Origin of the sequence: Acidovorax sp. LjRoot38, from assembly GCF_964252975.1 — a bacterium.
GTDB classification, from domain to species: domain Bacteria; phylum Pseudomonadota; class Gammaproteobacteria; order Burkholderiales; family Burkholderiaceae_C; genus Acidovorax; species Acidovorax facilis.
The window spans coordinates 1-56,086 of sequence record NZ_CAXUPT020000001.1 but is presented as its reverse complement, the minus strand read 5'-3'; the positions used below and the strand labels follow the sequence as shown (position 1 = coordinate 56,086).

Sequence of the window (56,086 nt, the reverse complement as noted above, 5' to 3'; positions counted from 1 at the left end):
ACTGGGGCGGCTCGACTCCGGGATGGGGATGATCACGTCGATTTCGTTGGGTGGCACGGTAGACACCACGCGCTTGGCAAGGGCCTCGCCCAGGTTCAGACGCGCCTGGTACACCGAAATACCGTCGAGCACCGAGTCCGGGCGCGCCAGGTACACGAATTCGAAGATGCAGGGGTTGAGCTGCGGGTTTTCGGCGCATTGGCGGGCATGCACCTGTCCGTCGAGCGTGATGAAGATCGCCTCGCCGGGGTCGATGTTGCGCTCGAACACATGCGATGTGCCCTCCAGGGCGACGGATTCGCTGCCCACCATCACGGTTCCATCCTGGCTGCGCCCCATGGCCAGCGGGCGAATGCCGTGCGGGTCGCGGAAGGCCAGCAGGCCGTGGCCTGCTATCAGCGCGATCACGGCATAAGAGCCCTTGATGCGTTTGTGTACCGCACGTACCGCAGTGAAGACGTCTTCAGGCTGCAGCGGCACACCCCGGGTGGCGCGCTCCAGCTCGTGCGCGAACACATTCAGCAGAACTTCAGAATCGCTTTCCGTGTTCGTATGGCGGTGGTCCGTCAGGAACAGCTCGGTGCGAAGTTCGCGCGCATTGGTCAGGTTGCCGTTGTGCACCAGCACGATGCCGAACGGTGCATTGACATAGAACGGCTGCGCCTCTTCTTCGCTGTAGGCGTTGCCTGCGGTGGGGTAGCGCACCTGGCCCAGACCCACATTGCCAGGCAACGCGCGCATGTTGCGCGTGCGGAACACATCGCGCACCATGCCCTTGGCCTTGTGCATGAAAAACTTGCGGCCCTGCTGGGTCACGATGCCCGCTGCGTCCTGACCACGGTGCTGCAAGAGCAGCAAGGCGTCATAGATCAGCTGATTGACGGGCGCTGGACTGACGACGCCGACGATTCCACACATAGTTGTATTCCATCCGTTTGCGGGAACAGCCCCGCGGCAACCCAGCGGCAACGGCTTCTGGCCGCAACCGCATCGCTATCAGGAAGGCAGATGCCTTCCAAATTCTTCCGGCAGCGCCGGTTTCAAGCCCCGAAGCACTTCAGCCAGCACCGGGGCCCCTTGGGACTCCTGCCACCACAAGGCTTCGTGCAGGGGCGTGAGGCCCGCCACCACGGCCACCGCCAGCAGCAAAACCACCCCGCGCAACACCCCGAAGGCCGCCCCCAAAGTACGATCTGCAGGCCGCAGGCCGATGGCGTCCACCAGCTTTTTTGCCAGCCATGTCAAAAAGCCGCAGGCAAACACCGACGCAACAAACACCACCACAAACCCTGCGGCATAGCGCAATGCTTCGGCTGACTCGCCCATAGGCAACAACGCCGCCATGTCCTCGGCAAACCATTGCGCCACAAAAAAAGACACCACCCAGCCCACCAGAGACAGCACCTCGAACACCAGCCCGCGCCATGCCCCTATGAGCATCGATGCCAGCAGCACCGCCGCAAAAATCCAGTCCAGCGCAGCCATGGATGCAGAAACCCCTTGGCGCTGGCCTACAGAGTCAGCACAGAGGCCGACAGATCCAGCGCCTTGATGCGCGCCGCAGCCTTGTCCGCCTCAGCCCGGTTGGTGAAAGGCCCCACACGAACCCGCGTGCGCTTGCCATCCTTGGTGTCCACCACCTGGGTGTAGGTTTTCATGCCTGCACGCTCCACTTTGGTACGCGCTTCTCGGGCTTTGTCTGCGTCTGCGAAAGCACCCACCTGCACAATGAACCGGGCTTCCTCTGGGGTGGCAGCTGCAGTCGCGGGCTCTGCCGACCGGCCTTCCAGCAGCGCACGCGCGCGGGCAGCCTCGTCCGGGCGCTGCACAGGCTTGGGCTCGCTGGGCACCGGCGGCTTGGGCTCTGGCTTCGGTTCGGGTTTTACTTCCGGTTTGGCTGGCGCTGCAGGGGCAGGTTTGGAAGCCGCGGAACGCGATCCTTGCACCAGTTCCTCGCCATCCGCAAGGCCATTGCCCACCGCACTGTTGTTGCGCTGGGGCGTGGGGCGCGGTGCGGTGGCCACGTCCTGCGAAGACGGGGTCGAAGGCTTGGCAGCCGCTGGCGCCTCAGCAACCGGCGCGGGTACCACCAAGGGGGCCACCTTGTTGCGGTCCGGGATCTCGATGGGAATATCCACCGGAATCGGCCGGGGTTGGGTGTCAAACAGCATGGGGAAACCGATCACCCCAATCAGCACCAGCACTGCGGCGCCGATCAACCGATGGCGAGCACGCCGCCGCATCACCTCGATGCTCTCGGCCTGCGGGGTGCGCGGGCGCTTGGACGGCTTTTCGGCCTGAGCTTGTTCACCCTGACCGGGCCACCGAAACTTGAAAAATGCCATGGAGTAACGACTCGTTCGGACCTCAGAACCTGTCTATTGGCCCAGATGTTTGGCGTGCAGGCGAGGTGTTCCGTTGATCAGAACACCACCCACCGTGTAAAACGAGCCAAAGACCACGATTCTATCAGCGGGGTCTGCCGCGGCGACCGCCGCCTCCAGGGCCTCCATGGGGTCTGCGTGCAGACTGGAGGTCACATCGCGGCGCCCGCCCGCCACCATCTGCACGGCGTTCCACTTCTGCTGCAGGACGGCAGCAGTCTCGGCGCGTGGGGTCGGCAGGTTGGTGAAATACCAGCGGTCCACCAGCGGGCCGACCTTGGCGAGCATGGGCCCCAGGTCCTTGTCGGCCATGGCGCCGAACACCGCATGCGTCGTGGGGAAAAACCCCATGGCATCCAGATTGGCAGTGAGTGCAGCCACTGAATGCGGGTTGTGCGCCACGTCGAGCACCAGCGTAGGCTGGCCTGGCACGATCTGGAACCGCCCCGGCAGCTCCACCAATGCCAGCCCGTTGCGCACCGCCTGGGCCGTGACGGGAATGCGCTCGCGCAGGGCCTCCAGCGCGGCCAGCACGCCCGAGGCATTGATCAGCTGGTTGGCGCCGCGCAGCGACGGATAGGCCAGCCCCGCATAACGGCGGCCCCGCCCTGCCCAGCTCCACTGCTGTTTGTCGCCCGAGAAATTGAAATCCTTGCCGAAGCGCCACAGGTCGGCACCGATTTCCAGCGCATGGTCGATGACACTCTGGGGAGCCATCGGATCGCCCACGATCACCGGGCGGCCCGTGCGCATGATGCCGGCCTTCTCCCGGCCGATGCTCTCGCGGTCTGGTCCCAGGAATTCAGTGTGGTCGATGTCGATGCTGGTGATGATGGCGCAGTCGGCATCAATGACGTTGGTGGCATCCAGGCGCCCGCCGAGCCCCACTTCGAGGATGGCCAAGTCCAGCCGCGCATGGCTCATGAGGCGCAGGATGGCCAGCGTCGTGAATTCGAAGTAGGTGAGGGAGATTTCATTGCCATTTTGGACCCTGGCGCTTTCCACAGCTTCGAAGTGCGCTATCAAATCAGAAGCATTGACAATTTCACCGTGAACGCGGCAGCGCTCCTCAAAATGCACCAGGTGGGGCGACGTGTACACGCCTGTGCGGTAGCCCGCCTGCTGCGCCACCGCCTCCAGCATGGCGCAGGTAGAGCCTTTTCCATTGGTGCCCGCCACGGTGATCACGGGGCAGTCAAACCGCAGCACCATGCGGCGTGCCACTTCACGGACACGGTCCAGGCCCATTTCGATGTTGCGGGGATGAAGCTGCTCGCAGTGGCGGAGCCAGCCTTCCAGAGTGTGGATTTTGGTATGCATACAGGGCGGGATTGTCGCCCAGCCACAAGTTCGAGGATGATGCGCGGCATGACAACCTCACTCATCACCGTTTACGGTATACCCAACTGCGACACCGTCAAGAAATCCCGCACCTGGTTGACTGAACACGGCGTGGACTACCAGTTTCACGACTTCAAGAAACAAGGGGTGCCCGCCCACCGCCTGCCCGACTGGACGGCGGCAGCAGGCTGGCAAAAACTGGTCAATCGGCAGGGGACCACATGGCGAAAGCTGGACGCGCAAACCCAGGCAGCTGTCACCAACGACGATAGCGCCAGCGCCCTGATGCAGGCCCAACCTAGCGTCATCAAACGCCCGGTGGTGGAGTGGCAGCACGGTGGCCAGGTGCACATTTCCGTGGGTTTTGCTCCCGACCAATGGCAGATGTGGTTGGGACGGGCTGCAGGCACGTGAACCGGCACGTGAATCAATCGCCCGGACCGGAGAAATTGCACAAATCTTTACGCAGATTTACGGCGGGCAGGCCCTGAATTGACCGTGCGGGCCTAAACTTTTCGGCAGTCTGGTGCGTTATGTACCGACCCGAAAGGAGTTTCTCCATGAAAAAGATCGTCATTTTTTCCGCCATGGCAGCCATCGCCACCATGGCCAGCGCCCAGGAACAGGGCCGCGTGCTCTCGGCCACCCCCATCGTCCAGCAGGTCGCGACGCCGCAGCAGGTGTGTGGCAACGAGACCGTCTATAGCGGTAACCGCACCACCGGAGCAGGCGCCGTGATGGGCGCGATTGCGGGTGGCGCAGCCGGCAACGCCATTGGCAAAGGCAGTGGCCGCGCCGCCGCCACAGCCATTGGCCTGATCGGTGGCGCCGTGATCGGCAACCAGATCGAAGGTGGCCAGCCGCAGTACCAGAACGTACAGCGCTGCACGACCGAGACGTATTACGAGAATCGCACAGTGGGCTACGACGTGGTGTATGAATATGCAGGGCGCCAGTACACCACCCGCACCCAGAACGATCCAGGCCGCTGGATCCCGCTGAGCGTGCAGCCTGCAGGCCAGACCTATTCCACCCAGCCTGATCCTTACGCCTCACAAGGTGTGTACAGCCAGCCGGGCGTGGTGACCTCGACCTACCCTGCGCAACCGGTGTACCAGCAGCAGCCCACTTATGTGACGCCGCCCGTCACGGTAATCGAGTACGGCTACGACAGCCGTCCTTATTACCCGCACCACCGCAACCCCTACTGGCGCTAAGCCCGGGCATGCCAGCATCACCAAGAGCCCTTCTGGGCTCTTTTTTTGCGCCCAACGGCTGATGGGGATTTTTCAGAGGCCTGCTGCGGCGGCGCTCCCCGCCCCCTGCCCTAAAATCCCGGGTTTCCCTCTACCTTATCCAGCGCACCCATGACCACCGAAAAAATTGACGGCGTGTCCGTCACCACCCAGGCCAATGTGTACTTTGACGGCAAGTGCGTGAGCCACGGCATCACGTTTGCTGACGGCACCAAGAAGTCGGTGGGCGTGGTACTGCCCGCAACGCTGACCTTCAACACCGGCGCGCCCGAGATCATGGAATGCGTGGCCGGATCCTGCGAATACAAGCTGGACGGCACCGACGCCTGGGTCAAGTCTTCGGCGGGCGACAAGTTCAGCGTGCCCGGCAACTCGAAGTTCGACATCCGCGTGACCGAGGCCTACCACTACATCTGCCATTTCGGCTGATCGTTCGACTGCGCATTCGGCTGGAATTTGATTGATTTTGGCCTCTAGCGCTTATCTAGCAAGCGCAAGCAGCTATCATTTTTGAGAAGCATTTCATGGCAACCATCCTCCAGAACCTCCCCCTCGGCCAGAAGGTCGGCATTGCATTCTCCGGTGGCCTGGACACCAGCGCAGCCCTGCACTGGATGAAGCTCAAGGGCGCCGTGCCCTACGCCTACACCGCCAACCTCGGCCAGCCCGACGAGCCCGACTACGAAGCCATTCCGCGCAAGGCCATGGAATACGGCGCCGAGAAGGCTCGCCTGGTGGACTGCCGCACCCAACTGGCGCACGAAGGCATTGCGGCCCTGCAGGCTGGCGCCTTCCATATCAGCACTGGCGGCCTCACCTACTTCAACACCACGCCCCTGGGCCGCGCTGTGACCGGCACCATGCTGGTGGCGGCGATGAAGGAAGACGACGTCAACATCTGGGGCGACGGATCGACCTTCAAGGGCAACGACATCGAGCGCTTTTACCGCTACGGCCTGCTGACCAACCCCTCGCTCAAGATCTACAAGCCCTGGCTGGACCAGCTGTTCATCGACGAACTGGGCGGCCGCGCCGAGATGTCGGCGTTCATGACACAAGCCGGTTTTGGCTACAAGATGAGCGCCGAGAAGGCCTACAGCACCGACAGCAACATGCTGGGCGCGACGCACGAGGCCAAGGACCTGGAGTTCCTTTCCAGCGGCATCCGCATCGTGAACCCCATCATGGGCGTGGCATTCTGGAAGGAAGAAGTCGCCGTCAAGGCCGAGGAAGTGTCGGTCCGCTTTGAAGAAGGCCAGCCCGTCGCCCTGAACGGCGTGGAGTTCAACGACCCGGTGGAGCTGATCCTCGAAGCCAACCGTATCGGCGGCCGCCACGGCCTGGGCATGAGCGACCAGATCGAAAACCGCATCATCGAAGCCAAGAGCCGCGGCATCTACGAAGCCCCGGGCCTGGCGCTGCTGCACATCGCCTACGAGCGCCTGGTGACCGGCATCCACAACGAAGACACCATCGAGCAGTACCGCATGAATGGCCTCAAGCTGGGCCGCCTGCTGTACCAGGGCCGCTGGTTCGACCCCCAGGCCATCATGCTGCGCGAAACCGCCCAGCGCTGGGTGGCCCGCGCCGTGACCGGCACCGTGACGCTGGAACTGCGCCGTGGCAACGACTATTCGCTGCTGAACACCGAATCGCCCAACCTGACCTACGCGCCCGAACGCCTGTCGATGGAAAAGGTGGAAGACGCACCTTTCAGCCCGCTGGACCGCATTGGCCAGCTGACCATGCGCAACCTGGACATCTCAGACACGCGCGACAAGCTGGGCGTGTATTCGCGCGCTGGCCTGCTGTCGCTGGGTGGCAATGCCGCCCTGGCGCAGCTGGAAAACGACCGCAAATAAACCTTGGGCCCAGAATATGGGTCAAAAATGGCTCTAGCGCTTACCCATCAAGCGCTAGCAGCTACATATCTATGAGCAAAGCCACCGGAAACGGTGGCTTTTTTCTTTGCGGGGAAGGTTGGCTGCTGGTCTAAACCACCACCGGCTCGGGCTCCAGCCGGATGCCAAAGCGCTCGTACACGCTGGTCTGGATGGCCTTGGCCAGGGTCATCACCTCGCCGCCCGTCACGCTGTCGGCGCCGTGCCCCCGGTTGACCAGCACCAAGGCCTGCTTTTCGTACACCCCCGCCTTGCCGATGGACTTGCCCTTCCAGCCGCAGGCATCAATCAGCCAGCCCGCCGCCAGCTTGATGCTGCCGTCGGGCATGGGGTAATGCACGATCTTGGGCTCGCGCGCGATGATGTCGGCGCACTGGTCGGGCGACACCGTGGGGTTCTTGAAGAAGCTGCCTGCGTTGCCCACCACGGCAGGGTCGGGCAGCTTGGCGCGGCGAATGTCGCAGATCCAGTCAAAAATCTGCTGGGCACTGGGGTGCTCCACGCCCGCCTCGGCGCGGCGGCGCTCCAGATCGAGGTAGCCCAGCACGGGCTTCCAGGGCTTGGGCAGCCGAAACCGCACATGGGTGATGACCGCGCGCCCCGCCAGGCCCATGCCGCGCGGCATCCCGCTGCCGTCGGGTGCTTCAGACGGCGCATGCTTGAAGACGGAGTCGCGGTAGCCAAAGCCGCACTGCGCGGCATCCAGGCTGAACGACTGGCCGGTGGCCAAATCGAGGGCGTCGAGCGATTCAAACCGATCCTGCAGCTCCACGCCATAGGCACCGATGTTCTGCACGGGCGAGGCGCCCACCGTGCCCGGGATGAGCGCCAGATTTTCCAGCCCCGGGAACCCGTGCGCCAGCGTCCAGGCCACAGCATCGTGCCAGACCTCACCCGCACCCGCCTCCACGATCCAGGCCTTGGGGGTTTCCTCCACCAAGCGCAGCCCCTTGATCTCCATCTTGAGCACGACAGATTTCACATCGCCGGTCAGGATGATGTTGCTGCCCCCGCCCAGCACAAACTTGGCTGCGGGGGCCAGCTCCATATCGGCCAGAACGGCCTTCAGATCCGACACGGAGCGCACACGCACCAGGGTTTGGGCTCGCGCAGCAATGCCAAAGGTGTTCCAGGGCTGCAAAGGGGCGTTTTTCTCGACTACCATTGGCCCGATTGTCGCACCCGCCCTTTCGGGCTCCTGCGATCTGTAGCTGTTTTCCCTGAGATTGAGAGCCATCCATGCCATCTTTTGACACCGTCTGTGAAGCCAACCTGGTTGAAGTGAAAAACGCCGTCGAGAACACCGCCAAGGAAATCGCCACCCGTTTCGACTTCAAGGGCACATCGGCCAGCATCGAGATCAAAGACAAGGACATCACGCTGATCGGCGACGCCGACTTTCAGCTCACCCAGATCGAGGATGTACTGCGCAACAAACTCACCAAGCGCAACGTGGACGTGCGTTTTCTGGACATGGGCGATGTCCAGAAGATAGGCGGCGACAAGGTCAAGCAGGTCATCAAGGTGCGCAACGGCATCGAGAGCGAGCTGGCCAAGAAGATCCAGAAGCTCATGAAGGAAAGCAAGCTCAAGGTGCAAGCGGCCATCCAGGAGGACAAGGTGCGCGTGACGGGTGCCAAGCGCGACGACCTGCAGGCGGCCATGGCGCTGATCCGCAAGGATGTAACGGACGTTCCCCTGTCGTTCGACAACTTCCGCGACTGAGATGGCGCACCCCCTGAGTCGCTTCGCGCCTTCCCCCTCCAGGGGGACGACGCCCTCGCTGCGGGGCGGCCCTGGCTTGGCGTCCCTCGCCTGGGCCGCGCCAGTTCCGAAGTACGGGGGAGGCGCACAGCGCCATCAACGAATGACGATCCACTCCTTTGCCCTGGCCGCGCTGGTTGCTCTGTGCTTGGCTCCGTCCTGGGCTCATGCGCAGGCGGTGGCGCTGGCGGGCATGCTGGGCAGCAAGGCCTTGCTGGTGGTGGATGCCAACCCACCCAAGGCGGTGGGTGCTGGGGATGAGTACCAGGGCGTCAAGGTCGTTACCGTCACCAAAGAAGAAGCCACCATCGAAGTCAATGGCACGCGACGCGTGCTGCGGCTGGGCGAGGCCCCGGTGAGCGTTGGCGCCCGTGGCGGAAGCGGCAAGCGCGTCGTATTGATGGCCGACAGCCGTGGGCATTTCATCAACAGCGGCACCATCAACGGGCGTGTGATGCAGTACATGGTGGACACCGGTGCTTCCACCGTGGCCATCGGGCGGCAGGATGCTGAGCGCATGGGGCTCAACTACCAGAACGGCCAGCCCGTGCGCATGAACACGGCCAATGGTGTGGCGCAAGGCTGGCGCATGAAGCTGGACTCAGTGCGCATCGGCGATGTCGAGGTGTTCGGGGTCGAGGCCATCATCACCCCGCAGCCCATGCCCTACGTGCTGCTGGGCAACAGCTTTCTGACCGAGTTCCAGATGACACGCATCAACGACCAGATGGTGCTGGAAAAGCGCAACTGAGCCTGACCGCTGCACACACCACCATGTCTGCCCACCACTCCACCGGCACCCCACACCACGCCGAAGGCGAGTACGAGGACTTGCTGGGCCTGTGGTCAGACCTGGAATCAGCGCTGTCGGTGCTGCTGTCGCGACCTCTGCAGGTACAGGATTTTGCCGCCAAGGTGCGCCAGTTCGATAGCTGGATGCAGGACCTGGTGGCGCACGACATCGACGCAGCGCTGTACCTGATGTTCCAGCTGGCGTCCACATCCACCGTGGGCTATAGCGCCTCCCATGCGCTGGTGTGCGGCACCTTGTGCCACATCATGGCGCACGAACTGCAGCTGGCACCACGCGAGCGCGACAGCCTGGTGCGCGCGGCCCTCACCATGAACATCGGCATGACGGCCCTGCAGGATGAGCTGGCCGAACAGCGTGAACGCCCGACACCGGTCCAACAAGAGGCCATCAAGAGCCACCCGGAAGAAAGCATGATGCTGCTGGAGCGCCTGTTCATCAACGATGCGCTCTGGCTGGACGTGGTGGGACAACACCATGCCACCGTGGCCGACCGTGTGCCGCTGGCCAACCAGGACCCCGTGGACCGGCTCACACGCGTCCTGGGCACCATCGACCGCTATGCAGCCATGATCAGCCCACGCAAGTCCCGTGCAGGCCGCAGTGCCACCGACTCGGTACGCGCCATCGTCGGGCAGGAGATCGACCAGCGCGACGAGGTGAGCTACACCCTGGTGCGCTCCATCGGCCTGTGCCCGCCAGGGACTTTTGTGAAGCTCGACAACGGCGAGACCGCCATCGTGCTGCGCCGCAGCGAAAAAGCCAATCATCCGCTGGTCGCCAGCCTTCTGGACCGCACCGGCACCCACCACGCGCAGCCCAGCCTGTACCAGACGGCCACCGGAAAACCCCGCATCCAATCCGCCCTGGCCCGATCGGCCGTGAGCCTGGAGCTCAACCACCGCACCATGGTGCGCCTGGGCCTTTATGCCGCCCAGCACAGCGCCGGGCTCCGGGGGCTGATTTCAGGGCCAGGTTCGCTGTAGAACCTGTCCGTCCAAGAAGCTGAGCAGACGGCACGTGCACCGCAGTCAGCGCGGCGTGCCTTCCCCCTGCGTTTACTTTGGCGACTTGCCTGCACCCTCGGCGTTCGGCTTGGCCTTTTTGCTGCCCAGTCGCGACTCCTTGCCTTCGATCAGGCGCTGGATGTTCTCCTTGTGGCGCCAAGCCAGCAACATGGCCATCACGATGATGGAGCCCGCAATCGTGGCCTCGGCATACCACACCACCCCATCCACCAGCAGGTAATACACCGGCGCAAAGGCGGCAGCCACCAGCGAGGCCAGGGACGAGTAGCGGAAGAAAAAGGCGATGATGAGCCAGGTCGCAGCCGTGGCCAGCCCCAGCCAGACGCTGATGCCCAACAGCACGCCCAGCGCAGTGGCGACGCCCTTGCCCCCTTCAAATCGGAAGAACACAGGCCACAGGTGGCCCAGAAACGCCGCCAGCCCCACCATGGCGACCGTGCCATCGTCCAGCCCGTAGGGCTGACCAAACCACATCACCAACGCCACAGGCAGCCAGCCTTTCATGGCGTCCAACAGCAGTGTGACGATGGCTGCTGCCTTGGAGCCCGAGCGCAGCACGTTGGTGGCGCCGGGGTTCTTGCTGCCATAGGTGCGCGGGTCGCTCAGCCCCATCACACGCGTCACGATGACGGCGAACGACAGCGAGCCCAGCAAGTAGGCGGCCACAGCGGCAAGGATGGGATACACGGCGGTCAAAGTAACTCCTCAAAAATCGGGGGACGGCGGACGGTCTGCCGTGGCGGCCTATTCTGCCAGCGCACAGTGCACCGGTTTAGCACCCAGCAACTGCACGCACACCTGCGGATCGATCTGCACCAGAAAGCCCCGGCGCCCGCCATTAATGGCAATGCGCGGCAGCGCCAGGATGGTTTCTTCGATGTACACCGGCATGGCGCGCCGCGTGCCAAAGGGCGACGTGCCACCCACCAGGTAGCCGCTGTGGCGGTTGGCGACCTCCGGCGCGCACGGCTCGACCGACTTGGCGCCGATCTGGCGCGCGAGGTTTTTGGTGGAGACCTTGCGATTGCCATGCATCAGCACCAGCAAGGGCTTGGCATCCTGGTCCTGCATGACCAGGGTCTTGACCACCGTGAAGGGGTCGAGGCCTAGCACCTCGGCGCTGTGCATGGCGCCGCCGTGCTCCAGGTATTCGTAGGGGTGCTCAGTGAATGCCACCTTGTTCGCCTTGAGCAACTGGGTGGCTTGGGTCTCGGAGACGTGTTCTTTCTTGGCCATGGTGCGATCCGGGTAGGGAACGAATGGTATCCAGTTGCGCGCCCCCACTGCGAACGGCAGGCAGCCCGAATCAAGGCACCTCGATCACCCGCGCTGCTGTCGTCTTGCGCCGCCCCACCTTGCGCTTGCCGTACTGCTCAATGGCAGCCACCAGCGCCTGCGTGAACTGCTGCACCAGCGCCGACGGTGCCCGCCCTTCCACGGCCAGCACCTGCAAGCGTCGCTGCTGCAGTTGCACCTCGTCAAACGGCCGGGCCGCCAGCAGGCCCGCCTCCACCCAGCGCGCCGCCGTGAGGTAGCTGGCCAGCACCACGTCCTGCCCGCTCAGCAGCGGCAGCAGCGCCGATGAAAAATTGCTCTCCACCGCCGGCACATACCGCAGGCCCTGCACTGCACAGCTCAGGTCAAACAGCTGCCGCCCGGTCGTGTTGCCCGCACCCAGCAGCAGCGGATAGCGCACCACATCGGCCACGCTCACGCTGCGCCGGCGGGCCAGCGGGTGCTGCGCGGGCATGATGGCGTAGATCGGGGCAATGGCCGAATGCAGCACCTGCAAACCTTTCTCGGGCGCCACGCTGTACTTCAGCGCCAGATCAACGTCTCCGCGCTGCACCAGGGCCGACACTTCCTGCGGCACGTCCACCAGCAACTGCAGCTGCACCTGTGGGTGCGTCTGCCGGAACACCGACATCACCAGCGGCATGAAGCTCGCGGCAAAGCCTTCGGTGCAGGCCACCCGCACACGCAAAGCCTGCTGGGCCGACAGCCCTTGCAGTTGCTCGACCAATTCTGTGGCCTGCGCATCGTGTGCGGTGGCATGAGCCAGCAGCCGGGTGCCCGCTTCAGTCAGCGCCATGCCACGTGCTTGGCGTTCGAACAGCGTCACACCCAGGCTGTCTTCCAGCTTGCCCAACTGGCGGCTCACCGCCGATGCGGCCACGTACAGGCGCTGCGCCGCCTGATTGACAGAGCCGGTGCGCGCCACCTCCAGAAAGTAACGCAAGGGCAGGCTGAGCAGTGAAATGGGCATCGTGTACCTACTAACCAAAAGGCAACGCTCAGTTGCCAAATCTCTATCCAGAGCAATGGTAAACCGGCTCCCATCTTGCATGGTTTAAGGCTCCAATTCACCCATGGCTGTGGGTATCAGCGCGATCGCCTTTGCGGCAGTGCTACCACCACCCCACGCATCAACCTCTGGAGCCTGCATGAATAGCCTTGTCCGAGTCTCTTTGCTGTCCGCCGTCCTGGCCACCTTCGCCAGCGCCAGCACCCTGTCCCTTGCCCAGACGGCTGCGCCCTCGGAGGCGTGGCCCCAGCGCACTGTGCGCCTGGTCGCGCCCTTCCCACCCGGGGGCGGCACCGATGCCGTAGCCCGCGCGCTGGGCCAAAAGCTGTCCACACGCCTGGGCAAGCCCGTGGTCATCGACAACAAGCCCGGCGCCTCCACCATCATCGGCACCGACAGCGTGGTCAAGGCCGAGCCCGACGGCTATACCCTGCTGGTGTCGGGCTCCACCAGCTACACCGTGAACGCTGCGCTGCGGCCCAAGCTGCCGTACGACCCGCTCAAGGACCTGGCGCCTGTGGCCATCGTTGCCCGCGCACCGCTGGTGATCGTGGTCAGCGCCAGCTCGCCCCACAAGGACTTCGCCGCCCTGCTGGCCGCCGCAAAGGCCGCGCCCAAAACTATCAACTACGCCACTTTCGGCTCCGGTTCGGCCCCCCACCTGGTCGGCGCACTGTTGGAGCAGGCCGCTGGCGTGCGTCTGCAGGACGTGCCCTACCGGGGCAGCGCACAGGCCATGATGGGGTTGATCGGCGGTGAGATCCAGATGGCCATCGACACCGTGGCCAGTGCCGCACCGCATGTGCGCTCAGGCAAGCTGCGCGCACTGGCCATTGCAGGCAACGAGCGCGCCCGCGCCCTGCCCTCGATTCCTACTGTGCGGGAACTGAAGCTGCCAGACGCAGCCTTTGACGGCTGGTACGCCGTGGCAGCCCCGGCGCGCACGCCCGCGCCCATCGTGGACAAACTGGTGAAAGAAGTCGAGGCCGCCATGCGCGACGTCCAGCTGCAGGACCAGATCCGTGCCCAAGGCATGGAGCCCGTGTTCGTGGGCCCCAAGGCCATGCACGCCGCCATGGAAGACGAGATCGGGCGCTACCGCGCGCTGGCCCACCGTGCACAGATCGTGGTGGAGTGACCCCAGCAAGGAGAAAACGATGAACCGAGAGCAACTGATCAACAACGTCCACCACTACTTCGATGACGGCCGCTTTGCCGATGACCTGCGCCGACGCGTGGCCTGGCGCACCGAAAGCGACACCGGGCAAGTCCCCCCCACGCTGCGCACCTACCTGACCGACGAAATCGTGCCTTGGCTGGAGCCGCTGGGCTTTGACTGCCAGGTGCTCGACAACCCCGATCCCAAGGGTGGCCCGCTGTTGCTGGCCCGCAGGGTAGAAGACCCCGCCTTGCCCACCGTGATGACCTATGGCCACGGCGACGTGATCAACGGCCAGGACAGCCAATGGCGCGAAGGTCTTTCGCCCTGGGAGCTGACCATTGAAGGTGACCGCTGGTATGGCCGTGGCACCGCCGACAACAAGGGCCAACACACCGTCAGCCTTGCTGCGCTGGCGCACACGCTGGAGGCACGCCAAGGCCGTCTGGGCTACAACGTAACGCTGCTCATGGAGATGGGCGAAGAAGCCGGTTCACCCGGCCTGGCCGCATTCTGCGAACAGCACAGGGATGCGCTGAAAGCCGACCTCTTCGTGGCCAGCGACGGCCCCCGGGTGAACGCGGCGCGCCCCACGCTCTTTCTGGGTTCGCGCGGTGCCATCAACTTTTCGCTCGCGGTGCGCAGCCGCGACAAGGCCTACCACTCGGGCAACTGGGGCGGCGTGCTGGCCAACCCGGCCACCGTGCTCACGCACGCGCTGGCCACGTTGGTGGACGCCCAGGGCCGCATTCTGGTCGACGGCTTGCTACCGCCTGCCGTGCCCGACAAGCTGCGCACGGCACTGAAAGACGTGGTGATCGGCGCAGGTGCCGATGACCCTGCGCTCACGCCCGGATGGGGCGAACCCGGCCTCACGCCCGCCGAACAACTGGTGGGCTGGAACACTCTGGAAGTGCTGGCTCTGGGTGCGGGCAACGCCCAGCGCCCGATCAATGCCATCCCTTCCCAAGCGGTGGCCCATTGCCAGCTGCGCTTTGTAGTGGGCACCGACTGGAAGAACGTGCAAGCCACGCTGCGCGCGCATTTGGACGCGCATGGTTTCAGCCAGGTGGAAATCACCATGGGCATGGTGTGCGGCGCCACCCGGCTCGACCTGCACAACCCCTGGGTGGGCTGGACGCTGGCGTCGCTGCAAGCCAGCGCGGGGCAGCCTGCCACCTTGCTGCCCAACCTGGCGGGCTCTCTGCCCAACGATATCTTTGCGGACCAGCTGGGCCTGCCCACCCTTTGGGTGCCCCACTCGTACCCGGCGTGCGCGCAACATGCGCCCAACGAGCACCTGCTGGCACCTGTGGCCCGCGAAGGGCTGGCCGTCATGGCAGGGTTGTTTTGGGACCTGGGTGAGGCGCAGGGCACACCGTGGAAGGAAGGACGTATCACCACCGCTGCGTAGACACCAGACGTACTGACCGACGTAAAAAAAGGGGCGATTCAGCCCCTTTTTGCTATCTGTGCACAGTGATCACAATGCCGGGTCGCGCAGCTCCCAGCGGATGGCGTCGATCTCCTTCAACACCTCTGGCGACAGCGTGGTTCCCCAGGCATTCAGGTCTTCATCCAACTGCGCCACCGACGTCACGCCGATGATGGTGCTGGCCACCTGCCACTTGGTGTAGCAGAACGCCAGCGCCATTTGCGTAGGCGTCATGCCATTGGCACGGGCCAGGGCGTTGTAGCGGCGCGATGCCGTGAGCGCCTCGGGGCGGCCCCAGCGCTGCTTGCGCACGGATTCATACGTGGCAATGCGTGCGCCCTGGGGTGCCGATGGGCCGGTGATGCCGCTCTCGTCGTACTTGCCCGTCAGCAGGCCAAAACCCAGCGGTGAGTAGGCGAGCAGCGACACGTTCAGCCGGTGGCAGGTTTCGTCCAGGCCGTTTTCCCAGGTGCGGTTGATCAGGCAATACGGGTTTTGCACCGTAGCCACGCGCGGCAGGCCGTGCTGCTCGGCCAGGCGCACGAATTCGTGCACACCATAGGGCGTCTCGTTCGACAGGCCGATGTACCGCACCTTGCCCGCCTTCACCAGCCCCGACAAAGCTTCGAGCTGCTCGCGAATGGGGGTGGTGGAGGTTTCCTTGGAAGGGTCGTAGTACAGGTTGCCAAAGGCAGGCACGTGGCGCTCGGGCCAGTGGATCTGGTAGAGGTCGATCACATCGGTCTGTAGGCGGCGCAGGCTGCCCTCGCACGAAGCAACGATATCGGCCGCAGCCATGCCCTTGCCCTCGCGCACCCAGGGCATGCCGCGCGAAGGGCCCGCCACCTTGGTGGCCACCACCAGTTTCTGGCGCGCACCGGGGTTCTTGGCGAACCAGTTGCCGATGATGGTTTCGGTAGCGCCAAAGGTCTCAGCCTTGGCTGGCACCGAATACATCTCGGCCGTGTCGATGAAGTTCACCCCCCTTGCCAGCGAGCGGCTGAGGATGTCGTGGGAATCAGATTCGTTGACCTGTTCACCAAAGGTCATGGTGCCCAGGCAGATGGGGGTGACGTGCAGGTCGCTCTGACCGAGTTGGATATTGTTCATGCGGACTCCGTTGGCAAGCCGCGCAGTTTACGGGTTGCCAGCAAAGTCTGCAGGCCTGGGCTTGCACACCCGCCTCACAGGGTTTGCTGCACGCGCCATGCGGCAAACCCTGCGGTGTTTTTCTACCGTTCCATCAGCCCGTTCGACGGCAGCGTTTCATCCAGCAGTTTGCGCGCTGTCTCCACCCCTGCCACGGGCAGGCCGTTGGGATCGAGCAACCCCACCTGCACAAGCACACTGGCCTGGTCCCAGTAGATATGCTCGTGGTAGAGCTTGTCGCCGCGAAACTTGACCACCGCCAGCAGCGGTATTTCTACACGCCGCCCCGTGGGCGCGACGCCGGGCAGCATCCAGGGGATCTCGGTGGTATGGGTAAAACAAAACAGCATTTCATCCACCACCTGCGTGGCGCCCACCGTGCGCGAGATGGGGGTCAGACTGGTATCCGGTGGGTTGCTGTTGACAAAGTGACGGGTGTAGAAGTCGTGCAGATGCCGGTAGCCCACACCGCCCGTCATGGTGGGGATGTGGTTCACATAGGGCTCCGCCACCATGGTGGACATGGTGGCGTCCACATCGCGCGTGGCGAACTCATATTCGCAGTGTTTGTCCCACAAAGCCGAGAGGTCGTAGTGTGGCCCCATTGCGCGTCGCAAGGCAGCCACGCTGCGCTGGTGTGCCATCAGGGCCGACGGCTTGTGGAAGTGGTCGCCACCCACGCGTGCAAACGCATGGTCGGTGCCGGGGTAGATGTACAGCTCCACATTCTCGCGGCCAGAAAGGGCCTGCACGATGGCCTCGCGCGCGGGCGGAGGGCAAAAACCGTCAAGCTCAGCGATGTGCAGCACCAGGCGGCACTGGATATCAGCGGCTTCAGCCAGCGCAGCTTCTATGCCGACGCCGTAGTAGCCCACCGCCACGTCGGCATCGGTACGGCAGGCCGCCAGGTAGGCCAGCTTGCCGCCCAGGCAGAAGCCCAGCACACCCACCTTGCCGCCCTGCGTGCGGACCTCGGGGCGCGCACGCAGCGCCGAGATGGCTGTCTGCAGGTCCTGCACGCCCTTGGCTTCGTCAAAGCCCTGGTAGAGCGCAAATGCGCGCGGCATATCCTTCGCTGCATCGAGTTCCACCGCCGGCTCCTGGCGCCAGAAAAGATCGGGTACCTGCACCACATACCCTTCCTCTGCGTAGTAGTCGGCGACGTCACGCATGGTGCCGTTCACTCCAAAAATTTCCTGTGCAAGCACCAGCCCTGGTCCGCCGCCACTGGCGGGTGTGGCGAGGTAAGCGCGAAAGCTGCCGCTGCCGTCTGCGGCTTCGAGGGTGATCCATTGTCCTGGCATGTTCGGGATCCTTGTAGAGGGTATTAGTGGTTTCAGGAGGGTTCAGGAAGCCGCAGCCCCCGAGGTGGCTTGGGGCGCTGCCACAGCCACGGTGGCATTCGCATGCCGCGCCAGCAGTTGCCGGGTGACCACCGCATAGTCCGACGGATCCACAGGCCCCAGCCACTGCTTGAAGCGGGTGAGCACACCAAGCGGCAGCCCCATGTCCTGCAGCAGTTCGTCAATGTTGTGCACCGAGAACGGGATGATGTTGGTGCCTTTGGAATGCTTGCCGTCGGTGCGCTCCTCCATCCAGGCCAGGCGCCGGTCGATCTGCGCGTTCATCTGGTCCGGCGGCGGCAGCTGCAGCCCACCGCGCAGGTGGTTGGCCAGCCACAACGCACCGATCTCGCAGTTGAGCTGGCTGAAGAACGAGGAGTTGTAGCCGTTGAACGCCAGGCGCGGCATGGCCACAGGCAGGATGGACCGGTACAGCCGGAAATTGCCGCGCGCATCGGTCACACGCTGCAGCACACTCCTGTCGAAGAACGGCACCTGCTGGTGCCAGCCCGTGCCGCAGACCACGATATCGGCAGGCACCGTTTCACCGTTGCTCAGCACGGCCTGTCCGGGCTTCAGGGTCTGGATGCTCACGCCTTTGCGCACGCCCAATTCGCCAGCGGCCACCTTCTCGTAGAAGCCGTCGGTCACCAGGCTCACGGTGCTGCGGGCAATGGTTTCGAGCGGCGTGCCCGGGTGCAGGCCGATCTCGCGGAGCTTGAGTTGGCGCGTGACCACCGATTCCACGCTGCCCAGCATGGAGTTGCGCACCGGCAGGCCCGGTCCGTGCAGGAATTTCTCGAAGCCCTTGGGCTCGATGTACTTGAACAGCGCCTCGCCCATGCGCGTGAGCAGCAGGAACTTGAAGTTCAGCACGTTCATGAACTTCTTCGGAATCTTCCAGATAAGGTGGCGCGCCAGTACCGTGGTGCTGGCACTGTCGGCCGCGATGGCATTGGCCACGTCGCACGACGACTTGCCGTAGCCCACCACCAGCACATGCTTGCCGCGCGCCTCGCCCGCATCGTTGAACTGGCTGGTATGGCACACACGCCCGCCTGCGGCCACGAAGGCATCCGCCCCCGGGTACTGCGGCACTGCAGGCTCGCTGAAGATGCCGTTGCACACCACCAGGTAATCAAAGCGATACACCTCGGCCGGCAAGGCGCCGCCCTGCCCCGTAGCTGCGCGGCGCGCCTGCACGGTCCACACACCGGCGTCTTCATCGAGCACCGCGCTCTCCACCGTGGTGGACATGCGCAGGAATGGCACCAGTCCGAAATGCTCGGCATATGACTGCAGGTAGGCCTGCACCTGCTGGCCCGAGGGCCACTCGGGGTAGCTGGCTGGCATCGGAAAGTCCGACAGCGCATAGGTGGTGCGCGGGTTCTGCGTGGTCAGGCCCGGGTAGCGGCGCGAGGCGGCCCACACGCCACCCACGTCAGGCTCCTTCTCGAACACCGTCACCTCAAAGCCAAAGGCGCGTAGCACCTTGGCGGTGGAAAGGCCGGCGAAACCGGCACCGATGATGCCTACAGATCGGATGGTCATGGCTGCTCCTTCACGACATGAGTTTGGGGATGGCCGGCTCGTACGACTCGGGCCCCATGGCCGAGTAGCCGCCGTCGCAGGCATAGTCGGCGCCGGTCACGAAGCTGGCCAGGTCCGAGCACAGGAAGAGCACCACGTTGGCCACCTCGGCCGGGTCGCCCACGCGGCGCAGCAGGTGGAAGGGCGCGGCCACACGGTCGGTTTTGGCGCGGTCGCCCCCGGTGAGCTGGTCCATGATGGCTGACCAGGTCCAGCCGGGTGAGACGCTGTTCACGCGCACACCCTCGCCCGCCAAGTCCATGGCCATGCTGCGCGTGAGCTGCACCATGGCCGCCTTGCCCACCGGGTAAAGCCAGCGCCCGGTCTGCGCCACACCCGAGGAGATGCTGGTGAAGTTGACCACCGCCCCACCGCCCGCGCGCTGGAAATGCGGGCGCACGGCCTTGAGCACCATCACCGCGCTGACCAGGTTGACGTTGAGCGAGGCCAGCCAGTCCGCGCGCGTCGAGGCGATGCCGTCGTCCAGATAGGAACATGCCAGGTTCACCAGGTAGTTCACCCCGCCATGGCGCGCAGCGGCCAGAGCCACGCAGGCGGCCACCTGGGTGTCATCGGTGATGTCGGTGCGACTGAACAGCACCCCATCGCCCAACTCGTCCGCCAGGGCCTGTCCGGCCTCGGCATTGATGTCGGCCACCACCACCCGCACCCCAGCCTGGTGCAGTGCACGCACCACCCCGGCACCGATGAGGGTGGCGCCCCCGGTCACGATCGCGCTCTTGCCGCGCATGCCTTCAAATCCCTGGACCATGCTGACTCCTGTGCTGACTGAAACATGTTGCGGTGCAGCAGCGGTAACACGCCGTCACATCCGCCCCCATGCACCCGGTGCTAACGCTCTTGCGCAGCACCCGGGGCATGCACAAGAATAGAAAAGCAGCCCGCGCATCCACATCCCGAAAGCGCAGGGCGTATCCCACAAACGCATGTTTTCGCGCCCCTGCCGTGGCGTGTTTCGTGCTTGCCCAAGAACCAACATCCCACCGGCCAAACCGCATGCACACCGCCCAGCAGAACAGCACCGCGCACCCGCTACCGCTACCGCTGGAGCGCTATCGCCTGTTCGACAGCCACGACCTGGACGAGGCGCGCGAGTTCGTGGGCCGCGTGTTCTGCCCGCATGACTTGGCCACACTGCGCCCGGGCGCGCAGCTTGACGCCTGCCACCACAGCGTGCCCCTGCACCGCGACGCAAGCCTGAACTACGTGCAGTACGGGCCGGCGGTGCGCATTGAGCCTGGCCATTTGGGAGGCTTTTACCTGCTGCAGATTCCGCTGCGCGGTGGCGCCATGGTGCGGTGCGGCAGTCAGGCCGTGGAATCGCATGCGCTCATGGCCTCGCTGCCATCGCCCACTGAAGCGCTGTCGATGCGCTGGCACGACGACAGCCCACAATTCATCGTCAAGATAGACCGAGCGGCTATGCAATCACGCCTGTCTGCCCTGCTGCAGGCGCCCTTGCACCAGCCGCTGGTGTTTGACCTGGGGGTGGACCTGACCAACCCGGCGCTCTTGGGCATGACGAGCTTCATTGCCTACCTGCGCTCTGCGGTAGAAACCAATGCCATCCTGCTGGGACACCCGTTGCTGGCCGAGCAGGCCGAGAACCACCTGCTCACCAGCCTGCTGCTCAGCACGGGACACAACTACTCAGCGGCACTGGCCTCAGGTGCATTCAGTTCTGGCGCAGTGCCCACGGTGCTGCCGCGCGTGGTCAAGCGTGCGCAGGAGTACATGCACAGCCAGTTGGAACAACCCATCACCCTGGCCGATGTGTGCGCGCATGTGGGCGTCTGCGCCCGCTCGCTGCAGCAGACCTTTGCGCAATGCACGGGTAAGAGCCCCATGGCATTCCTTCGGGATTTGCGGCTTGATGCCGCCCGCACGGCACTGCAAAGCAAGTTTGCAGAACGTGCACCGCAGGTGTCGGATATCGCCGCGCGCTATGGTTTTTTTCACCTCGGCCACTTTGCAGAAGGCTACCGCCGGCGCTTCGGCGAGACGCCCTCAGAGACACGCCAGCGCCTGGGCCCACCGCACTGATCCCCGCTCACCCCGGCTGTGCCACGAAGGCATCTGCAAAGAACAGGGTGGACTGCATACCGGCCAGGGCCATAAAGTCGCGCCGCGCGGCATTCACCATGGCGGGCGCACCGCAGGCATACACCTCATGCTGCGACAAATCTGGATGGTCCTGCAACACGGCCTGATGTACCCAGCCCCTACGCCCCGTCCAACCATCGGCTTCGGGGGAGTCTGACAGCACCGGCACATAGGTCAGGCGTCCCTTCAAGGCCTGTTCCCATTCCTTGCAGAGGTCATGCAGATACAGGTCCTGCCGCGCGCGGCCGCCCCAGTACAGAGTGATTCGGCGTCCACTCCCCGCAGCAAGGAGCTGCTCCACCAATGCCTTGATAGGCGCAAAGCCTGTTCCGCTCGCCAGAAGAATGGCCGGGGCATCGGTGGCGGTGTGCATGCCGAAGGTACCAAACGGCCCCTCAATGCGCAGCACATCGCGCACCTTGAGTTTGCCGAACACCTGGTCCGTGAAAAGGCCGCCCGGCAGGTGGCGGATGTGCAGCTCCAGCAGGTCAACGCCCTCACGCGCCGGGGTGGCCAGCGAATAACTGCGACGCCGGTTGCCAGGCAGCAGCACATCCACATACTGGCCCGCCGCGTAGTGCAGGCGCTGGCCTGCGGGCGGTTGCAACTGCACGCGCACCACATCAGGTGCAAGACGCTCCATGGCAGCCACCCGCACCGGTAGCTTGCGCACATCGATACCCGGAATGTGGGGGATCTCGGCACACTCCAGCTGCAGGTCACCCGCTGCAGCCGAGCAGCACAAAAGGCGTTGGCCCTGGGCCAGGTCTTCAGCCGTCAGCGCGGAGGGTAAGGCCCTAGCAATATCCTGGACCGGCCCATGCAGCACCTGCGCCCTGCAGGCGCCGCAGCTGCCCGCTTTGCACTGGTGGGGCAAGCGGATGCCTGCGCGCGCTGCGGCGTCCAGCAGACTCTCGCCAAGCTGCGCCACAAACATCTTGCCGGCCGGCAGCAGCGTGACGCGGTGCTCCTGCGCACGGAGTTCAGCGTATGCCTGCGCAGATGGCGATTTCTGTAGATCCAAGTCCACATCACAGTCCAGCATGGTCGGCCCTTCAACCCTTACACCGTAAGGTAACGCGCCCACAGGCTGCGGTCTGCATTGAGCGCAGCAGAGTCGCCCTGCCACACCACCCGCCCGCGCTCCAAGATCACATGGCGGTCTGCCAGGTCCACCAGGCGGTGCACGTATTTGTCCACCACGAGAATGGTATGCCCAGCGGCCTTGAGCGTGGCCAGGCAGCGCCAGATCTCCTCGCGGATCACGGGCGCCAGGCCTTCGGTGGCTTCATCCAGGATGAGCAGGCGCGGGTTGGTGGACAGCGCTCGGCCAATGGCCAGCATCTGCTGCTCGCCCCCCGATAGCTGGTTGCCCAGATTGTTCTGCCGCTCCTTCAGGCGCGGAAACACGCCGTAGATGCGCTCCAAGTCCCACGCATCGCGCAGGCCATTGCGGTGGTCGGCAAAGGCCACCAGATGCTCGCGCACGGTGAGGTTGGGAAACACATGGCGCCCCTCGGGCACGATGGCCAGGCCCAGACGGGCGATGGCATCGGTCTTGAGCCTGCCGGTCGCCTCCCCCGCAAAGCGGATGCCACCGGCTGTAGGGCGCAGCGCACCGACCAGAGCCTTGATGGTGGTGCTTTTTCCCATGCCGTTGCGGCCGAGCAGCGAAACCACTTCGCCTGCCGCGATCTGAAGGTCAATACCAAACAACACCTGGCTCACGCCATAGCCGGCCTCCAGGGCCTGGCAACTCAACAGGGGCTCTGGCGCGCTCATGCGATGGTCTCCAGCGTTTCGGTGCCCAGGTACACAGCCTGCACCTCGGGATGGTTGCGGATCTCGTCGGGCGTGCCACCGGTGAGCACGCGGCCATACACCAGCACCGAGATGCGGTCGGCGAGGCGAAACACGGCCTCCATGTCATGCTCGATGAGCAGCACCGCCATGTCCTTGCGCAGAGCCTCGATGAGCTGCACCATCTGTTGCGTTTCATCTGGCCCCATGCCCGCCATGGGCTCATCCAGCAGCAGCAGCTTGGGGCCCGCAGCCAGTGCCAGCGCCACATCCAGCGTGCGCTGTGCGCCATGCGGCAAGGCCCCCGCCGTCTCGGCAAGGCTGTGCTGCAGCCCTACGCGCTCTGCCAGTTGGTCTGCCTTGGCGTACAGCTCAGCGGCTTGCGAACGTGGCTGCAGAAAACGAAAACTGGAGCCACTGTGCGCTTGCACGGCCAGAAGCAGGTTGTCACGCACAGTCTGCGCAGGGAAGATGCGCGTCACCTGGAAGCAACGCGACAGCCCGTGGGCCACACGGCCGTGCATGGGCAGCGGAGTGATGTCCACGCCGTCGAGCAGCACACGCCCTGCATCGGGCTGCAGCAGGCCCGATATCTGGTTGACCAGCGTGGTCTTGCCAGCGCCGTTGGGGCCAATCAGCGCATGGATCTCCCCCCGCTCCACCGACAGGCTCACATGGTCGGTGGCCAGCAGGCCTCCAAAGCGCTTGACCAGGCCTTCGACTTGAAAAAGGCTCATCGGGCACTCCTTGCGCGCCGGTCTGCCAGCGCAGCCAGGCCCTGGGGCGCATACAGAGCGGTGACGATCAACAGCGCCCCCAACGGCATGTGCCAGTAGTCGGTATTGAGCTTGAGCACCTCTTCGAGCGTGAGCCAGACCGCAGCCCCCACCGGCCCGCCCCAACGTCGGCCCAGGCCACCAATCACCACCATCACAATGAGCGTGGCCGATTGCGTCCAGTGCATCATCGACGGGCTCACGAAGCTGTTGCCAGTGGCCAGCAGCGCACCGGCCAAGCCCGCCACGGCGCCCGCCAGCCCAAACGCAGTCAGCTGCAGCAGATACACCGGGTAACCCAGCGCGCGCATGCGGGTCTCGTTGTCGCGGATGCCCGTGAGCGCTGCGCCAAAACGCGAGGCCGTGGCCCGGTCAAGCCACCACAGCACCAAAGCCACCAACGCCAGCACCACCCAATACAGCGTGGACTCATCGGCACCATTGAGCCCCAGGCCCAGCAGCGGCCGCATGGGCAGGGTGTAGCCGTCGTCGCCGCCATAACTGCGCAGTGACACAAACACGAAATACAGCATCTGCGCAAAAGCCAGCGTGATCATGATGAAGTACACGCCCCTGGTGCGCAGCGATACAGCGCCAATCAGCAACGCCGCCAATGCTGCCAATGCCATGGCTGCAGCCCACACAACCCAGGCCGATGTCACGCCCGCATCCGAGAGCATGACCACCGCATAGGCCCCCACGCCCACGAACCCGGCATGACCCAAGGCCACCATGCCACCAAAGCCCATGATGAAGTTCAGGCTGGCGGCAGCCAGGGCCACCACCAACACGCGGCGCACAAAACCGATGTAGAAATCCAGACCCAGGGCCGATGCCACCAGCGGGAACAGCGCCAGCGCCACCAGCAAGGCCAGCGGCAGCAGTGCGCCACGCCAGCGCGGCACATTCTCCTGCTGCAACGCGGAAGAAGTAAAACTCAGGGAAGAAGGCATATCAGGTTCCGTCGGTTCTATACGCCACCCGCAGCGCATGGAACTGGCGCGGCCAAGGCCAGTGCCCCCGCGCAAGAGCCGCCCCGCCGCAAAGGCGGCGTATCCAGAGCTTGCGCTGGGGGCGTCCCCCTCCCGACTCGCGCAGCGAGTCGAGAAAGGGGTGAAGGCGCGAAGCGACTCAGGGGGTGTTTCATTTCAGCCCTTGGCAGAAAACAGCCCCGCAGGGCGAAAAGACAGCACTGCGGCCATCAGCGCGTACATGGCCACTTCGGCGCACAGCGGCCCCAGGTCGGCAGCCACGGCGGGCGGCAAGGTAGCGCGCAGCAGCAGCGGCAGGAAGGCTCGGCCAATGGTGTCCACCAGGCCCACCAGCAGCGCGGCCACAAAGGCGCCCCGCACCGAGCCAATGCCGCCGATGACAATGACCACCAGCGCAGGAATCAAAATGGACTCACCCATGCCCACCTGCACGGCCATGATGGGTCCCATCAGCGCACCAGCCAGTGCGGCCAGTGCAGCACCCAGCAGAAAGATGCCACTGAACACGCGCTTGACGCGCACGCCCATCAGCACGGCCATCCACCGGTCGGATGCCCCCGCCCGCACCAGCATGCCCACGCGGCTGTGGTTGACCAGTAGGTACAAAAGCCCTGCCACCAACACCCCTGCGCCCAGCACCACCAGGCGGTACGAGGGGTAAGGCAGCCCGGCAAACAGCTCCACCGGCCCCGCCAGGGCTGCGGGCGTGGGGGCCATGATGGGGGACGGGCCCCACACCATCTTTACGGCATCGTCGGCCACCAAAATCACACCGAACGTGGCCAGCACCTGGGCCAGGTGGTCACGCCCATACAGGCGGCGCATCAGCGTCACCTCCAGCAGCACCGCCACCAGCATCGTGGCCGCTATGGCCACCAGCACGGCGCCTGCCAGCGAGCCGCTTTGCACATGCACGGTGGCCGCCACATAGGCCCCCACCATGAACAGCGAGCCATGCGACAGGTTCATCACGTCCATGATGCCGAAGACCAGCGTGAGGCCCGCAGCGATGAGGAACAGCATGAGCCCATAGCCCGCGCCGTTGAGCAACTGCTCGAAGACAAGTATCGGATTCATGGTGCGCAAGGGCCTGTTCAAGTGGGCTGCCAACGATCACTTCAATGGGCACTGGCTGGCATAGGCATCGCCGTAGTTCTCCAGCACCGTCTTGATGGTCTTGTTGGTCACACGGCCTTCAGCGTTCTTGCCGATGGTGCGCAGGTAGAAGTTCTGCACCGGGAAGTGGTTGTTGGCGTATCGGAACGTGCCACGCACCGAGGGAAACTGCGCCTTGGCAAAGGCCTTGATAAGAGCCTCCTTGTCGCTCACCTTGCCGCCCACGGCCTTCACAGCGGCGTCCATGGCGGCAATCACGTCATAAGCCTGGGCTGCGTAGATGGACGGATAGCGGCCGCCGTACTCCTTGCGGAAAGCCGACACAAAGGCCTTGTTGGGCGCGTTGTCCATGTCATGCGCCCAGTGTGTGGTGTTGAACAGGCCCAACATCGGTTCGCCCACCGCGCCGATGATGTCTTCGTCGGCCGAAAAACCGCTGGTGACCAGCGTGATGTCCTTGGACAGGCCTGCGCCCACAAACTGCTTGATGAAGTTGATGCCCATGGCACCTGGCAAAAAGAAATACACCGCATCAGGCTTGGCCGCGCGCAGCTGGGCAAGCTCGGTGGCGTAGTCGATCTGCCCGACCTTGGTGTAGATCTCGTCGGCCACCTGGCCCTTGTACTTGCGCTTGAAGCCGGTGATGCCGTCCTTGCCCGCCGGGTAGTTGGGCGCCATCACCACCATGCGGCCAAATTTCTGATCGGCAGCAAACTGCCCAGCTGCCTCGTGGAACTGGTCATTCTGGTAGGCCGTGCCGAAGAAATACGCGTTGCACTGGGCGCCTGCGAGCTGGCTGGGACCGGCGTTGTTCGAGAGGTAAGGCACCTTGGCCGCGAACAGCGAAGGCGCCACCGCCAGCGCCACGTTCGACGCGATGGGGCCGGTGAAAAGGTCGATCTTCTCGCGTTGCACAAAGCGGTCCACCAGCTGCTTGGCCTGGTCGGGGCTGCCGGCCATGTCGGTTTGCACAAACTCGACCGGTTGGCCGCCCAGCTTGCCCCCGAGCTGCTTGATCGCCAGGGCAAAGCCGTCACGCGCCTCGGCACCGGGGCCTGCAAATGGGCCCGAGATATCAAGCGCCATGCCGACCTTGATGGGGCCGGACTGCGCAATCGCAGATACGCAGCTGCAGGCCCCCAGGGCCACCAGAGCCGTCAGGCGTGCCACAACGTGCACGCGAGAGGATGAGCGAAATGTGAGAGCCATCTTCAGTCCTTGTCTAACAACGTTCAAAAGAAAATCGGTGTGCACTACACGCCCACCTCGACCCGCCCCGCCACCACGCGCACCGGGAACGTGCGCACCGCTTCGGTGACCGGTGCCTTGCAGGGAGCGCCCGTGCGGATGTCAAAGGTGCCCTGATGCAAGGGGCATTCCACACAGCCGTCTTCCACGTAGCCATCGGACAACTTGGCGGCACCGTGGGTGCACAGGTCGTATAGGGCGTACAAGCCCTCTCCTTCGCGGAACACCGCCACGGGCAGTCCGCCCACCACCACGGGCCAGACGGCGCCGTCCGGGAAGTCATCGGGTTCGCCCACGTCGTGCCAGGCGGCGCAGGTGTGCCCGGTGGTTTCAATGTCTGTGGTTGTTTGCATGGTGGATCTCAGATGGGGGTGGCCAACAAGGTGGGTACGCGCAAGGTGTCGTACACCACCCGCTTGCTGCGGTAGCGCCACTCGCCTTCGTGTTGCACCACCTCGTCGAGGTAGGTGCCCGCCTGGTACACGGTGGAATCCCCGGCCTGGCCGGTGATCACCACGATGTAGCTCGACTGCGTGCGCACCACGTCGTCCTCCACACTGGTGATGACCAGGCCCGACGTGGCGTGGCGATAGGCATGGTCCTCAAAGATGTTGGCGTGGCGCAGGGAGAGCACACGGTCGCGCAACATGCCGGCGTTGCGGCAGTACACGATGGGCGCAGGAAAGCCCGCATCGAAGTTCTCCTTGGGGATGATTTCGTAGCGGCAGTCCTCCACAAAAAAGCCAGGCCAGTCTTCCAGCCGGTTGGTGTCCAGCGCGCTCACATAGCGGTGCTGCAGCTCCAGCAGCTCGGTCCACAGTTGCAGTCGTTGTAGTTGTGGTGTCATCTCGGTGGTTCCTCAATAGCCCATCAGCTTCTGGTAGCCCACCCAGAAGCGGCGGATCAGGTTTTCGGTGATGACGGTGTCCTGCTGCTCTGGCGCCTCGCGCGCCATGGCGATGTAGGAGTGCTTGTCGCCATCGCGCACCGTGCCCCGCTGCACCAGCTCGGTGGCCTCGGTGTCTTCCATCGAGATATAGCCCGCAGGCCCCACCAGGTTGGCCTGCAGCAGGCGCAGCTCGCGCATCTCGGGCGTGTCGTCCTCGTAGCCAAAAAAGTGAAACACCAGCTCGAAGTTGCTGGGCCCCTTGGGCAGCAACTGGCGCGCCACCAGCGTGTTGTGGATTTGCTGCACCACCAGCTGCGGAAAGATGGGCTGGATGTGGTTGGTGGTCATCTCATCGAACTCCTTGATCTGCCCCAGCAGCGTCGGGTCTTCGAGCGCAAAGCCTTCGTCCATCGAGCGGATGTTCTGCGCGCTGTAGGCCGCAGCGGTATCCGTCTCCACCTCAGGCTTGGTCACGGTGATGATGCTGTGCAGGCCGTGGTTCGCATCCGGGATGGAGCGCGCCTTCATCCCCACACGGAAGATGTTGAAGGTGGTGTGGAACAGGTGCAGCAGGCTGGCGTGGTACGGGTCCTTCACGTTCTCGAAGTACAGCTTCCAGTTCGACTTGGAGTACTGCCGCGTGCAGCCCAGGTAGACGATGGGCTTGTGGAAGATTCGGTCGATCCATGGGCGCATCTCGGCGCCCAGGTAGTCAGGCAGTGGTGGGGTTTCGCCGCTGAAGGTGGCAAACAGCACCCCCTTGTAGCTGTCCACGCGCAGCTTGTGCAGGTTGTGTTCTTCGGGCTTGAAGTCCTTGGGCATGCCCACCATGCCCTTTTGGCCCCGGCGAAACGGCACACCCTGCAGGTCGCCATTGGCCGCAAAGCTCCACTGGTGGTACACGCAGGTGTGGCTGGCGGCATTGCCGCGCTTTTCGCGGCACACCATGGCGCCACGGTGCGCGCAGCGGTTGACCCAGCACGAAAGGCCTTCAGGGGTGCGGGTGACCACCACGGGCGTATCGCCAATGAACGTGGATTTGAAGTCACCCACATTGGGGATCTCGGCCTCCAGGCCCAGAAAGCTCCACACGGGGCCACGGAAGATGCGCTCCTGCTCGCGGTCATAGACCTCTTGCGCGCTGAACACCCGGTACGGCACGTTGGAGCCATCAGGCTGCGGGAAAAACACCTGGCGCTGGGCCTTCAGCGAGGCGGGTGGTGCGACTTCAACAACCGGGATTTCAGACATGGGCAACACCTCTTGGATGGGGATACCTCCATGCTAAAAATCGAAGCACACTCGCGCTATCCAGTATCGGCACAGTGCGCGCAACGCCTGTCCGGTTCTTGCAAATCTGATGCGAGTTGTGCAACGCCGGAGCATGCGGCAGCCCCTGCGCCGCGCAGGCGACTGCAGCAGTCGTGGTGGCCAGTGAAACTACGCGCCAGCCGTCTGGCTCGGCAGCTCGCCGAAGCGCTCGCGGTAGTAGCTCGAAAAGCGGCCCAAGTGGCCAAAGCCAAATTCCAGCGCGGTATCTGTCACGCTGTGGCCCGGCTGCTCCAGCAGCCGCGCACGCACGGCGTCCAGTCGGCGGTTGCGCAACAGCACCATGGGGGACTCGCCATGGTGGCGCTGGCACAGCATGTTCAGCCCGCGCACGCTCACGCCAGCGGCACGCGCCAGGTCTTCCAGCGCCACGGGGGCGCTGAGGCAGCTGCGCATGTAGTCATCCAGCCGCTCCAGGCGGCGCAGGTCGCCTGCGGCAGCGGCACTGGAAGGCAGTTCGATCTGTGGCACCGTAGGCTGCATAGGTACCGGCATGCCCTGCGCACACGATGCAAGGAACAGCGCCACGTTGCTCTCCATGTGATCCACCCAGCGCACCTGGGCGGCGCTCTCCACCGTCTGCTGGCTCACGTGCAGCAGGGACTGCATCAGAAAATGCCACTGCTGCCCCTGCACCGAGGACAGCGCAACGATGGGGTGCACAAAACGGGTGTCGTTCTGCAGAGATTCGGGTGCCCAGGCCCTCAACAACTGGCACGGCACCTTGAGGATGAGCTGGCGCGCGCCCTGCTGCCAGCGCATGTGCAGGTCGCGGCGCGGCGCGATGAGCGCAGCGGCCCCCGCAGGCAGGCGGATCGGTACCCCATCCGACACCATCTCGGCCACGCCCGACAGCGACAGATGCACAAGGACAAAATCATCGAAAGGGCGCGGGCGGATTTCCACCTCTGCACCGTATTGCAGCATGAACATCTGCAACTGGCGGATGCGCACCTTGGACAACGCAGTGTCCACCGCACCACTGCACCATTTCAGGCCGTGGTCCGAAAACTCGCGGGCCACCAGATCATGGGAATCCACCCGCGCGTCCGAGGTGAACACCGGCCGCCGCTGCAGGGCGGACAGGTCCAGAGACAAGGCAGACGGGGACGCCATCGGATAAGACCTCTTCGTGGGAATAGGCGCAGCACATTCGACGATGCGCTGCTTGATATGCGTCAAAACAGCAATTTCCATACCCAAGGGGTCTTATCCGTCTTTTGTCCGTTGCAGGCCCTTTGCCTGGAGGGGCACATCCCATCGCGCTCCCTGGCTTTCGCTGCCTGCGCAGCCCTCACTACCTTGAGCCACCTAGGCGACAGGCCCCGCCCCACGGCTGGCTGGCACCCGACGTAACATTGCCGCCACACCGGATGCGTGCTTTGCAGCCACCTGCGCAGCCCCACCCCACACTGACCGCCCTGCCCTTCTCTCCATGTACCAAGCCCTCAAGCCCTCCCGCAGCAGCACGCTGCCATTGCGCCACCTCGATTACCACGTCCGCCACTGGGGCCCTGAGCAGAGCCATCTGCCCACGCTGGTGCTGGTGCACGGCTGGATGGACGTGAGCGCCTCCTACCAGTTCACGGTGGACGCGCTGCAGCAAGAGCGGCGCATCATCGCGCCCGACTGGCGCGGCTTCGGGCTCACGTCCAGCGCGCAGGCCGACCATTACTTTTTTGCCGACTACCTGGCCGACCTGGACCTGCTGCTGGACCACTACGCGCCCGGCGAGGCCATCGACCTCGTTGGCCACAGCATGGGCGGCAACGTGGCCATGATGTACGCCGGTGTGCGGCCCGAACGCGTGCGCAAGCTGGTCAACCTCGAAGGCTTCGGCTTGCCCGCCACGCGGCCCGCGCAGGCGCCCACGCGCTATGCGCAATGGATCGACGAAATCAAGCAGCTGCACCGGGGCAACAAGGACCTCAAGACCTACGACAGCGCCGATGGCGTGGCGCGCCGCCTCATGAAGACCAACCCGCGACTGTCGGAAGACAAGGCGCAATGGCTGGCCCAGCACTGGGCGCGACCCAACGCGCAGGGCCTGTGGGAGATCCTGGGCGACCCTGCGCACAAGATCACCAGCGCCCAGCTGTATCGCGTGGACGAAGCCCTGGCCATCTACGAGCGCATTACCGCTCCCGTGCTGGCCATAGAGGCCAGCGGCGACAGCCTGGGCCAGTGGTGGAACGGCCGGTACACGCTGGACGAATACCACCAGCGCCTGACCCATGTGCGCAACTGCCGCACCGCTGTCGTCGCAGACGCGGGCCACATGCTGCACCACGACCAGCCCGAGCAGGTGGCGCAGCTCATGGAGCAGTTCCTGAACGAAGCGTAGCCAGAATTTGATCCCAATTGGCCGCTAGCGCTTATCCAACAAGCGCTAGCAGCTATCATTTTTGAAATTTTGTCCCCACAGATTCTCCGTTTGGCAAGCCCTCTGTCAGTCCAGTTGCCCAGCCAGGGGGCATTGAGGGGGCCGTGGCCCATCCCATGAGAAAATCGCGGGTTATTCCACCGAACACTCAGGACAAGAATCATGGACGCAGAACGCATCAACCTCATCGGCACCACCCTCAGCGACCTGGCTCTGCGCACGCAAGAGTTACGGAGGTATCTTTGACTTCGATGCCAAATTTGAACGCCTGCGCACGGTAAACGCATCGCTGGAAGACCCTGCGGTCTGGAACGACCCCAAGAAGGCCCAGGAGCTGGGCAAGGAACAAAAGTCTCTCTCCAGTGTGGTCGTCACGCTCGACAAGCTCACGCGCGAGCTGGCCGACAACGCCGAGCTGTATGAGATGAGCAAGGAGGAAGGCGACGAGCCGGGCCTCATGACCATCGAGGCCGAAACCGCCAAGCTGCGCCCGCTGATCGAAGAGCTGGAGTTTCGCCGCATGTTCAGCAACGAGGCCGACCCGCTCAACTGCTTTGTGGACATCCAGGCCGGCGCCGGCGGCACCGAGGCATGCGACTGGGCGAGCATGCTGCTGCGCCAGTACCTCAAGTACGCCGAACGCAAGGGCTTCAAGACCACGGTCGAGGAAGAAACCCCGGGCGACGTGGCCGGCATCAAGAGCGCCACGATCAAAGTTGAGGGCGAATACGCCTATGGCCTGCTGCGCACCGAAACCGGCGTGCACCGCCTGGTGCGCAAGAGCCCCTTCGACTCGTCGGGCGGCCGCCACACCAGCTTTGCCAGTTTGTTCGTCTACCCCGAGATTGATGACTCGATCCAGATCGACATCAACCCGGCCGATGTGCGCACCGACACCTACCGCGCATCGGGCGCGGGCGGCCAGCACATCAACAAGACCGACTCGGCCGTGCGCCTGACGCACATCCCCACGGGCATCGTGGTGCAGTGCCAGGACGGCCGCAGCCAGCACGGCAACCGCGACATCGCCTGGCAACGCCTGCGTTCGCGCCTGTACGACCACGAGATGCGCAAGCGCCAGGAAGAGCAGCAAAAGCTGGAAGACACCAAGACCGATGTGGGCTGGGGCCACCAGATCCGCTCGTACGTGCTGGACAACAGCCGCATCAAGGACCTGCGCACCAACGTCGAAATCTCGGCCACGCAGAAGGTGCTCGACGGCGACCTGGACGCCTTCATCGAAGCTTCGTTGAAGCAAGGCGTCTAAGCGATGCGGATGCGCACCGACGCCATCATCTTCGACATGGACGGCACCATGATCGACTCCATGCCCTGGCACGCCCAGGCGTGGGTCGAGTTTGCACGCCGCCGTGGCATGGACATTGACGTGCCCGATCTCATGGCACGCACCACGGGCCGCAACGGCACCGAGTGCATCGTGGAGCTGCTGGGGCGCCCCGTGTCGCAAGACGAGGCCGACGCGCTCACGCACGAAAAGGAAACCATCTACCGCGAACTGTTCGCCCCCCGCTTTTCCGAAGTGGCGGGTTTTCGCCAGTTCGCAACCCAGGTGCGTGCGCGCGGGCTCAAGGTGGCAGTGGGTACTGCGGGCGACATCGGCAATGTGGAATTCGCCCTGGGCCACCTGGGCCTGGAACCGGCCCCACAGGCCATCGTGCGCGGCGACGAGGGCCTGCCTGGCAAGCCCCAGCCCGCCATCTTTCTGGAGGCGGCACGCCGCATTGCGGCAGCCCCCGAGCACTGCATCGTTTTTGAAGACGCGCCTTTTGGCATTGAGGCCGCACGCCGCGCCGGCATGCGCGCCGTGGCCATCTGCAGCACCCACACGCCCGAACAACTGGCCGGGCCCCATGTGCTGGCTGCCGTGCGCGACTACACCGAACTCATGAACACCGACTTTCTGGAGAGCATCCATGTTGCAACTGCATAGCGCAGACGGAAGCGGAGACGGCGCAGGCCCGGCCGCCGCCATCCGCCGCGAGGACTACACGGCCCCCGCCTACTGGATCGACAGCGTCGAGCTGACCTTCGACCTGGACCCCAACAAGACCCGCGTGCTGAACCGCATGACGCTGCGCCGCAACCCCAACGTGGCGGCGCAGCCGCTCAAGCTCGATGGCGATGACCTGAACCTGGCACGTGTGCTGGTTAACGGCCAGGGCACCTCGTTCAAGATGGAAGGCACCCGCCTGGTGCTGGAGAACCTGCCTGAAGGCTCCGAGCCCTTTGCGCTCGAAATCTTCACCACCTGCTGCCCCGCCAAGAACACGCAGCTCATGGGCTTATACGTGAGCCAGGGCACCTTCTTCACGCAGTGCGAGGCCGAGGGCTTTCGCCGCATCACCTACTTCCTGGACCGCCCGGACGTGATGGCCAGCTACACCGTCACGCTGCGCGCCGACAAGGCCCAGTACCCGGTGCTGCTGAGCAACGGTAATCTGGTGGACAGCGGCGAGCTGGAAGACGGCCGCCACTTTGCCAAGTGGGTGGACCCGCACAAGAAGCCCTGCTACCTGTTCGCCCTGGTGGCGGGCAAGCTGGTGGCGCGCGAGCAGAAGATCAAGAGCCGCTCGGGCGCCGACCACCTGCTGCAGGTCTACGTGCGCCCCGGCGATCTGGGCAAGACCGAACACGCCATGAACTCGCTGATGTACAGCGTGGCCTGGGACGAAGCCCGCTTCGGCCTGCCGCTGGACCTGGAACGCTTCATGATCGTTGCCACCAGCGACTTCAACATGGGCGCGATGGAGAACAAGGGCCTGAACATCTTCAACACGAAGTACGTTCTGGCGAGCGAATCCACGGCCACCGACACCGACTTCGCTAACATCGAAAGCGTGGTGGGCCACGAGTACTTCCACAACTGGACGGGCAACCGCGTGACCTGCCGCGACTGGTTCCAGCTGAGCCTGAAGGAAGGCCTCACGGTCTTCCGCGACCAGGAATTCAGCATGGACCTCGCGGGCAGCCCCTCGGCCCGCGCCGTCAAGCGCATCGAAGACGTGCGCGTGCTGCGCACGGCACAGTTCCCCGAGGACGCGGGCCCCATGGCCCACCCGGTGCGTCCCGACAGCTACGTCGAGATCAACAACTTCTACACCGTCACCATCTACGAAAAGGGTGCGGAAGTGGTGCGCATGCAGCACAACCTGGTAGGCCGCGAAGGCTTTGCCAAGGGTATGAAGCTGTACTTCGAGCGCCACGACGGCCAGGCCGTGACCTGCGACGATTTTGTGCAGGCCATCGCCGATGCCAACCCAGGCAGCCCGCTCACGCTGCATCTGGCCCAGTTCAAGCGCTGGTACAGCCAGGCCGGCACTCCCCGCGTGCGCGCCACGGGCCGCTACGACGCGGCCACGCGCTGCTATGCGCTCACACTGTCGCAAAGCTGTGCCCCTACGCCCGGCCAAAGCGAGAAGCAGCCTTTCGTCATCCCGGTCGAGCTGGGCCTGATCGATGCCACCACCGGTGCCGCCCTGCCCTTGCACCTCGCGGGTGACGGCGCTGCAGAAGGCGCAGCCCCCACCACCTCGCGCGTGGTGGTGCTCACCGAGGCATCGCAGACCCTGACCTACACCAACCTGGACGCCGAGCCGGTGCCGTCGCTGCTGCGCGGTTTCAGCGCCCCGGTGGTGCTGGACATCGACTACACCGATGCGCAGTTGCTCACTCTGCTGGCGCACGACGCCGACGCCTTCAACCGCTGGGAAGCAGGGCAACGCCTTGCGCTTCGCACCGCTATCAATGCAATAGCTGACAGCGCAATGGGGACAAGCGCTAGCGGCCAATTTGACCATCAAATTCTTGCTGCGGAATTTGTGGATGCCATGCGCAGCGTGCTGCGCAACCCAGCGCTCGACGCGGCCTTCAAGGAGCTGGTGCTCACGCTGCCATCCGAAACCTACATTGCAGAGCAGCTTGCGGTGGTGGACCCACAGCGCATCCATGCCGTGCGCGAAGCCATGCGCGAGCAACTGGCCCTGTCGCTGCAGGCCGACTGGGAAGCGGCCTGGGAGCAGAACCAGGACACCGGTGGCTACAGCCCCGATCCTGTGTCCTCGGGCCGCCGCGCACTCAGCGGGCTGGCGCTGCACATGCTGTGCATCGCCGCGCAGAAGACGGGCGACGTGGTCTGGCCCGGCAAGGCGTACCAACGCTTCAAGGTGGCCACCAACATGACGGACCGCTTCAACGCCCTGACTGCCCTGGTGGCCAGCGGCAGCGAACTGGCCACACCCGCCCTCGCCCGCTTCCATGCGCTGTTCAAGGACGAGCCCCTGGTCATCGACAAGTGGTTTGCGCTGCAGGCCGGTGCGCCCGACCGTGGCGGCAACGTGCTGCCCGCAGTGCGCCAGCTCATGGCGCATCCAGACTTCAGCCTGAAGAACCCCAACCGCGCACGCAGCGTGATCTTCAGCTACTGCAGTGCAAACCCCGGCGCCTTCCACCGGTCGGATGCCGCAGGCTACGTGTTCTGGAGCGACCGTGTGATCGAGCTGGACGCCATCAACCCGCAGGTCGCTGCCCGCCTCGCGCGCGCGCTCGACCGCTGGAAGAAGCTGGCAGACCCCTGGCGCAGCGCCGCCCGCGAAGCCATTGCCCGCGTAGCCGCCAAGCCGGATCTGTCCAACGACGTGCGCGAGGTGGTGACCCGCGCACTCGCCGAATAAACCACGACCGAGAAGAGACCGACATGGCAAAAAGCATCAGCCTGACCCGCTACCTTGTTGAACAGCAACGGGTGGACGGACTCATCCCCTCGCAACTGCGCCTACTCCTGGAAGTGGTGGCACGCGCCTGTAAGAGCATCAGCCACGCCGTGAACAAAGGCGCGCTGGGCGGCGTGCTGGGCACGGCCAGCAGCGAGAACGTGCAGGGCGAGATCCAGAAAAAGCTCGACATCATCGCCAACGAGGTGCTGATCGAAGCCAACGAATGGGGCGGCCATCTGGCGGCCATGGCCTCGGAAGAAATGGACGGCATCTACCTGGTGCCCAACCGCTATCCGCAAGGCGAATACCTGCTGCTGTTCGATCCTCTCGATGGTTCGAGCAACATCGACGTGAACGTGAGCATCGGCACCATCTTCAGCGTGCTGAAAAAGCCCGACGACGACCGCGGCGTGGAGGCCGGCGACTTCCTGCAGCCCGGCACCGCGCAAGTGGCTGCGGGCTACTGCATCTACGGCCCGCAGACCACACTGGTGCTCACCGTGGGCGACGGCGTGGCCATGTTCACGCTCGACCGCGAACAAGGCTCCTTCGTGCTAACCGAAGAGAACGTGCGCATTCCCGAAGACACCAAGGAATTCGCCATCAACATGAGCAACATGCGCCACTGGGACGAGCCCGTGAAGCGCTACATCGACGAATGCCTGCAAGGCAAGGAAGGCCCGCGCGGCAAGGACTTCAACATGCGCTGGATTGCCAGCATGGTGGCCGATGTACACCGCATCCTGACCCGGGGTGGCGTCTTCATGTACCCCTGGGACAAACGCGAGCCCAACAAGCCCGGCAAGCTGCGCCTGATGTATGAAGCCAACCCCATGGGCTGGCTGGTCGAGCAAGCTGGCGGCGCCGCCACCAACGGCAAACAACGCATCCTGGACATCCAGCCCACGCAGTTGCATGAACGCGTCAGCGTGATCCTCGGCTCAAAAAATGAGGTCGAGCGCGTGACCAGCTACCATTCCACGCTATAATTCGAGGCTAAGCCGGTGTAGCTCAGTCGGTAGAGCAGCTCATTCGTAATGAGAAGGTCGGGTGTTCGATTCATCTCTCCGGCACCAAATGAAAGCCCCTGATCCGCAAGCGTCAGGGGCTTTTTGCATAAGATTGCTGCGCAAATCCTTGTCGCACTCCATCGTGGCGTAAACGTTGTGACACCGGTCAGCAACGCCACCGAAAAGACCAGGCAGGGCTCGCAATCATCCTGCGCCCAGCCAAGGTCAGGGCTTGGGATCCCTCTGCCCCTGTTGCGCGAATGCGAGGTCCGGCAGCGACAACGTGGCCTCAGCCACCTCCAGCAGGCGGCGGTTCTGGTCCATCGAGGTTTTTTGCAACACTCTGAAGGCGACCTCCTCGTTCATGCCAAGTCGGGCCATCAACACTCCTTTGGCGCGCTCTATGACCTTGCGCTCGTTGAGCGTGCGGCGCGCAGCATCCAGCTCTGCTTCCATGCTGGCCATGCGGGCCGTCTGGGTCTGCAGCAGCTCCATGAGAGATGCGGGTTCCCCCGCTTGGGCGCCACCCGGAGGTGCTGGCACTACAGTGGGCGCCAGTGCCATGTCAAAAAACCGATCCACGGCATGCGTACGCTGCGGCGGGTTGTCGCGCAGTCCGCGCAGCAGGCCTTTGGAGTCCTGAAGGTCTTGCTGAGCTTCGAGGATGCGCGCCTCGCAGTCCGCCCGCAAGCGTTTGACCAAATCGACCTGGAGGTGCCACAGCGCATTGATGCGCTCGGAACAAACATCGAACCAGATGTCACTGAGATCGCCGTCCAGCGCAGCGTCTGGCCGAGCCACACACAGCGTTCGGCGCAAGCGCTCCAACTTGGCCACACCGGGAGATAGCTGTTGTTGCTCCCATCGCACGCGCAGTTCTGGCTCGGCGAACTCGGCGAAGACACGCAGGCTACGCTCCTGCGCATCGATGAGGTGAATCACACGCTGCTGGTGCGCTTCGTTGCTGCGGCCGGAGGCATACAGCAAGGCTCCCAAAGCCCGCTCCTGGCCCGCCTCCTCCTCCGCTTGCACGAGGTGCAGCAACGCCACCAGCAGGCGAGACACGCTGGGCAAACCCGCCGCATCGGCTACATGGAAGACCAACTCGATCAGCCCTGCAATGAGGTGGCTGTATGCGGCGACAGAATCGTTGGCACTCATTGCCTGGCGTTCGATCTGGGTGCGCAGCGCTGGCAACGACTCCATCCCGAGCAGCGCCCATGCCATCAGCGACAGCGCCTTGGCAGTGGCGCCCTGTGCAGGCTCGATGTGCTGAGCAAACACTTCACGCAGCCGGGCCTCCAAGGGGCCCACCTCTTCGACCACCCGCAGGCGCATGTCGGCAAAACGCTTTGCCTTGGAGGCCAGGAAGGCCCCTGACGCGCCCCGCTCGCGCTGCAGGCCCTGGATCAGTTGCCCGATCACATCCACCAGTTCAGCCCGACTGGCCAGATGGCGCACAGCATCAATCTCCAGTTGCTTGGAACGCAGGACAAGGTTCGATACGGACAAGGGCGCCGCGAGGTCGGGCATGCAGGTTTCCTGGGTTGTTTAGGGCGCAGCCGGAGTGCCGCGACGTGGATGCGATTGTGTCAGGCTGCCGGCGCGCCAGCCACGCTGACACGACCACGTACGGCACGCACGCTGTAGGTGCGAACCGAATGCTCCGGCATTTCCAGGCATTCGCCCGTCTGCAGGTCAAAGTGGTTCTTGTACAGCGGTGAAGCCACCACCACGCGGCCGCTCAGGCTGCCGATCAGCCCGCGCGACAGCACACTGGCGCCTGACTTGGGATCCACATTGTCAATGGCGAAGAACTGGTCGCTGCCAGTGCGGAAAACCGCCACGTGGAGATCGGCGACCAGGGCGCAGACGCCGGTGTTGGGGAGGATGTCATCCACCGCACAGATGTCGGTCCAGTCGAGGGAATCGGTGCTGTTCATGGGGAGTGCACTCATGGTCTATTCCTTTCAGGCCGCCTGGCGGATGGGGATCACTCTGGCCGACACAGGGCCACGCTCATCGGCGCGCGCCGGGCGGATCTGGCCGCGCTCTTCGACGAAGAGCACGTTCTCATCGGCCTGGTCGCTGTTCACGAACGAGCGGAAGCGCTTGCGCGTCTCGGGGTCGGTCACGGCCGCCTTCCACTCGCACTGGTAGGTGTTCACCACGTTTTGCATCTGCGATTCAAGCTCGGCGCACAGGCCCAGGCTGTCTTTTTGCAGCACGTCCTTGAGATAGTCGAGGCCCCCTTCGAGGTTTTCGCGCCAGGTGCTTGTGCGCTGCAACCGGTCTGCCGTGCGCACGTAGAACATCAGCACGCGGTCGATCATGCGCACCAGTTCTTCCTTCGTCAGGTCGGAGGCAAACAGCTCGGCGTGGCGTGGCTTCATGCCACCGTTGCCGCAGATGTAGAGATTCCAGCCCTTTTCAGTGGCAATGACGCCAATGTCCTTGCCCTGCGCCTCGGCGCATTCGCGCGTGCAGCCCGACACGCCGAACTTGATCTTGTGCGGGGCACGCAGGCCCTTGTAACGGTTCTCCAGCTCCACGGCCAAGCCCACGCTGTCCTGCACTCCGTAGCGGCACCACGTGGAGCCCACACAGCTCTTCACGGTGCGCAGCGACTTGCCGTAGGCGTGGCCGGATTCAAAACCGGCGGCGATCAGCTCTTCCCAAATCAACGGCAACTGCTCCACCCGCGCACCAAACATGTCCACGCGCGCACCGCCCGTGACCTTGGTGTACAGCCCATATTTCTTAGCCACCTGGCCCACGGCGATCAGGCCGTCGGGTGTGACTTCGCCACCGGGCATGCGTGGCACCACCGAGTAGGTGCCGTCCTTCTGGATGTTGCCCAGGAAGTAGTCGTTGCTGTCCTGCAGGCCGGCCAGCTCCTTCTTGAGCACAAATTCGTTCCAGCACGAGGCGAACACACTGGCCGCCACGGGCTTGCAGATATCGCAGCCCATGCCTTTGCCATGCTTTGCCAGCAGGTCCTCGAAGCTCTTGATCTGGCCCACACGCACCAGGTGGTAGATCTCCTGGCGCGAGTAAGCGAAGTGCTCGCAGATGTGGTTGTTCACGGCCATGCCACGGCGCGCCATTTCCGCCTTCATGACCTGGGTGACCAGGGGCACGCAGCCGCCGCAGGTGGCACCCGCCTTGGTGCAGGCCTTCATCTCGGCAATGGTGCACGCCCCATTGCCCACGGCCTCGCAGATGCCACCCTTGGTGACGTTATTGCACGAGCAGATCTGTGCCGTATCAGGCAACGCCTCTACACCCAGTCCGGGCTTGGCCTTGCCTTCGCTGGACGGAAAAATCAGGAACTCGGGGTCATCGGGGAGCGTGATGCCGTTCAGGGCCATCTGCAGCAACGTGCCGTATTCGGAGGCATCGCCGATCAGCACGGCGCCCAGCAGCTGCTTGCCATCCTCGCTGATGACGATCTTTTTGTAGACCTGGCGACGCTCGTCCACGTACTGGCAGGTGCGGCTGTGCGGCGTTTTCCCATGCGCGTCGCCAATGCTGGCTACGTCCACGCCCATGAGCTTGAGCTTGGTGCTCATGTCCGCACCGACGAAAGCCGCGTCGGTCTCACCCGCGATGTGGCGGGCGGCCACACGCGCCATGTCGTAGCCGGGCGCGACCAAGCCGAAGGTCTGCTCGTTCCACGAGGCGCATTCGCCGATGGCGTAGACATCGTGGTCGCTGGTACGGCAGGCGCTGTCGATGGCCACACCGCCGCGCGGGCCAATGGCCAGAAGGCTTTGGCGCGCCAGCTCGTCACGTGGGCGGATGCCAGCGGAGAACACGATCATGTCGGTCTCCAGCCAGATGCCGTCGGCAAACACCATGCGGTGGCGTGCGCGGGCGCCATCGGTGATCTCCTGCGTATTGCGGCCGGTGTGCACCTGCACGCCCAGTTCTTCGATCTTGGCGCGCAGCACGCGGCCACCGCCCTCATCCACCTGAACAGCCATGAGCCTGGGAGCGAACTCGACCACATGGGTTTCGAGGCCCATGTCGCGCAGCGCCTTCGCGCATTCCAGGCCCAGCAGCCCCCCGCCCACGACCACGCCGGTCTTCGATTTGGCACCCGAGGCCTGCATGGCCTCCAGGTCTTCGATGGTGCGGTAGACAAAGCAGTGATCGCGGTCGCGTCCGGGCACCTGGGGCACGAAGGGATTGGAGCCGGTGGCCAACACCAGCTTGTCGTAGGTGAGCACTTCGCCATCCGCCGTGGTCACGGTGCGGATGCGACGGTCCACCGATGCAGCGCGCGCGGCCAGGCGCAACGTGAAGCCGGTGCGCTCGAAGAAGCCGGGTTCGACAAGCGAAAGTTCATCGGCCGAGGTGCCACTGAAGAAGGCCGACAGATGCACCCGGTCGTAGGCAGGGCGCGGCTCCTCGCACAGCACGGTGACCTCGACACCAGTCATGCCGGTTTCGGCCAGACTTTCGAGGAACTTGTGGCCGACCATGCCGTGGCCAATGAGAACGATTTTCATGCTTGCTCATCCTGCAAGAACCCGGGGAACCGTTTCGAGGGGTGCAGGATGTGCCATGCCAGCGGCACAGCACACCCTCCGCGGAACCACGGGCGTGGGTTGGAACTACCAAGCGGGCGACTGCAAAAAAAGCCGCAACTCGCTCGGGTGTTCCGCCATCATTAGCGGAGGGTATCGATCGGTCCGCAGGCAGCTTCACCAGCAGACACGGAAGGGGATCGCAATATTCATGCCGCACCATCCGAGGCCATGCCAAGCCCCTGTGGGCGGACCAGGTAGGGCTGACCGGATCGTTCTCTGGAGTACCGCCCGGTGGCGGAATGCATCAATGCAGTGCAGCACCTCACCAAATCAGGGCAATCACCCATACCGGTAGCGAGCTGCAAGGACTGGAGTCGCCAGGCTTTGGCAAAGGCTTGGGCGGTGGACACTTTGGAATCTTCCGATTCACCAAAGCATCTGCAGTGTCACCCTTGCAACCCACCTTGCCTTGCGGTCATCTTTTCATTTCCAAACAAAGCGAGCTCCGGCAGACTGGCACGGCAGGACGGAGGCGACTGGCAACCACCGAGCATCACGTTCATGAAGCACCGACAGCCCCAGCCCCCATCAATACCCATGACCCCACCAGCATGAGCGCCAGTATGAACACCGACCGGAGAGTCAACACCGACAGACGCAACGGGCAGGACCGCCGACAAACAGAAAAAGGCCCTCCCAGTAACTACGAACGCAGGCGTGCCGTGGAGGCACGGCAACCGGAATTGACGGAGCTGCATCTGGACGAAGAAGAACTCAAAGCGCTGGGATTTATAAAAACCACATCCATGCCACAAAGCCCGACTTGATATCTGCGGTGCCCCACAAGCGCCTGAAGCCGGTTGCCCAAACCCACAGGGATACACCGTTGCCCCGCTTCAGGTCCGCCACTCAGCAGCGTCCTGTTTCAATCTCCGTGGAGCGCAAGCAGACGGTGCGCCACCATGTCCAATGCAGGCCGGGTGTTGCCCTGCTTGTCCGTCCAGACTCTCGGTGTGATGCTGCCCGAAAGCGCGAGTGAATCCCCATCGCGCAGGTGATGAATTGCAGCGCAAACACCCACCTCAAACGCAATCACATTCACAAAAAGCAACTCGCCATCCGCCGTGTTTGCACGCACCTTGGCCACAGTGAAAGGCTTTCCAGCCTTGTCGGTACGCTGCTCGGAATCACCGTAAAGCCTTCCGGCCACGAGTCCATCGATCATGAAAGTCCTCCGCCCCGGCGGGCCATCACCTGTTTTCGATCAGCACACAGCGCGCTCCCTGGCGGCCAGCCCGCACAACAAGCCCTAAGAGTGCAGCGGTCAGGAGGCATGGCACAAATCATTCAGGGATACCTCTGAGCGCCCTCTCAAGCAAAAAAGCCCAGAACCTTTCGGTTCTGGGCTTTTGCTATCAATGGTCGGCGTGGCGGGATTCGAACTCGCGACCCCTTGCACCCCATGCAAGTGCGCTACCAGGCTGCGCTACACGCCGACAAGATTTAGATTATATGCACAAAAAACCTCAGTTCAGAGAAAGCAGCGCACGAATCTCAAATAATTCTTTGCGCACCGCATTGGAGTCCAGGGTGAACCCCATCGCCTCGATGGAAAGGTCACGCGCGCTATCCACCAGCATGCTGGGCATCTGGGAATCCAGGCCATCACCATTCAATGCAGCGTCGGTTCCGGAATCATCGCGGGCCGGATGCGCAAGCTCCTGCAGACGATTGCGTGCACCACTGATTGTGAACCCCTGGTCGTACAGCAGATCGCGGATGCGGCGGATCATCAACACCTCATGGTGCTGGTAATAGCGCCGATTGCCGCGCCGCTTCATGGGACGCAACTGCGTGAACTCCTGCTCCCAATAGCGCAAAACATGGGGCTTGACGCCACACAACTCCGCGACCTCACCAATCGTGAAGTAGCGCTTGGCAGGGATGGAAGGAAGCGGGGTGCCCATGGGTTGTGGATTCAAACCGAACAGCCGACTAGCGTACTGCAGACGCGCACAGACCGCCAGCCATCGGCAACATTCTGGTCACAAAAAGCGCACAAATTCACGAGGCAGCGGCCGTCTGGATCTGCTCCTTGAGCTTGCTGCTGGCATGAAACGTCACGACCCGGCGCGCTTTGATCGGAATGGCCTCGCCCGTGCGCGGATTACGACCAGGTCGTGGAGCCTTGGTCCGAATCTGAAAGTTGCCGAAGCCCGACAACTTGACATCCTTGCCCTCCACAAGGCTCTGGGAGATCAGGTCAAAGAACGCATCGATCATGTCCTTGGACTCGCGCTTGTTCAGGCCGATTTGGTCGAACAGCAGATCGGCCAGCTGCGCCTTGGTCAGCGCTGGGGTCTCCAGGCTTTCGACTGCGAATTCGATCATGATTTATCACTCCCTTTGGACATCGTCACATCCGCAGCCGTGCGCCCGCACGCTGCGCCAGCTGTGCGACCACGGCTTGCACCGCCGCCTCGATCTCGGCCTCTGTGAGCGTGGCCTCGTCACGCCCCAGAGTGAGACGCACAGCCAGGCTCTTCTCGCCGGGAGCCAGGCCACCTGCGGGGGTCTCTTCACCGGCACGCAGTGCCTTGGGCCGGTACACGTCAAACAGCACGGCAGACCGCAGCATGCCATCGGGAACGGCCTGCTCCACCGCACCCATGATGTCGGCGTGCGTCACGCGCTCGGCCACCACTACGGCCAGATCACGCTCAACAGCCTGATGCTTGGCCACTGGCTTGAACTGGGGCACTACGCGTTGCAGCACGGCGTCGAGCTCCAGCTCGAACATCACAGGCGCCTGTGGCAAATCCCACGACTGGCGCCACTGAGGGTGCAACTCGCCCACAAAACCTATGGCACGCCCATTCACCAGCACGCGCGCACACCGGCCGGGGTGCATGGCAGGATGGGTCGCAGGTTCAAACATGGCCTCCACAGGCGCCAGGAGCGCCTCCACATCGCCCTTCACGTCAAAGAAATCGATAGCCTGCTCTTTGCGGCCCCATTGCAAGGTGTCGTTCGGGCCATACGCGAGGCCTGACACTCGCATAGGCTGATGAAAGCCCTCCACGGTGGTGTCCGTGTTGCGCACACTCGCGTCGCGCAGGAACACGCGGCCCAGTTCGAACACCCGCACACGCTGTGCTTTGCGGTCCAGGTTGAACTTCAAAACTTGTAGCAGAGAACCCAGCAAGGTAGAGCGCATCACACTCATCTGGCTCGCAATGGGGTTCAGCAGCTTGATGGGTTGTGTGTTGGCGGCCAGTTCGTGCTCCCAGCGCTCTTCCACAAAACTGAAGTTGATCGTCTCCTGGTACCCCAGGCCTGCCAATGAACGGCGCACCGCAAACGGGCTGCGCGTGGCCTCGGCCGGCAACTTGGGCGTAATGGGCGCCAGCGGTGGGGTGGTGGGGAGGTTTTTGTAACCCACCATGCGCGCCACTTCTTCGATCAGGTCTTCCTCGATCGTGATGTCGAACCGGAACGACGGTGGCGTGACGGTGAGCGTACCCTCGCCCTGCACCACGGGCAGCCCCAGACGCTGCAATGCATCAGCGCATTGCGCCTGGGTGAGGGGCATACCGATGACCTTGGCCGCACGTGCGACACGCAGTGCGACCGGCCGGGGTACCGGCAGATTCACCGCATGATCATCCATGGGGCCACATACCGTGCCAGGCGTACCGCAGATATCAATCACAAGCTGTGTGATGCGCTCGATGTGCTCCACTGTCAGGCTCGGGTCCACACCCCGCTCAAAGCGATGGCCTGCGTCGGTCGAGAAGTTGAAGCGGCGCGAGCGCCCTGCCACCGCCTTGGGCCACCAGAAGGCGGCCTCAATGTAAATGTGCTGGGTATCGTCGGAAACTGCCGTGGCGTCGCCGCCCATGATGCCGGCCAGCGACTCGACTTGGCTGTCGTCGGCGATCACACCCACCTTGTCGTCCACGGTGATGGTGTTGCCGTTGAGCAGCTTGAGCTGTTCACCGGGCTTGCCCCAGCGCACATCCAGGCCGCCGTGGATCTTGTCCAGATCAAAAATGTGAGACGGGCGCCCCAGCTCAAACATCACGTAGTTGGAGATATCCACCAACGGCGACACACCACGCTGGCCGCAACGGGCCAGGCGATCCAGCATCCATTGGGGCGTGGCAGCCCGCGTGTTCACGTTGCGCACGATGCGGCCGGAGAAGCGGCCGCACAGGTCAGGAGCGCTCACCTTGACCGGCAACCGGTCGGCAAGCTTGGTAGCAACGGCGGGGAACGAGGGTTGCTGCAGCGGCACCCCGGTCAGTGCGGACACTTCGCGCGCAATCCCATAGACGCTGAGGCAATGCGCTAGGTTGGGCGTGAGCTTGAGGGTGAACAGCGTGTCATCCAAGTTCAAGTGTTCACGGATGTCCTGGCCCACCGGCGCAGAAGCATCGAGTTCGAGCAAACCGCCATGGTCCTCGGACAGCTTGAGTTCGCGCGCCGAGCACAACATGCCCTGGCTTTCCACACCGCGCAGCTTGCCCACCTTGATGAGGAACGGCTTGCCGTCGTCACCCGGCGACAGTTCGGCCCCCACCAGCGCACAAGGCACCTTGATGCCCACACGGGCGTTGGGAGCACCACACACGATATTCAGCAAGGCCCCCTGCCCCACGTCCACTTGGCACACGCGCAAGCGGTCGGCGTCCGGGTGCTGAACGGCTTCCTTGATTTCGCCGACCACAATTTTCGTGAAAGGCGGCGCCACGGGCCGCAATTCTTCAACTTCCAGACCCGCCATGGTCAGCGTGTCGGCCAGTTCTTGGGTGGTCAGCGGTGGGTTGCAAAATTCGCGCAACCAGGACTCAGGGAATTGCATAGTGAAGAGATTCTTTGGCGTTTGCTCTGAAAAAAATAGCTGCTTGCGCTTGTCTGTTCTTTATTTCAATGTCAAAAGGCGATGAAACCCATTGAAATCAAGCGCTAGCAGCTCACTTTTTTGCTTTATTGGAACTGCGACAGGAAACGAATGTCGCCGTCGAAGAACAGGCGCAGGTCGTTCACGCCATAGCGCAACATGGTCAGGCGGTCCGGTCCCATGCCAAAGGCAAAGCCGATGTACTTTTCGGGGTCGAGGCCCATGTTGCGCACCACGTTGGGGTGCACCTGGCCCGAGCCTGCCACCTCCAGCCAACGGCCGGCCAATGGGCCCGTCTGGAACTGGATGTCGATCTCAGCGCTGGGCTCCGTGAAGGGGAAGAAGCTGGGACGGAAGCGCAGCACGAGGTCGTCACTCTCGAAGAACGTGCGGCAAAAATCCGTGAAGATGACCTTCAGATCCTTGAAACTCACGTTTTCGCCAACCCACAGGCCTTCGCACTGGTGGAACATGGGCGAGTGCGTGGCGTCACTGTCCACCCGGTAGGTGCGGCCCGGCGCAATGACGCGGATCTCGGGCATCGCTTGGCCGGCATCCAGCGCGGCACGGTGCTTTTTGACATGCTGCACCGCGTGGCGGATCTGCATGGGGCTGGTGTGCGTGCGCAGCAGGTTGGGGGCAGTGGCAGTGCCGCCCTCGACATAAAACGTGTCATGCATGGACCGCGCAGGGTGGTCTTCCGGCGTATTCAATGCGGTGAAGTTGAACCAGTCGGTTTCGATCTCGGGGCCTTCGGCGACGTCAAAACCCATGGAGCCAAAGATGCCCTGGATGCGTTCAAGCGTAAGGGACACCGGGTGAAGACCACCCTGCCCGCGCTGGCGGCCTGGCAGGCTCACATCCAATGCCTCGGCCTTGAGCTGAAGCTGCAATTCTGCGTCGGCCAGCGCCTGGCGGCGTGCGGTCAGTGCGGCTTCAATGGCTTGCTTGGCCACATTGATGGCTGCGCCACGGGATTTTTTTTCCTCGACGGACAGCTGCGCCATGCCCTTCATCAGCTCGGTCACGCGGCCCGACTTGCCCAGAAACTGCGCCTTGGCGTTTTCCAGATCAGCGGGGGTGGCGCTTTGGGCAAACAGTTGCGTCGCGCTCTCGACCAGGGAATCCAACTCGTTCATACGACTCTTTATCGCTCGTGAAAAATAAACAAGGGCTAGCGCCTTTTCAAGCTCTAGCCCTTGCTGTTATTGCGCAAGCAGCTATCAGAACGATAGCCGCTCATCGTGATCTCAAGCAGCCAGCTTGGCCTTGACTTGGTTCACGATGCTGCCAAAGGCAGCCTTGTCGTGCACGGCGAGGTCGGCCAGCATCTTGCGGTCGATCTCGATGGATGCCTTCTTCAGGCCGTTGGCGAACTGGCTGTAGGTCAGGCCCAGTTCACGGGCAGCGGCGTTGATACGGGCGATCCACAACTGGCGGAACACGCGCTTCTTGGTGCGGCGGTCACGGTAGGCATATTGCCCAGCCTTCATTACCGCCTGTTTGGCGATACGGTAGACATTACCGCGGCGACCACGGAAGCCCTTGGCAAGGGCGAGAACTTTCTTGTGACGGGCACGGGCCGTTACACCACGTTTGACGCGAGGCATGTATGTACTCCTTGTTCGTCGTTATTAAAGGCCAGCACTGGGCAGCATTTGTGCGATCGAGCCCATGTTGGTCTCATGCACAGCAACTGCACCACGCAGGTGGCGCTTGTTCTTGGTGGTCTTCTTGGTCAAGATGTGACGTTTGAAGGCTTGACCGCGCTTGACGGTGCCACCGGGACGAACGCGGAAACGTTTTTTCGCGCTGCTCTTGGTCTTCATTTTGGGCATGTGAATGCTCCTTTTGTTTGTGCTCGTGAGGCGTTTGCAAACCGATCTGCAAACTTGTTGGCCCCGAGCCACTTTTATCGAAGGGTTCGCACCCTTCGCTCAGCAGTGCCGAAACACTGCCTTTTCGAACCCTGCTCCGATGACGGAGCAGGGTTCAAAATCTCATACCAACCCGCACAACTTCAGGCCGCGGTGCCCGTTGCCGGAGCAACCTCTGCTGCTGGCTTGGCACCAGCAGGCTTTTTCTTGCCCGGGGCAATCATCATGATCATCTGGCGGCCTTCCAGCTTGGGAAACTGCTCGATGATGATACTGTCTGCCAATTCGTCACGAATCCGGTTCAGCAAAGCCAAGCCCAGTTCTTGGTGCGTGATTTCGCGCCCCCGGAATCGCAGCGTGATCTTGCACTTGTCGCCATCCGCCAGAAAACGGCGGATGTTGCGCATCTTGATGTTGTAGTCGCCATCGTCCGTGCCCGGACGGAACTTGACTTCCTTGATCTCAATGACCGTTTGCTTGGCTTTGGCTTCCGCCGCACGCTTTTGCTCTTGGTACTTGAACTTGCCGTAGTCCATGAGGCGGCACACTGGAGGGTTCGCCGTAGCGGCGATCTCCACCAGATCCACATCCAACTCGCCCGCCATGCGCAGGGCTTCCATCAGACTGACAACACCCAAAGGCTCGTTATCAGGACCCGAAAGACGGACCTCCGGAGCCATGATTTCACGGTTCAGGCGGTGCTTGCGCTCTTCACGGTGGCGACGATCACGAAATTCAGTAGCGATGGCTATCTTCCTTCAATCAAAATACTACAAACTTTGTAGCTACAACCGTACACATGGCAGGCGCCGAAGCATGTTTTCACTAAAAATCAGGCTTTGGTGGCAATGTCTTGGGCGATCAGCTCAGCGAACGCTTCAACAGACATCACGCCGAGGTCACGATTGCCCCGGCCGCGCACTGCGACGGCTCCTGCGGCCTTTTCCTTGTCGCCCGCGACAAGGATGTACGGCAGCTTTTGCAACGAATGCTCACGTATTTTATACGTAATCTTTTCGTTGCGCAGATCGACCGCCACCCTAAGGTCTTGATTTGGCAGTGCTTTTTGCAGCTTTGCGGCAATTTCGCGACAGTAATCAGCCTGTGCGTCGGTGATGTTGAGCACCGCAACCTGCACCGGAGCGAGCCAGACAGGGAATGCCCCCGCATAGTGTTCGATCAGCATCCCAATGAACCGCTCCATGCTGCCCACAGTCGCACGATGCAGCATCAGTGGGCGCTTGCGGCTGCCGTCTTCGGCCACGTATTCGGCGTCCAGACGCTCAGGAAGATTGGGGTCGATCTGCATCGTGCCGCACTGCCATTGGCGGCCCAGCGCGTCCTTGAGCGTGTACTCGATCTTCGGACCATAGAACGCTCCCTCACCTTCGGCAATCTCGAACTCGCAACCCGAATGGCGCAGGCCATCCATCAGCGCCTTCTCCGCGCGGTCCCACGATTCGTCCGTGCCAATGCGCGCCTCGGGCCGTGTGGCCACCTTGTAGATGATGTCGGTAAAGCCAAAGTCCTTGTAGACCTTCTGCACCAGCGCCGTGTAGTTGGCACACTCTTCCAGCACCTGCTCTTCCGTACAGAAAATGTGCCCGTCATCCTGCGTGAAGCCGCGCACGCGCATGATGCCGTGCAGGCCGCCCGTGGGCTCATTGCGGTGGCAGGCACCGAACTCGCCGTAGCGCAATGGCAGGTCGCGGTAGCTCTTGATCCCCTGCTTGTAGATCAGGATGTGGCCGGGGCAGTTCATCGGCTTGAGCGCGTACTCGCGCTTTTCCGACTCGGTCGTGAACATGTTGTCGCGGTACTTGTCCCAGTGGCCCGTTTTCTCCCACAGGCTCTTGTCCAGGATCTGCGGACCCTTCACCTCCTGGTAGCCGTTATTGCGATAGACGCGGCGCATGTACTGTTCCACCTCCTGCCACAAAGCCCAGCCCTTGGGGTGCCAGAACACGGTGCCGGGCGAATGCTCATCCATGTGGAACAGGTCCAGTTCACGCCCCAGCTTGCGGTGGTCGCGCTTTTCGGCCTCTTCCAGCATGGTGAGGTACTGCTGCAGTTCTTCTTTGGAAGTCCAGGCCGTGCCATAAATACGCTGCAGCATCTCGTTGCGGTGGTCGCCACGCCAGTAGGCGCCCGCTACCTTCATAAGCTTGAAGAACTTCAGCTTGCCCGTGCTGGGCACATGGGGGCCACGGCATAGGTCTTCGAAATTGCCTTCGCGGTACAGGCTCACGTCTTCATTGCTGGGGATGCTCGCAATGATCTCGGCCTTGTAGTGCTCGCCCAGGTCCTTGAAATAGGCCACGGCCTCGTCGCGCGGCAGAACGCGGCGTACCACGGGCTCGTCCTTGGCGGCGAGTTCGGCCATGCGCTTTTCGATGGCCACCAGGTCCTCAGGCGTGAAGGGGCGCTTGTACGCAAAGTCGTAGAAGAAACCGTTCTCGATCACCGGGCCGATGGTCACCTGGGCTTCCGGGAACAGCTCCTTGACGGCATAGGCCAGCAAGTGGGCTGTGGAGTGGCGAATGACCTCCAGGCCATCGGCATCCTTGGCCGTGATGATGGACAGTGGGCTGTCGGCCGTGATCTGGTAACTGGTGTCCACCACCTTGCCGTCAATCTTGCCGGCCAGAGCCGCCTTGGCCAGACCGGTGCCGATAGAGGCCGCCACTTCGGCCACCGTGACAGGACCCGGGAATTCGCGCTGCGAGCCATCAGGAAGCGTGATGTGAATCATGGGAGTAACTCTTTCTTTTCAATCAGTGCAATGGATGCGGGCACGCGCCAGGCCCAGAAACAAAAAAAAGCGCGGAACGGGTCCGCGCTTTCTGGATGAGGAGTGCAATCTCGTGCAGGCGCGAACAGCCAGCCTTAACGGCCAGTCAACATCTCCGATGTAGTTCGCGGTGTCATAACCAGATTGCCTTTCTCGCTCTTGTAAGTGGAATTTTTGGCATTTTACCCCCGCCCCGGGATCGATTGCCCAGACAACGCGCTTGCGCACATCATCAAAGACGTTTCGCTTACACAACTGGAGCACCCATGAACACGCCCGCCCCATGAGCAAAACTGTGCGATGATTTTTGGCGGTAGTCAATCTGGCAACTACAGTCGGTGCGTCGAAATGTGAGAAAGTCCTGCACTAGGGCGTCACCAAGCCAGGCGTCCCGGTAACACGGGCGTCAAGCAACAGCACCCCGCTAGCACCGATTGCGCAGCCACACCCCAAGGCAGCACTTCGGTACCCCCCCCACACTGGCTCGTAGCTGATCTTCGGCCAGGATCGGCTTTATGAGAATGTTTATGCACCCTGAGATTTCCGTTGTCATCCCTGTCTATTGTGAAGAAGCCGGCATCCGCTTCACCTTGCGGGAGGTCGAGAAATTTCTGGCTGTGTCAGCCTCCACCTGGGAAATCGTGGTGGTGGATGATGGGTCCAAAGACAACACATGGAATGAAATTACCGCTATCTCTCAAACCATGGCCCGGTTGCGGGGTCTGCGTCTGAGTCGCAATTTTGGCAAGGAAGCGGCGGTGTCGGCAGGCCTGGAGGCGGCACGAGGCAAGGCGGTGATCATCATGGACGGCGACATGCAGCACCCTCCTTCCCTGCTCCCGACCATGATCGAAACCTGGCGCACTGGCGAGTTCGACATCGTGGAAGCGGTCAAATCCAGCCGGGGCGACGAATCCAGCCTCTCTGCTGCAAGGGCAAAACTGTTTTATCTTATTTTGCGGGCGTTCTCCGGCCACGACTTGAACGGCGCGTCCGACTACAAACTGCTTGATCAACGGGTCATCGAGGCGTATCGCACGATGAAAGAACGCAACGTCTTCTTTCGCGGCATGATCAGCTGGATGGGGTTCCGGTCTACGCAGATCCCCTTCGAGGTGGAGCCCCGCATCGCTGGAGATTCGGGATGGTCTGTCTTTGGCCTGATTCGCCTTGCGGCCGTTGCCGTCACAAGTTTCAGCACTTTTCCACTGCACCTGATCACAATCTTTGGTGTGCTCTTCTTCGCATTTTCCGTCATGCTGGGGATGCACACGGTGTATATGAAGTTGTCGGGAGCGGCGATCAACGGCTTTACCACCGTCATCTTGCTGCTACTGATCATCGGCAGCTCACTGATGATTGGCCTCGGAATCATCGGGGAGTATCTCGCGCGCATCTATGACGAGGTCAAACAACGACCCCGCTACATCGTCTCCCAGAAGCTGCCTCTGAACCAACCCGACAACCCCGCCAGCCCTTGATCCGGCAACGCAGGCCGCACGCCTGAGCGCTCCATGGCGCACTGACCCTTCTTTCTCCACCACGCGGGGGTCACGGCACCGCTATTTCACATTCACCACTGCCCTCATGCCCTCCTTTTCCAAACTGCTTCGCTATGGCGTTGTGGGTGTTATCGGTGCCGTAGTGCACATGTCCACCCTGTTCCTGATGGTGGAGCTTGGCTTAACAGGGCCGGTCGTTGCCACCACCACAGGGTTTGTATTTGCACTGCTGATCTCCTACGGAATGAACAGGATCTGGACCTTTGGATACGTTGGCAGCTACTGGGCGTCGCTGATGAGGTACTGCATCGTGTCGCTGATCGGCCTGGGGCTGAACATCCTCATCATCAAGCTGTTCACGGATTTTCTGGGCCTGTGGTACGGCTGGGGGGCGTTCGTAGCCGTGGGCGCCGTGGCACTGAACAATTTCCTTCTCAACAACGCCTGGACCTTCACGCACAAGACCTCGGACGTGCCCTAGACAAGCTCTGGCAACGGCCCATCACACCCCGCGCAACAGGGGTCTTGGGCTCTCTTGCCCTTCGAGGAACAGGGCGCAGCCCCCGGCAACAAGACGATCAAAAAGGTAGACATGCAGACAGCCGCTTTGATGACCCGCCAGCGAACATCAAGCTACTGGATAGCGCTGATCTTTGTCGCCATCCTGGGGGCCATACAGGTCTACTTCTTTGACATTACATTCCACGGCCCTGACCAGATCCGTGACGTGGAAATTGCACGCAGACTGATCCATCACCAGGAATGGCCGCTCAATGGTCCTCCGCTGTTCGGGGAACGTTTCAACCTGCCGCCAGGTTTTTACTACCTGCTCGCCCTGCCCCTTCTGATCAGGGACACCGAGGCTGCGATCTTCATCACATTCGGCGCTCTGTTTGCGCTGTCGGTCTGGTATTTGCTCCGCGTCATCCACGCACAGTTGGGTTCCAGATGTGCACTTGCCTATGCAGTGCTGGCATTCCCCGTCTTTGCGTCTTTCTACACCCACAGCGCCTGGAATCCTGCTCTGGTGATGACATTGAGCAATGTGGTCCTGGGGTTGTTCATCAGCCTTGCGCAACAGCACCGTCACGATGGGCTGTTGCTTCCGCTGGCGGCATTCCTGCTTGTACAAATCCACCCCTCTGCAGCGCCATTGTTGCTGGGCCTGGGAGCCTACGCAGTGCTGAACTACCAGGTTCTCCTGAACCGTAGAACGCTGGCTTCCCTGCTCCTCATTGCAGGGATGACAGCCGTGTGGGGAAGCCAATCAGGGGCCGTCTCGAAGCTGTTGTCGCCCGCGCCCGCGCCTGCGTCGGCCGCCACAGCCTCCGGCCATGGCTGGCTCAGCAATCTGTTGGACATGGACAAATGGCGTGACGTTTTCCTGATGCCCTACAGCGCCATTGAGAGCATCCAGCCGGCCATCAGTGGACTGGGCGCACTGACGGCCTTTCACCTGACTCTGATGCTGGGAGGGGTGTTGCTGGGCATCGTCTTTGCAGCAAAAGAGCGGGCCCTCCGCTGGATATTGCTCACCACGGTGCTGTGGTTCATCGTTTCCATGGCTTTTCTAAGCCAGGGCGCTTTTTGGCACCTGGACGTGGTGCACCCGTGGCTTGCAGTATTGGCGGCCTATGGTTTGGCGCGCGCCAGCGAAAAAGCGTCACTTTCGACCGGGCACTTCAATGCCCTAGCCACAACATCCTTGGTCCTCGTTGTCGTCGCCCATCTGAACCTTTACCTTCAGTTCGAGAAAAGGGGCAAATACGATCTCCTGCTCGCGTCGCTGTTTTTCCCCAAACTCGAACCCCTGGAATACAAGATTCCGGGGTACACATTCAAGTACCTGCATGCGATGCGCGACGGCCTGTCGAGCCGAGGGATTTGCCAGGACCAAGTCATCGGCCTGGACCCCATGGTGATGGGCAACGCCGTCAACCGGACGCTCGACGCGCCTTGCCCCTCTCCGGCTACGACGGGGCAGGTTTCGCAGACCCTTTATTTCATCGCCAACGATCAGGATGCACTCCGGTTCGACTTCACCAAAGGCTTGCAGGCCATGACCACAGTAGGCGCCAGCGCGATTTATGCAGTCCGCAACACTGGTGCGCTGGTCAATGGCAAGGCAGAAAACAATGTCCTGTCCAACAAAAAGATGGACTACATGACCTTCCTGCCAGCACGACTCGCAGAAGGCCTGACCCTCACCCTCCCGCCTGCGCCAGAAACCATCGTGCGTGTTGCCTTGCGGTGCGGCAGGGACTACCCCATCGAACAACAGGCCCATTGGAAGGTGCAGGGCGCCGAGTACAAAAAACCCCTGACCACCGCGCATGCCCGGTACCTTGGTTCCAACTACTACGATCTGGAGTGGACACTGACCATGCCCGCAAGCCAAGTCTACGGCGCCACCATTTCGTCGACGCTGGGCCCACTGGACTGCGACGTTTCGGCAATTACCCGTCCCATCACTGCGCACTGAGGGGGCGAACTCCCCGGAAAGACCACGCAAAGCCCATGTGCGCGTACCGCCCGGCCCCGATGCGTCCAACACCAGACGAAAAAGAGAGACGGAAAAAAGCCACCCCAAGGGGTGGCTTTTTTTCTTGCTG

General features: G+C 63.0%; 53 protein-coding genes and 2 tRNA genes (1 of these 55 cut by a window edge). 20 read left to right on the top strand and 35 right to left on the bottom strand.

What is annotated here, in order from left to right:
- The 4 genes from purF to folC all read right to left on the bottom strand — a co-directional run.
- A protein-coding gene (gene purF / locus ACSQ22_RS00275; protein WP_055402574.1) for an amidophosphoribosyltransferase crosses the window boundary here: on the bottom strand, window positions 1-918 show its 5' portion. The gene continues 588 nt to the left of window position 1, outside the view; 918 of the gene's 1,506 nt are visible here — the first part of the coding sequence; its start codon is at window positions 916-918; its stop codon lies off the left edge, out of view.
- Window positions 919-996: 78 nt separating this feature from the next.
- Entirely contained in the window at window positions 997-1,485 is a 489-nt protein-coding gene (locus ACSQ22_RS00270) for a CvpA family protein (RefSeq protein ID WP_121420430.1), read from the bottom strand.
- A gap of 26 nt (window positions 1,486-1,511) precedes the next feature.
- On the bottom strand, window positions 1,512-2,345 hold the full coding sequence (locus tag ACSQ22_RS00265) for an SPOR domain-containing protein (RefSeq protein ID WP_436129063.1): 834 nt from the start codon (window positions 2,343-2,345) through the stop codon (window positions 1,512-1,514).
- Between the two features lie 33 nt (window positions 2,346-2,378).
- A complete protein-coding gene (gene folC / locus ACSQ22_RS00260) occupies window positions 2,379-3,704 on the bottom strand; it encodes a bifunctional tetrahydrofolate synthase/dihydrofolate synthase (RefSeq protein WP_055402580.1) in 1,326 nt (441 codons plus the stop codon).
- A gap of 48 nt (window positions 3,705-3,752) precedes the next feature.
- On the opposite strand from folC, the gene ACSQ22_RS00255 reads away from it, so the two are divergent.
- The 4 genes from ACSQ22_RS00255 (at window position 3,753) to argG (ending at window position 6,843) form a co-directional block, all read left to right on the top strand.
- The gene (locus tag ACSQ22_RS00255) at window positions 3,753-4,139 is read left to right on the top strand and encodes an ArsC family reductase (RefSeq protein ID WP_121508656.1); all 387 of its coding nucleotides are present in this window, start codon (window positions 3,753-3,755) and stop codon (window positions 4,137-4,139) included.
- Between the two features lie 146 nt (window positions 4,140-4,285).
- Window positions 4,286-4,942, top strand: coding sequence for a glycine zipper 2TM domain-containing protein (locus ACSQ22_RS00250; RefSeq protein WP_121420433.1), 657 nt, complete (start codon window positions 4,286-4,288; stop codon window positions 4,940-4,942).
- 150 nt (window positions 4,943-5,092) lie between these two features.
- Complete coding sequence (locus tag ACSQ22_RS00245; protein ID WP_121506085.1) at window positions 5,093-5,410, top strand: pyrimidine/purine nucleoside phosphorylase; 318 nt, start codon at window positions 5,093-5,095, stop codon at window positions 5,408-5,410.
- A gap of 95 nt (window positions 5,411-5,505) precedes the next feature.
- Window positions 5,506-6,843, top strand: a complete 1,338-nt coding sequence (gene argG, locus ACSQ22_RS00240) for an argininosuccinate synthase (RefSeq protein ID WP_055402586.1) — start codon at window positions 5,506-5,508, stop codon at window positions 6,841-6,843.
- Window positions 6,844-6,973: 130 nt separating this feature from the next.
- On the opposite strand, the gene murB is transcribed toward argG, so the two are convergent.
- Entirely contained in the window at window positions 6,974-8,047 is a 1,074-nt protein-coding gene (gene murB / locus ACSQ22_RS00235) for a UDP-N-acetylmuramate dehydrogenase (protein WP_436129062.1), read from the bottom strand.
- 74 nt (window positions 8,048-8,121) lie between these two features.
- Here murB and ACSQ22_RS00230 point away from each other — a divergent pair, with 74 nt between their 5' ends.
- The 3 genes from ACSQ22_RS00230 to ACSQ22_RS00220 all read left to right on the top strand — a co-directional run bounded on the left by ACSQ22_RS00230 (window position 8,122) and on the right by ACSQ22_RS00220 (window position 10,443).
- Window positions 8,122-8,607 (top strand): YajQ family cyclic di-GMP-binding protein, encoded by a 486-nt coding sequence (locus ACSQ22_RS00230; RefSeq protein WP_055402590.1) that lies wholly within the window; start codon window positions 8,122-8,124, stop codon window positions 8,605-8,607.
- A 142-nt stretch (window positions 8,608-8,749) separates the two neighbouring features.
- Entirely contained in the window at window positions 8,750-9,397 is a 648-nt protein-coding gene (locus ACSQ22_RS00225) for a retropepsin-like aspartic protease family protein (RefSeq protein WP_426304409.1), read from the top strand.
- 23 nt (window positions 9,398-9,420) lie between these two features.
- Entirely contained in the window at window positions 9,421-10,443 is a 1,023-nt protein-coding gene (locus tag ACSQ22_RS00220; protein WP_055402593.1) for an HD-GYP domain-containing protein, read from the top strand.
- A gap of 72 nt (window positions 10,444-10,515) precedes the next feature.
- On the opposite strand, the gene plsY is transcribed toward ACSQ22_RS00220, so the two are convergent.
- The 3 genes from plsY to ACSQ22_RS00205 form a co-directional block, all read right to left on the bottom strand.
- Complete coding sequence (gene plsY, locus ACSQ22_RS00215; RefSeq protein WP_436129061.1) at window positions 10,516-11,181, bottom strand: glycerol-3-phosphate 1-O-acyltransferase PlsY; 666 nt, start codon at window positions 11,179-11,181, stop codon at window positions 10,516-10,518.
- 48 nt (window positions 11,182-11,229) lie between these two features.
- Entirely contained in the window at window positions 11,230-11,721 is a 492-nt protein-coding gene (locus tag ACSQ22_RS00210) for an aminoacyl-tRNA deacylase (protein WP_055402597.1), read from the bottom strand.
- A gap of 70 nt (window positions 11,722-11,791) precedes the next feature.
- Window positions 11,792-12,751 (bottom strand): LysR family transcriptional regulator, encoded by a 960-nt coding sequence (locus ACSQ22_RS00205; RefSeq protein ID WP_436129060.1) that lies wholly within the window; start codon window positions 12,749-12,751, stop codon window positions 11,792-11,794.
- A 178-nt stretch (window positions 12,752-12,929) separates the two neighbouring features.
- On the opposite strand from ACSQ22_RS00205, the gene ACSQ22_RS00200 reads away from it, so the two are divergent.
- Entirely contained in the window at window positions 12,930-13,928 is a 999-nt protein-coding gene (locus tag ACSQ22_RS00200) for a Bug family tripartite tricarboxylate transporter substrate binding protein (RefSeq protein ID WP_436129059.1), read from the top strand.
- 19 nt (window positions 13,929-13,947) lie between these two features.
- Window positions 13,948-15,363 (top strand): M20 family metallopeptidase, encoded by a 1,416-nt coding sequence (locus ACSQ22_RS00195; protein ID WP_436129058.1) that lies wholly within the window; start codon window positions 13,948-13,950, stop codon window positions 15,361-15,363.
- Window positions 15,364-15,432: 69 nt separating this feature from the next.
- On the opposite strand, the gene ACSQ22_RS00190 is transcribed toward ACSQ22_RS00195, so the two are convergent.
- From ACSQ22_RS00190 to ACSQ22_RS00175, 4 genes are all read right to left on the bottom strand, one after another.
- Window positions 15,433-16,494 carry an aldo/keto reductase gene (locus ACSQ22_RS00190; RefSeq protein WP_436129057.1) on the bottom strand — a complete coding sequence of 354 codons (1,062 nt, stop codon included), beginning with the start codon at window positions 16,492-16,494 and terminating at the stop codon, window positions 15,433-15,435.
- A 122-nt stretch (window positions 16,495-16,616) separates the two neighbouring features.
- Window positions 16,617-17,837 (bottom strand): dienelactone hydrolase family protein, encoded by a 1,221-nt coding sequence (locus tag ACSQ22_RS00185; RefSeq protein WP_436129056.1) that lies wholly within the window; start codon window positions 17,835-17,837, stop codon window positions 16,617-16,619.
- Window positions 17,838-17,879: 42 nt separating this feature from the next.
- Window positions 17,880-19,427, bottom strand: coding sequence for a flavin-containing monooxygenase (locus ACSQ22_RS00180; RefSeq protein WP_436129055.1), 1,548 nt, complete (start codon window positions 19,425-19,427; stop codon window positions 17,880-17,882).
- Window positions 19,428-19,437: 10 nt separating this feature from the next.
- Window positions 19,438-20,238: an SDR family oxidoreductase gene (locus ACSQ22_RS00175; RefSeq protein WP_436129054.1), complete on the bottom strand. Its 801-nt coding sequence runs from the start codon at window positions 20,236-20,238 to the stop codon at window positions 19,438-19,440.
- 245 nt (window positions 20,239-20,483) lie between these two features.
- Here ACSQ22_RS00175 and ACSQ22_RS00170 point away from each other — a divergent pair, with 245 nt between their 5' ends.
- Window positions 20,484-21,530 (top strand): AraC family transcriptional regulator, encoded by a 1,047-nt coding sequence (locus tag ACSQ22_RS00170; RefSeq protein ID WP_436129053.1) that lies wholly within the window; start codon window positions 20,484-20,486, stop codon window positions 21,528-21,530.
- A gap of 7 nt (window positions 21,531-21,537) precedes the next feature.
- Here ACSQ22_RS00170 and ACSQ22_RS00165 read toward each other — a convergent pair whose 3' ends face one another.
- The 10 genes from ACSQ22_RS00165 to ACSQ22_RS00120 form a co-directional block, all read right to left on the bottom strand.
- Window positions 21,538-22,635 (bottom strand): CDP-6-deoxy-delta-3,4-glucoseen reductase, encoded by a 1,098-nt coding sequence (locus tag ACSQ22_RS00165; protein ID WP_436129052.1) that lies wholly within the window; start codon window positions 22,633-22,635, stop codon window positions 21,538-21,540.
- 17 nt (window positions 22,636-22,652) lie between these two features.
- Complete coding sequence (locus tag ACSQ22_RS00160; RefSeq protein ID WP_436129051.1) at window positions 22,653-23,372, bottom strand: ABC transporter ATP-binding protein; 720 nt, start codon at window positions 23,370-23,372, stop codon at window positions 22,653-22,655.
- Window positions 23,369-24,127: an ABC transporter ATP-binding protein gene (locus ACSQ22_RS00155; RefSeq protein ID WP_436129050.1), complete on the bottom strand. Its 759-nt coding sequence runs from the start codon at window positions 24,125-24,127 to the stop codon at window positions 23,369-23,371. The genes ACSQ22_RS00160 and ACSQ22_RS00155 overlap by 4 nt, the downstream gene beginning before the upstream one ends.
- A complete protein-coding gene (locus tag ACSQ22_RS00150; RefSeq protein ID WP_436129049.1) occupies window positions 24,124-25,119 on the bottom strand; it encodes a branched-chain amino acid ABC transporter permease in 996 nt (331 codons plus the stop codon). The genes ACSQ22_RS00155 and ACSQ22_RS00150 overlap by 4 nt, the downstream gene beginning before the upstream one ends.
- A gap of 195 nt (window positions 25,120-25,314) precedes the next feature.
- Complete coding sequence (locus tag ACSQ22_RS00145; RefSeq protein WP_436129048.1) at window positions 25,315-26,235, bottom strand: branched-chain amino acid ABC transporter permease; 921 nt, start codon at window positions 26,233-26,235, stop codon at window positions 25,315-25,317.
- A gap of 36 nt (window positions 26,236-26,271) precedes the next feature.
- Complete coding sequence (locus tag ACSQ22_RS00140; RefSeq protein WP_431149555.1) at window positions 26,272-27,483, bottom strand: ABC transporter substrate-binding protein; 1,212 nt, start codon at window positions 27,481-27,483, stop codon at window positions 26,272-26,274.
- Window positions 27,484-27,527: 44 nt separating this feature from the next.
- Window positions 27,528-27,875: an anthranilate 1,2-dioxygenase ferredoxin subunit AndAb gene (gene andAb, locus ACSQ22_RS00135; protein ID WP_055402625.1), complete on the bottom strand. Its 348-nt coding sequence runs from the start codon at window positions 27,873-27,875 to the stop codon at window positions 27,528-27,530.
- Window positions 27,876-27,883: 8 nt separating this feature from the next.
- Window positions 27,884-28,369: an anthranilate 1,2-dioxygenase small subunit AndAd gene (gene andAd / locus ACSQ22_RS00130; RefSeq protein ID WP_436129047.1), complete on the bottom strand. Its 486-nt coding sequence runs from the start codon at window positions 28,367-28,369 to the stop codon at window positions 27,884-27,886.
- Window positions 28,370-28,381: 12 nt separating this feature from the next.
- Entirely contained in the window at window positions 28,382-29,662 is a 1,281-nt protein-coding gene (gene andAc / locus ACSQ22_RS00125) for an anthranilate 1,2-dioxygenase large subunit AndAc (RefSeq protein WP_436129046.1), read from the bottom strand.
- Between the two features lie 189 nt (window positions 29,663-29,851).
- On the bottom strand, window positions 29,852-30,856 hold the full coding sequence (locus ACSQ22_RS00120; protein WP_436129045.1) for an AraC family transcriptional regulator: 1,005 nt from the start codon (window positions 30,854-30,856) through the stop codon (window positions 29,852-29,854).
- 319 nt (window positions 30,857-31,175) lie between these two features.
- Between ACSQ22_RS00120 and ACSQ22_RS00115 the strand changes: the two genes are divergently transcribed.
- The 6 genes from ACSQ22_RS00115 (at window position 31,176) to ACSQ22_RS00090 (ending at window position 37,932) form a co-directional block, all read left to right on the top strand.
- Entirely contained in the window at window positions 31,176-32,084 is a 909-nt protein-coding gene (locus tag ACSQ22_RS00115; protein ID WP_436129044.1) for an alpha/beta fold hydrolase, read from the top strand.
- A 201-nt stretch (window positions 32,085-32,285) separates the two neighbouring features.
- A protein-coding gene (prfB, locus tag ACSQ22_RS00110) for a peptide chain release factor 2 (protein ID WP_121420455.1) occupies window positions 32,286-33,390 on the top strand; the annotation gives its coding sequence in 2 pieces (ribosomal slippage) (window positions 32,286-32,366 and window positions 32,368-33,390; 1,104 coding nt in all).
- 9 nt (window positions 33,391-33,399) lie between these two features.
- On the top strand, window positions 33,400-34,074 hold the full coding sequence (locus ACSQ22_RS00105; RefSeq protein ID WP_055402639.1) for an HAD family hydrolase: 675 nt from the start codon (window positions 33,400-33,402) through the stop codon (window positions 34,072-34,074).
- Entirely contained in the window at window positions 34,058-36,814 is a 2,757-nt protein-coding gene (gene pepN / locus ACSQ22_RS00100; protein WP_436129043.1) for an aminopeptidase N, read from the top strand. The genes ACSQ22_RS00105 and pepN overlap by 17 nt, the downstream gene beginning before the upstream one ends.
- Window positions 36,815-36,837: 23 nt before the next feature.
- Entirely contained in the window at window positions 36,838-37,845 is a 1,008-nt protein-coding gene (locus ACSQ22_RS00095; protein WP_436129042.1) for a class 1 fructose-bisphosphatase, read from the top strand.
- A gap of 11 nt (window positions 37,846-37,856) precedes the next feature.
- Window positions 37,857-37,932 (top strand) — tRNA-Thr (locus tag ACSQ22_RS00090).
- A 159-nt stretch (window positions 37,933-38,091) separates the two neighbouring features.
- On the opposite strand, the gene ACSQ22_RS00085 is transcribed toward ACSQ22_RS00090, so the two are convergent.
- The 3 genes from ACSQ22_RS00085 to nirB are packed head-to-tail and all read right to left on the bottom strand — an operon-like array spanning window position 38,092 to window position 42,380.
- Window positions 38,092-39,399, bottom strand: a complete 1,308-nt coding sequence (locus ACSQ22_RS00085; protein WP_228897938.1) for a nitrate- and nitrite sensing domain-containing protein — start codon at window positions 39,397-39,399, stop codon at window positions 38,092-38,094.
- A 59-nt stretch (window positions 39,400-39,458) separates the two neighbouring features.
- Entirely contained in the window at window positions 39,459-39,824 is a 366-nt protein-coding gene (gene nirD / locus ACSQ22_RS00080) for a nitrite reductase small subunit NirD (protein ID WP_228897937.1), read from the bottom strand.
- A 12-nt stretch (window positions 39,825-39,836) separates the two neighbouring features.
- Window positions 39,837-42,380, bottom strand: a complete 2,544-nt coding sequence (gene nirB / locus ACSQ22_RS00075) for a nitrite reductase large subunit NirB (RefSeq protein ID WP_436129041.1) — start codon at window positions 42,378-42,380, stop codon at window positions 39,837-39,839.
- 644 nt (window positions 42,381-43,024) lie between these two features.
- Between nirB and ACSQ22_RS00070 the strand changes: the two genes are divergently transcribed.
- On the top strand, window positions 43,025-43,228 hold the full coding sequence (locus tag ACSQ22_RS00070) for a hypothetical protein (RefSeq protein WP_082437674.1): 204 nt from the start codon (window positions 43,025-43,027) through the stop codon (window positions 43,226-43,228).
- 98 nt (window positions 43,229-43,326) lie between these two features.
- On the opposite strand, the gene ACSQ22_RS00065 is transcribed toward ACSQ22_RS00070, so the two are convergent.
- The 10 genes from ACSQ22_RS00065 to thrS all read right to left on the bottom strand — a co-directional run bounded on the left by ACSQ22_RS00065 (window position 43,327) and on the right by thrS (window position 51,933).
- A complete protein-coding gene (locus tag ACSQ22_RS00065; RefSeq protein WP_218300046.1) occupies window positions 43,327-43,626 on the bottom strand; it encodes a single-stranded DNA-binding protein in 300 nt (99 codons plus the stop codon).
- 194 nt (window positions 43,627-43,820) lie between these two features.
- Window positions 43,821-43,897, bottom strand: a tRNA-Pro gene (locus ACSQ22_RS00060).
- 30 nt (window positions 43,898-43,927) lie between these two features.
- A complete protein-coding gene (locus ACSQ22_RS00055) occupies window positions 43,928-44,368 on the bottom strand; it encodes a MerR family transcriptional regulator (protein WP_055402676.1) in 441 nt (146 codons plus the stop codon).
- 97 nt (window positions 44,369-44,465) lie between these two features.
- Window positions 44,466-44,792, bottom strand: a complete 327-nt coding sequence (locus ACSQ22_RS00050) for an integration host factor subunit alpha (protein WP_035198379.1) — start codon at window positions 44,790-44,792, stop codon at window positions 44,466-44,468.
- A gap of 25 nt (window positions 44,793-44,817) precedes the next feature.
- On the bottom strand, window positions 44,818-47,265 hold the full coding sequence (pheT, locus tag ACSQ22_RS00045; RefSeq protein WP_436129040.1) for a phenylalanine--tRNA ligase subunit beta: 2,448 nt from the start codon (window positions 47,263-47,265) through the stop codon (window positions 44,818-44,820).
- A 125-nt stretch (window positions 47,266-47,390) separates the two neighbouring features.
- Complete coding sequence (pheS, locus tag ACSQ22_RS00040; protein WP_228897934.1) at window positions 47,391-48,443, bottom strand: phenylalanine--tRNA ligase subunit alpha; 1,053 nt, start codon at window positions 48,441-48,443, stop codon at window positions 47,391-47,393.
- Window positions 48,444-48,554: 111 nt separating this feature from the next.
- On the bottom strand, window positions 48,555-48,914 hold the full coding sequence (gene rplT / locus ACSQ22_RS00035; protein WP_121420463.1) for a 50S ribosomal protein L20: 360 nt from the start codon (window positions 48,912-48,914) through the stop codon (window positions 48,555-48,557).
- A 24-nt stretch (window positions 48,915-48,938) separates the two neighbouring features.
- Window positions 48,939-49,142, bottom strand: a complete 204-nt coding sequence (gene rpmI, locus ACSQ22_RS00030) for a 50S ribosomal protein L35 (RefSeq protein WP_055402683.1) — start codon at window positions 49,140-49,142, stop codon at window positions 48,939-48,941.
- A gap of 182 nt (window positions 49,143-49,324) precedes the next feature.
- Window positions 49,325-49,933 (bottom strand): translation initiation factor IF-3, encoded by a 609-nt coding sequence (gene infC, locus ACSQ22_RS00025; protein ID WP_082437675.1) that lies wholly within the window; start codon window positions 49,931-49,933, stop codon window positions 49,325-49,327.
- A gap of 80 nt (window positions 49,934-50,013) precedes the next feature.
- Window positions 50,014-51,933, bottom strand: coding sequence for a threonine--tRNA ligase (thrS, locus tag ACSQ22_RS00020; RefSeq protein WP_436129039.1), 1,920 nt, complete (start codon window positions 51,931-51,933; stop codon window positions 50,014-50,016).
- 566 nt (window positions 51,934-52,499) lie between these two features.
- On the opposite strand from thrS, the gene ACSQ22_RS00015 reads away from it, so the two are divergent.
- From ACSQ22_RS00015 to ACSQ22_RS00005, 3 genes are all read left to right on the top strand, one after another.
- Entirely contained in the window at window positions 52,500-53,453 is a 954-nt protein-coding gene (locus ACSQ22_RS00015) for a glycosyltransferase family 2 protein (RefSeq protein WP_082437676.1), read from the top strand.
- Between the two features lie 106 nt (window positions 53,454-53,559).
- Window positions 53,560-53,955: a GtrA family protein gene (locus tag ACSQ22_RS00010; RefSeq protein WP_436129038.1), complete on the top strand. Its 396-nt coding sequence runs from the start codon at window positions 53,560-53,562 to the stop codon at window positions 53,953-53,955.
- Between the two features lie 54 nt (window positions 53,956-54,009).
- Window positions 54,010-55,956, top strand: a complete 1,947-nt coding sequence (locus tag ACSQ22_RS00005) for a hypothetical protein (RefSeq protein ID WP_436129037.1) — start codon at window positions 54,010-54,012, stop codon at window positions 55,954-55,956.
- The last annotated feature ends 130 nt before the right edge of the window (window positions 55,957-56,086 follow it).

Bases quoted from the DNA above. Each gene is read 5' to 3' on its own strand.
- ACSQ22_RS00270 (WP_121420430.1), bottom strand. From the start codon at position 1,485: ATGGCTGCGCTGGACTGGATTTTTGCGGCGGTGCTGCTGGCATCGATG.
- ACSQ22_RS00265 (WP_436129063.1), bottom strand. From the start codon at position 2,345: ATGGCATTTTTCAAGTTTCGGTGGCCCGGTCAGGGTGAACAAGCTCAG.
- folC (WP_055402580.1), bottom strand. From the start codon at position 3,704: ATGCATACCAAAATCCACACTCTGGAAGGCTGGCTCCGCCACTGCGAG.
- ACSQ22_RS00255 (WP_121508656.1), top strand. From the start codon at position 3,753: ATGACAACCTCACTCATCACCGTTTACGGTATACCCAACTGCGACACC.
- ACSQ22_RS00250 (WP_121420433.1), top strand. From the start codon at position 4,286: ATGAAAAAGATCGTCATTTTTTCCGCCATGGCAGCCATCGCCACCATG.
- ACSQ22_RS00245 (WP_121506085.1), top strand. From the start codon at position 5,093: ATGACCACCGAAAAAATTGACGGCGTGTCCGTCACCACCCAGGCCAAT.
- argG (WP_055402586.1), top strand. From the start codon at position 5,506: ATGGCAACCATCCTCCAGAACCTCCCCCTCGGCCAGAAGGTCGGCATT.
- murB (WP_436129062.1), bottom strand. From the start codon at position 8,047: ATGGTAGTCGAGAAAAACGCCCCTTTGCAGCCCTGGAACACCTTTGGC.
- ACSQ22_RS00230 (WP_055402590.1), top strand. From the start codon at position 8,122: ATGCCATCTTTTGACACCGTCTGTGAAGCCAACCTGGTTGAAGTGAAA.
- ACSQ22_RS00225 (WP_426304409.1), top strand. From the start codon at position 8,750: ATGACGATCCACTCCTTTGCCCTGGCCGCGCTGGTTGCTCTGTGCTTG.
- ACSQ22_RS00220 (WP_055402593.1), top strand. From the start codon at position 9,421: ATGTCTGCCCACCACTCCACCGGCACCCCACACCACGCCGAAGGCGAG.
- ACSQ22_RS00210 (WP_055402597.1), bottom strand. From the start codon at position 11,721: ATGGCCAAGAAAGAACACGTCTCCGAGACCCAAGCCACCCAGTTGCTC.
- ACSQ22_RS00205 (WP_436129060.1), bottom strand. From the start codon at position 12,751: ATGCCCATTTCACTGCTCAGCCTGCCCTTGCGTTACTTTCTGGAGGTG.
- ACSQ22_RS00200 (WP_436129059.1), top strand. From the start codon at position 12,930: ATGAATAGCCTTGTCCGAGTCTCTTTGCTGTCCGCCGTCCTGGCCACC.
- ACSQ22_RS00195 (WP_436129058.1), top strand. From the start codon at position 13,948: ATGAACCGAGAGCAACTGATCAACAACGTCCACCACTACTTCGATGAC.
- ACSQ22_RS00190 (WP_436129057.1), bottom strand. From the start codon at position 16,494: ATGAACAATATCCAACTCGGTCAGAGCGACCTGCACGTCACCCCCATC.
- ACSQ22_RS00185 (WP_436129056.1), bottom strand. From the start codon at position 17,837: ATGCCAGGACAATGGATCACCCTCGAAGCCGCAGACGGCAGCGGCAGC.
- ACSQ22_RS00180 (WP_436129055.1), bottom strand. From the start codon at position 19,427: ATGACCATCCGATCTGTAGGCATCATCGGTGCCGGTTTCGCCGGCCTT.
- ACSQ22_RS00175 (WP_436129054.1), bottom strand. From the start codon at position 20,238: ATGGTCCAGGGATTTGAAGGCATGCGCGGCAAGAGCGCGATCGTGACC.
- ACSQ22_RS00170 (WP_436129053.1), top strand. From the start codon at position 20,484: ATGCACACCGCCCAGCAGAACAGCACCGCGCACCCGCTACCGCTACCG.
- ACSQ22_RS00165 (WP_436129052.1), bottom strand. From the start codon at position 22,635: ATGCTGGACTGTGATGTGGACTTGGATCTACAGAAATCGCCATCTGCG.
- ACSQ22_RS00160 (WP_436129051.1), bottom strand. From the start codon at position 23,372: ATGAGCGCGCCAGAGCCCCTGTTGAGTTGCCAGGCCCTGGAGGCCGGC.
- ACSQ22_RS00155 (WP_436129050.1), bottom strand. From the start codon at position 24,127: ATGAGCCTTTTTCAAGTCGAAGGCCTGGTCAAGCGCTTTGGAGGCCTG.
- ACSQ22_RS00150 (WP_436129049.1), bottom strand. From the start codon at position 25,119: ATGCCTTCTTCCCTGAGTTTTACTTCTTCCGCGTTGCAGCAGGAGAAT.
- ACSQ22_RS00145 (WP_436129048.1), bottom strand. From the start codon at position 26,235: ATGAATCCGATACTTGTCTTCGAGCAGTTGCTCAACGGCGCGGGCTAT.
- ACSQ22_RS00140 (WP_431149555.1), bottom strand. From the start codon at position 27,483: ATGGCTCTCACATTTCGCTCATCCTCTCGCGTGCACGTTGTGGCACGC.
- andAb (WP_055402625.1), bottom strand. From the start codon at position 27,875: ATGCAAACAACCACAGACATTGAAACCACCGGGCACACCTGCGCCGCC.
- andAd (WP_436129047.1), bottom strand. From the start codon at position 28,369: ATGACACCACAACTACAACGACTGCAACTGTGGACCGAGCTGCTGGAG.
- andAc (WP_436129046.1), bottom strand. From the start codon at position 29,662: ATGTCTGAAATCCCGGTTGTTGAAGTCGCACCACCCGCCTCGCTGAAG.
- ACSQ22_RS00120 (WP_436129045.1), bottom strand. From the start codon at position 30,856: ATGGCGTCCCCGTCTGCCTTGTCTCTGGACCTGTCCGCCCTGCAGCGG.
- ACSQ22_RS00115 (WP_436129044.1), top strand. From the start codon at position 31,176: ATGTACCAAGCCCTCAAGCCCTCCCGCAGCAGCACGCTGCCATTGCGC.
- ACSQ22_RS00105 (WP_055402639.1), top strand. From the start codon at position 33,400: ATGCGCACCGACGCCATCATCTTCGACATGGACGGCACCATGATCGAC.
- pepN (WP_436129043.1), top strand. From the start codon at position 34,058: ATGTTGCAACTGCATAGCGCAGACGGAAGCGGAGACGGCGCAGGCCCG.
- ACSQ22_RS00095 (WP_436129042.1), top strand. From the start codon at position 36,838: ATGGCAAAAAGCATCAGCCTGACCCGCTACCTTGTTGAACAGCAACGG.
- ACSQ22_RS00085 (WP_228897938.1), bottom strand. From the start codon at position 39,399: ATGCCCGACCTCGCGGCGCCCTTGTCCGTATCGAACCTTGTCCTGCGT.
- nirD (WP_228897937.1), bottom strand. From the start codon at position 39,824: ATGAGTGCACTCCCCATGAACAGCACCGATTCCCTCGACTGGACCGAC.
- nirB (WP_436129041.1), bottom strand. From the start codon at position 42,380: ATGAAAATCGTTCTCATTGGCCACGGCATGGTCGGCCACAAGTTCCTC.
- ACSQ22_RS00070 (WP_082437674.1), top strand. From the start codon at position 43,025: ATGAACACCGACCGGAGAGTCAACACCGACAGACGCAACGGGCAGGAC.
- ACSQ22_RS00065 (WP_218300046.1), bottom strand. From the start codon at position 43,626: ATGATCGATGGACTCGTGGCCGGAAGGCTTTACGGTGATTCCGAGCAG.
- ACSQ22_RS00055 (WP_055402676.1), bottom strand. From the start codon at position 44,368: ATGGGCACCCCGCTTCCTTCCATCCCTGCCAAGCGCTACTTCACGATT.
- ACSQ22_RS00050 (WP_035198379.1), bottom strand. From the start codon at position 44,792: ATGATCGAATTCGCAGTCGAAAGCCTGGAGACCCCAGCGCTGACCAAG.
- pheT (WP_436129040.1), bottom strand. From the start codon at position 47,265: ATGCAATTCCCTGAGTCCTGGTTGCGCGAATTTTGCAACCCACCGCTG.
- pheS (WP_228897934.1), bottom strand. From the start codon at position 48,443: ATGAACGAGTTGGATTCCCTGGTCGAGAGCGCGACGCAACTGTTTGCC.
- rplT (WP_121420463.1), bottom strand. From the start codon at position 48,914: ATGCCTCGCGTCAAACGTGGTGTAACGGCCCGTGCCCGTCACAAGAAA.
- rpmI (WP_055402683.1), bottom strand. From the start codon at position 49,142: ATGCCCAAAATGAAGACCAAGAGCAGCGCGAAAAAACGTTTCCGCGTT.
- thrS (WP_436129039.1), bottom strand. From the start codon at position 51,933: ATGATTCACATCACGCTTCCTGATGGCTCGCAGCGCGAATTCCCGGGT.
- ACSQ22_RS00015 (WP_082437676.1), top strand. From the start codon at position 52,500: ATGCACCCTGAGATTTCCGTTGTCATCCCTGTCTATTGTGAAGAAGCC.
- ACSQ22_RS00010 (WP_436129038.1), top strand. From the start codon at position 53,560: ATGCCCTCCTTTTCCAAACTGCTTCGCTATGGCGTTGTGGGTGTTATC.